25 protein-coding genes are annotated in these 57,671 nt (G+C 71.0%); 6 read left to right on the top strand and 19 right to left on the bottom strand.

The genetic code is table 11. The features are described from left to right. Positions 1-13 precede the first annotated feature (13 nt). Positions 14-33,529, top strand: coding sequence for a hypothetical protein (locus H8N03_RS25040; RefSeq protein WP_222623157.1), 33,516 nt, complete (start codon positions 14-16; stop codon positions 33,527-33,529). 59 nt (positions 33,530-33,588) lie between these two features. On the opposite strand, the gene H8N03_RS25045 is transcribed toward H8N03_RS25040, so the two are convergent. Together H8N03_RS25045 and H8N03_RS25050 are read right to left on the bottom strand one after the other, a co-directional pair. Further along, the gene (locus H8N03_RS25045; protein ID WP_187078975.1) at positions 33,589-34,737 is read right to left on the bottom strand and encodes a hypothetical protein; all 1,149 of its coding nucleotides are present in this window, start codon (positions 34,735-34,737) and stop codon (positions 33,589-33,591) included. Next, positions 34,734-34,982, bottom strand: a complete 249-nt coding sequence (locus H8N03_RS25050) for a hypothetical protein (RefSeq protein WP_187078976.1) — start codon at positions 34,980-34,982, stop codon at positions 34,734-34,736. Before H8N03_RS25050 ends, H8N03_RS25045 begins: the two co-directional genes overlap by 4 nt. A 306-nt stretch (positions 34,983-35,288) precedes the next feature. Here H8N03_RS25050 and H8N03_RS25055 point away from each other — a divergent pair, with 306 nt between their 5' ends. Next, the gene (locus tag H8N03_RS25055; RefSeq protein ID WP_187078977.1) at positions 35,289-35,654 is read left to right on the top strand and encodes a hypothetical protein; all 366 of its coding nucleotides are present in this window, start codon (positions 35,289-35,291) and stop codon (positions 35,652-35,654) included. Positions 35,655-35,704: 50 nt separating this feature from the next. Here the strand turns inward: H8N03_RS25055 and H8N03_RS25060 are convergent, their stop codons facing one another. The 6 genes from H8N03_RS25060 to mltG form a co-directional block, all read right to left on the bottom strand. After that, positions 35,705-36,364, bottom strand: coding sequence for an ankyrin repeat domain-containing protein (locus H8N03_RS25060; RefSeq protein ID WP_187078978.1), 660 nt, complete (start codon positions 36,362-36,364; stop codon positions 35,705-35,707). Continuing rightward, complete coding sequence (locus H8N03_RS25065; protein WP_187078979.1) at positions 36,361-37,167, bottom strand: TatD family hydrolase; 807 nt, start codon at positions 37,165-37,167, stop codon at positions 36,361-36,363. Before H8N03_RS25065 ends, H8N03_RS25060 begins: the two co-directional genes overlap by 4 nt. A gap of 66 nt (positions 37,168-37,233) precedes the next feature. Then, the gene (locus tag H8N03_RS25070; protein ID WP_187078980.1) at positions 37,234-37,614 is read right to left on the bottom strand and encodes a PilZ domain-containing protein; all 381 of its coding nucleotides are present in this window, start codon (positions 37,612-37,614) and stop codon (positions 37,234-37,236) included. A gap of 2 nt (positions 37,615-37,616) precedes the next feature. Next, on the bottom strand, positions 37,617-38,606 hold the full coding sequence (locus tag H8N03_RS25075) for a DNA polymerase III delta subunit-related protein (protein WP_187078981.1): 990 nt from the start codon (positions 38,604-38,606) through the stop codon (positions 37,617-37,619). Next, the gene (tmk, locus tag H8N03_RS25080) at positions 38,603-39,232 is read right to left on the bottom strand and encodes a dTMP kinase (RefSeq protein WP_187078982.1); all 630 of its coding nucleotides are present in this window, start codon (positions 39,230-39,232) and stop codon (positions 38,603-38,605) included. Before tmk ends, H8N03_RS25075 begins: the two co-directional genes overlap by 4 nt. Further along, positions 39,229-40,230 carry an endolytic transglycosylase MltG gene (gene mltG / locus H8N03_RS25085; protein WP_187078983.1) on the bottom strand — a complete coding sequence of 334 codons (1,002 nt, stop codon included), beginning with the start codon at positions 40,228-40,230 and terminating at the stop codon, positions 39,229-39,231. Before mltG ends, tmk begins: the two co-directional genes overlap by 4 nt. A gap of 47 nt (positions 40,231-40,277) precedes the next feature. Here mltG and ygfZ point away from each other — a divergent pair, with 47 nt between their 5' ends. After that, a complete protein-coding gene (gene ygfZ, locus H8N03_RS25090; RefSeq protein WP_187078984.1) occupies positions 40,278-41,177 on the top strand; it encodes a CAF17-like 4Fe-4S cluster assembly/insertion protein YgfZ in 900 nt (299 codons plus the stop codon). Here the strand turns inward: ygfZ and H8N03_RS25095 are convergent. Genes H8N03_RS25095 through H8N03_RS25105 form a run of 3 tightly spaced genes read right to left on the bottom strand, consistent with a single transcriptional unit; the run spans position 41,153 to position 44,909 of the window. After that, positions 41,153-43,138: an O-antigen ligase family protein gene (locus H8N03_RS25095; protein WP_187078985.1), complete on the bottom strand. Its 1,986-nt coding sequence runs from the start codon at positions 43,136-43,138 to the stop codon at positions 41,153-41,155. The two genes, ygfZ and H8N03_RS25095, sit on opposite strands and share 25 nt — an antisense overlap. After that, the gene (locus H8N03_RS25100) at positions 43,135-44,001 is read right to left on the bottom strand and encodes a YbgC/FadM family acyl-CoA thioesterase (protein WP_187078986.1); all 867 of its coding nucleotides are present in this window, start codon (positions 43,999-44,001) and stop codon (positions 43,135-43,137) included. The genes H8N03_RS25095 and H8N03_RS25100 overlap by 4 nt, the downstream gene beginning before the upstream one ends. After that, a complete protein-coding gene (locus tag H8N03_RS25105; RefSeq protein ID WP_255428392.1) occupies positions 43,998-44,909 on the bottom strand; it encodes an alpha/beta hydrolase in 912 nt (303 codons plus the stop codon). Before H8N03_RS25105 ends, H8N03_RS25100 begins: the two co-directional genes overlap by 4 nt. A gap of 106 nt (positions 44,910-45,015) precedes the next feature. On the opposite strand from H8N03_RS25105, the gene gbd reads away from it, so the two are divergent. Next, positions 45,016-46,152 carry a 4-hydroxybutyrate dehydrogenase gene (gene gbd / locus H8N03_RS25110; RefSeq protein WP_187078988.1) on the top strand — a complete coding sequence of 379 codons (1,137 nt, stop codon included), beginning with the start codon at positions 45,016-45,018 and terminating at the stop codon, positions 46,150-46,152. A 155-nt stretch (positions 46,153-46,307) separates the two neighbouring features. On the opposite strand, the gene H8N03_RS25115 is transcribed toward gbd, so the two are convergent. From H8N03_RS25115 to H8N03_RS25130, 4 genes are all read right to left on the bottom strand, one after another. Then, positions 46,308-47,396 (bottom strand): patatin-like phospholipase family protein, encoded by a 1,089-nt coding sequence (locus tag H8N03_RS25115; protein WP_187078989.1) that lies wholly within the window; start codon positions 47,394-47,396, stop codon positions 46,308-46,310. Between the two features lie 27 nt (positions 47,397-47,423). Next, on the bottom strand, positions 47,424-48,530 hold the full coding sequence (locus tag H8N03_RS25120; protein ID WP_187078990.1) for a serine/threonine-protein kinase: 1,107 nt from the start codon (positions 48,528-48,530) through the stop codon (positions 47,424-47,426). Positions 48,531-48,540: 10 nt separating this feature from the next. Beyond that, the gene (locus H8N03_RS25125; RefSeq protein ID WP_187078991.1) at positions 48,541-49,482 is read right to left on the bottom strand and encodes a nucleotidyl cyclase domain-containing protein; all 942 of its coding nucleotides are present in this window, start codon (positions 49,480-49,482) and stop codon (positions 48,541-48,543) included. 63 nt (positions 49,483-49,545) lie between these two features. Next, positions 49,546-51,867 carry a Tex family protein gene (locus H8N03_RS25130; RefSeq protein ID WP_187078992.1) on the bottom strand — a complete coding sequence of 774 codons (2,322 nt, stop codon included), beginning with the start codon at positions 51,865-51,867 and terminating at the stop codon, positions 49,546-49,548. A gap of 134 nt (positions 51,868-52,001) precedes the next feature. On the opposite strand from H8N03_RS25130, the gene H8N03_RS25135 reads away from it, so the two are divergent. Both H8N03_RS25135 and H8N03_RS25140 read left to right on the top strand, forming a co-directional pair. After that, positions 52,002-52,685: a hypothetical protein gene (locus H8N03_RS25135; protein ID WP_187078993.1), complete on the top strand. Its 684-nt coding sequence runs from the start codon at positions 52,002-52,004 to the stop codon at positions 52,683-52,685. 51 nt (positions 52,686-52,736) lie between these two features. Next, on the top strand, positions 52,737-53,453 hold the full coding sequence (locus tag H8N03_RS25140) for a DUF1223 domain-containing protein (protein WP_187078994.1): 717 nt from the start codon (positions 52,737-52,739) through the stop codon (positions 53,451-53,453). Here the strand turns inward: H8N03_RS25140 and H8N03_RS25145 are convergent. From H8N03_RS25145 to H8N03_RS25160, 4 genes are read right to left on the bottom strand one after another with little or no spacing between them, the layout of a single operon-like run. Further along, the gene (locus H8N03_RS25145) at positions 53,450-53,995 is read right to left on the bottom strand and encodes a methylated-DNA--[protein]-cysteine S-methyltransferase (protein ID WP_187078995.1); all 546 of its coding nucleotides are present in this window, start codon (positions 53,993-53,995) and stop codon (positions 53,450-53,452) included. The two genes, H8N03_RS25140 and H8N03_RS25145, sit on opposite strands and share 4 nt — an antisense overlap. An 8-nt stretch (positions 53,996-54,003) precedes the next feature. Continuing rightward, positions 54,004-54,948 (bottom strand): glutathione S-transferase family protein, encoded by a 945-nt coding sequence (locus H8N03_RS25150; protein ID WP_187078996.1) that lies wholly within the window; start codon positions 54,946-54,948, stop codon positions 54,004-54,006. Positions 54,949-54,950: 2 nt separating this feature from the next. Further along, positions 54,951-56,591: an isovaleryl-CoA dehydrogenase gene (locus H8N03_RS25155; RefSeq protein WP_187078997.1), complete on the bottom strand. Its 1,641-nt coding sequence runs from the start codon at positions 56,589-56,591 to the stop codon at positions 54,951-54,953. Positions 56,592-56,649: 58 nt separating this feature from the next. Beyond that, positions 56,650-57,666 (bottom strand): NADP-dependent oxidoreductase, encoded by a 1,017-nt coding sequence (locus tag H8N03_RS25160; protein WP_187078998.1) that lies wholly within the window; start codon positions 57,664-57,666, stop codon positions 56,650-56,652. Positions 57,667-57,671: the final 5 nt, after the last annotated feature.

Here is a 57,671-nt window from a genome sequence, read left to right on the forward strand (position 1 = left end):
GCTGTTCAATGCGGTGGACGCCTTGCTGGGCGATCCGCTGATCTCCGAAGCCTTCGACGGCGAGCAGCCGGCCGAAGCGACCGCGATCATCCGCAACTCCGACGTCGACGCCGCGGGCAACATTGCGCTCAGCGCCGAATCGGCCGCGCAGCTCAACGCCACGGTCAGCAACGCCGCCAGCTCCACCGCCTCGGCCCTGTTCAACGCCACCGGCCGCAGCATCGGCGGCGTGCTGGCCAGCAACAAGGTCAGCAGCACGGCCCAGGCCTTCATCGAAGAGGGCGACATCGCCGCCGGCGGCGACCTGACGGTGGACGCCAGCGACACGGCCGGCATCTATGCCAACACCAAGCTGGTGTCGTCCTCGATCACGACCAACGACGGCGGCGTGGCCGCCCTGCAGGAATCGATCAGCGACTTCGTGCCCGCGGACTTCAGCTCCGACGAGGGCGAGCGCACCATCCACTTCGGCGACAAGGTGCGCCTGGCGAACGACTACGCCAATGGCGGCACGGCCGGCGGCGTCTACGAGTACATGGGCACGACCCAGCTGCTCGATCTCGGCGAGCAGGACTACGCGGACCTGGGCTACTGGAAGGAGTGGCAGGGCACGCAGCTGATTCCCGACGGCCTGAACTTCACGAATTCGGATTCCGTGGCCGGGGGCGGCGTGGTGGTGCTGAACGACCTGCGCAGCAGCGTGGAAGCGTCGATGACGAACGTCATCGTGACGGCGGCGAACGTGGGCCTCAGTGCCCTGGAAGACGCCACCGTCATCGCCACGGCCGACAGCTCGGTGGAATCCTCCGGCGGCAGCTCCTTCACGGGCAAGGGTGCTTCCACGGCCGGCAACGGCACGATCGCCACGAACGTGGTGCAGGGCGCCGCCGACGCCTTCATCGAGGACAGCGACGTCACCACGACGGGCGAGGTCACCGTCGAGGCTCGCAACGCCTCCACGCTCGAAGCCACGACGATGGCGGCGACGACTTCCGCCGGCAACTCGGTGGGCATCGTCCTCGCCTTCAACAGCGTCGGCTGGGAAAGCCAGAACCTCCTGTTCAACGCGCTCGACGCGCTGATCGGCCTCTCGGACGTGGAATTCGACCACCAGTCCAGCCAGACCGTGGACAGGCTGCAGGAAAACGATCGCGTCAAGACCACCAGCGGGGACATCTATCGCTACATCGGGCCGGACCTGAGCGGGCCGGTGAACCTCGCCGACACGCAGCAGCACTACGCCACCAGCAACAACTGGCAGAAGGTCGACCCCACCTTCGGCGCGGAGCGTCCGGCGCGGGCGCAGGCGTACATCCGCGATTCCAGCGTGGACGCGGGCGGCGACGTGGTGCTGGAGGCCGAGTCGGCCGGCACCGTGGAAGCGACCGTCGGCAACGAAGCGACGTCGCTCGCCATCGCCTTCCAGGGCGCCTCCGCGATGAGCGCCAGCGGCGTGCTGGCGAGCAACAAGGTGTCGAGCCGCGCCCTCGCGTTCATCGAAGACGGCGACGTGAGCGCCGGCGGCGACGTGACCATCACCGCGGCCGACAGCGCCACCATCGAGGCGACCTCCACCATGGGCACCTCGGCGAAGCGCGTCAACGACGCCGGCGCCGGGCTGCTGAACAACTTCGTCAACCAGCTCAAGACCGAGTACGCCTACACCAACCGTTCCGGCCAGCAGACGCTGGCCTTCGGCGATCTGGTGCGCGACGACGTGTCCGGCGAGGTCTACGAGTACATGGGCACCACGCAGTCGCGCGACCTCGGCAGCGAGGACTTTGCCGACTACGAGTACTGGAAGCAGGTCGACGACACCAACCTGATCTCCGACAAGATGGCCAGCACGGCCGCGAAGGCGTTCGGGCTGGACACGGGCAAGGCCAAGACTTTCTACGGCCTGGTGGTCCGCAACGACGTACGCGGCGGGGTGGATGCGTACGTCGACGGGACGGACCTCACGGCCGGAGGCGACATCACGCTGGCCGCGCTGGAAGCGGCCACGCTCACCGCGCTGGACTCCAGCACCGTCTCGTCCAGCGACAACAAGGGCGGCGTGGTGGTGACCAACCAGGTCCAGGCCCACGCAAAGGCCAACGTCCTGCGCAGCGCTCTGGACGCGGGTGGCGACGTGACCGTCGACGCGCAGAACACCTCCGTGCTCGACGCGACCACCTACGCCAAGGCCAAGGGCAACGAGTCCGTGGGCGTGGTGGTGTCCTTCAACAGCATCGGCTGGGACGCTTCCAACATCCTGTTCGCCGCCATCGACGCGTTGCTCGGCGACGACCTGCTGACCGACGAACTCCCGGCCACGACCCGCGCCACCATCGAGGACAGCTCCGTGGATGCGGGCGGCGCCCTGAGCGTCACCGCGACCAATGCCGCCCAGCTTCAGGCCACGACCGGCAACGAGCAGGTCTCCAACGCGACGAACGACTTCGCCATCGCGGCGAAGTTCGGCGCCAAGGGCATGGCCGCGGGCGGCGTGCTCGCCAGCAACCGCGTCAGCAGCCTGGCGGAAGCCTGGATAGCCAACACCGGCACGTCGCTGACCGTGCAGGCAGGCGGCGCCGTGACCGTCGCCGCGAAGGATGCCGCGGTCATCGCTGCCAGCAGCGTCATGGTGGCCTCGGCGATCACCAGCAACAACATCAACGCCGTCACGCAGCTGCTGCAAGGCCTGCTGCCGGACAGCTACCAGTACACGACGGCCTCCGGCGTCCAGACGCTGCAGGAAGGCGAACGCGTGCGGGTGGGCGGCACGTACGCGGGCGGCGGCGACACCGGCGCGGTCTACAAGTACCTCGGCATCGGCGAGACGCTCGACCTCGGCAACACCGACTTCTCCGACCCCGGGCAGTGGAAGAAGCTGACCGGCGGCGCCGACGACCTGGAGGACCTGTTCCCCAACTTCGGCAACCTCACGGATTCCGACGCCCGGGCCTATGGTGCTTCCGTCGTGCTGAACGACGTGCGCAGCGCCGTCCAGGCCTACGTGCAAGGCGTGTCGCTGCAGGCGGCCAGCCTGGCCGTCGATGCGGTGGAAGACGCCACGCTCCAGGCCTACGTCGAGACCAACCTCACCGCCTCGGGCGGCAGCGCCTACGGCACCGGCACGGTGGTGTCCGGCGGCGGCCAGGTGGTCACGAACCTGGTGCTCAGTTCCGCGGAAGCCTGGGTCGACCACGCCACGGTGACGACCACCGGCGACCTGTCCGTGAACGCCGCCAACACCTCCGCGCTGGACGCGACGGTGCTCACGGCCTCCGCCTCCGGCGACACGGGGGTCGGCATCACGCTGGCCTTCAACAGCATGGGCTGGAAGCCGCAGAACGTGCTGTTCAACGCCATCGACGCGCTGCTGGGCGACCCGCTGCTGTCCGAAGCCTTCGACGGCGCGCAGCCCGCCGCGACGCGGGCCTTCATCACCAGCGCCACCATCGATGTCGGTGGTGACCTCTCGATCACCGCGGACGCGTCGGCACAGCTCAATGCCACGGTCAGCAACGCGGCAACCTCCACCGCTTCGGCGCTGTACAACGCCAACGGCAAGGGCATCGGCGGCGTGCTGGCCAGCAACAAGGTCAACAGCCTCGCCGAAGCCTACCTGGAAGACCCGCTGGCGCCGGTCACCGTCGGCGGCACGCTGGCGATCGCCGCCGCGGACAACGCCGGCATCTACGCGAACAGCAAGATCGTCTCGTCCTCCATCACGACCAACGACGGCGGCGCGTCGGTGCTGCAGGAGACGATCAGCGACTTCGTGCCGGCCGACTACAACACGGACGAGGGCACGCGCACCATCGCGTTCGGCGCCACCGTGCGGATCGCCGACGACTTCCTTGCCGAGAACTTCGGATCGGGCGATGGCGTGCAGGCCCTCGCCACCGGCAACAAGGTGCGGCTGGCCGACGACTACGCCGCGGAGAAGTTCAGCACCGATTCCGGGCGCCGCCTCCTGGTCACCGGCGACGTCGTGCGACTCGCGGACGACTACGGCGGCGGCGGCGACGCCGGCGCGCTCTACAAGTACCTGGGCGGCAACGGCCGGGTGAACCTCGGGACGCAGAACTACGCCGACGGCGCGCGCTGGGCCAAGGTGGGTGGCACCGCCGGTGCGGTCTACCAGTACCTCGGAAGCGCCGGCAGCCGCGACCTCTCCGCCACCGACTACGGCGACACGGCGCTCTGGAAGGAGATCGCGGGCAAGGCGGGCAGCGTCTACCGGTACATGGGGACCGGCGACACCCTGGACCTGGCCCACGTGAACTACGACGACCTCGGCTACTGGAAGGAAGTGCCGCTGACGCAGGTGGTGCCGACCGGCTACAACGTGAGCGACTCCAACGCCACCGCCGTCGGCGGGCTGGTGGTCGTGAACGACGTGCGCAGCGAAGTGTCCGCGCGGCTTTCCGATGCCGACGTGACCGCCGCCGGCGTTTCCGTCAGCGCCAGCGAAGCGGCCGTGATCCGCGCCGATGCGGATTCCAGCGCCGTCGCCTCGGGCGGCAGTGCCTGGGGGTCGGGCAGCGTCCTCGCCATCAACGGCACCATCGCCACCAACATCGTCCTGAGCAGCGCGCAAGCCAGCATCGAAGGCGGTTCGGTGACGACGACTTCCGGCGACCTCGCCGTCGCGGCCGAGAACCTCTCCCAGATCGACGCGACGACCCACAGCGCCACCACCAGCGGCGAGACCGCCGTCGGCGTGACGCTGGCGTTCAACTCCATCGGCTGGCAGGCGCAGAACGTCCTGTTCAACACGGTCGACGCGATCCTCGGCGACCCGCTGGTGGCCGACGCCTTCGGCAACCAGCAGCCGGCGGAGGTCCGCGCGACGATCTCGAATTCTGCGCTCGACGTGGCAGGCGACCTCCGCGTGACCGCGAGCAACGAAGCCGTCATCAACGCCGAGGTCGACAACCAGGCGAGTTCCGCCGCCGTGGCCCTGGTGGGCGCCTCGGGCGCGAGCGTGGGCATCGTGATCGCCAGCAACATGGTCAACAGCACCGCCGAGGCGGAGGTCGCGTTCGACAGCGGCCTGGGCCAGGTGGACGTGGGCGGCGACGTGGCCGTGGCTGCCGAGGACTACGCGGCGATCAACGCGAAGAGCACGCTGGAAGCGATCTCCACCGTCAGCAACGACGGCGGGCTCGGCATCATCACCGACCTCGTCTCGAACTTCCTGACCGACTACCAGTACACGACGCGCTCCGGCACGCAGGACCTCACCGAAGGCCAGCTGGTCCGGGTGGGCGAGGGCTACGGCGGTGGCGGCACGGCCGGCAAGGTCTACATGTACACCGGCGCCGATGCGACGCTGGACCTCGGTGCCATCGACTACCGCGGCGCCGACTGGGAAGAAGTGATCCTCGACGAGGCCTTCGACTTCCTGAGCGGCCTCGGGCTCAACGTCAGCAGCTCCGATTCCACCGCGGTCGGCGCGCTGGTCGTGCGCAACGACGTGCGCAGCGACGCCGAAGCGGCCATCGCGCACGCGCAGGTGGACGCCGGCGGCGACATCGACGTCTCCGCCATCGGCAGCGCCACCATCCAGGCGCAGGACGAGAGCACCGTCACCTCCGAAGGCGGCAGCCTGCTCATGAGCGGCCGGTCGCTGGCGGTGAACGGCGTGATCGCCACCAACCTGGTGCTCGGCTCGACCGAGGCGCTGGTGTCCGACAGCGACCTCACCAGCGGCGGCGATGTCGCCGTCGACGCGTCCAACACCGCCGGCATCGTGGCGGAGATCCTCAGCGACACCACCTCCAAGGGCGTGTCGGTGGGCGTGACGCTCGCCTTCAACACCATCGGCTGGGAAGCGCAGAACTTCATCTTCAACACGGTCGATGCGCTCCTGGGCACCGACATCGGCACCGCCGATCCCGCCTCGGTGCGGGCCGTCATCGAGCGCACGGAGGTGGACGCGGGCGAGGGCGTGCACGTCGCGGCCGTTTCCGACGCCAGCATAGACGCGACGATCACCTCCGCGTCGACCGCCATCAAGGCGACGCTCGCCGACTCCACGGCCGTGGCTGTCGGCGCGATCATCGCGATGAACAAGAGCAGCACCAGCGTGGAGAGCGGCATCGCCGACGCCGGCGAGGTGCTCGCGCGCGACGGCAGCGTCGAAGTGACGGCCGACGACAGTTCGCGCATCGCTGCCGACGTGGAGGCGTCCGCGCTGTCGGTTTCCGCATCGACCTCGTCGGCGCTGTCCGTGTCCGTGGGCCTGAGCGTCGCGCGCAACGAGATCCGCAACGACATGGAAGCCTACGTGCGCGACGTCGATGCGCTCACGGCGACCGACGGCGACGTGAACGTCGACGCGGACCAGTCCTCCGACATCGACGCGACCTCCCGGGCGTCCGCCATCACGGTGGCTCTGTCGGCCGGCGGCAGCAAGGCTTTCGGCGGCGGCGGCGCGACGGCGGTGAACGACATCGGCGGCAAGGGCAACGCGTCCGTCCAGCGCAGCACACTCACCGCGACCGGCACGGGCGCCGGCCAGGGCCAGGCGACGATCGCCGCCCGCAACAGCGCCGAGATCGACGCCGACGTCGAGGCCTTCTCGGTCTCGGCGGGGGTGGGCACGGGCACCACGCCGGCGATCTCCATCGGCTTCTCGCTCGCACGCAATTTCATCGGCTGGGACGAGTTCGGCGGGGCCAACCCCCTCCAGGTCCGGGCCTACGCGGAAGACACGCAGATCACCGCGCCGCGCGGCATCACCGTCAGCGCGGAATCGACCCAGAAGATCGGCGCGACGGTGTACGCCACCTCGGTGGCCATCGCCGCCTCCACCGGGAGCGCCGTGGGCCTCACGGCGGGGGGCCTGTGGACGGACAACCGCATCGCCACCAGCGTGAAGGCGTACATCGACGGCTCCAGCCTCCTGCAGACCAGCGGGACGGACCTGGTCGTCAGCGCCCGCAACGCGTCGCGCATCACGTCGGACGCGCGCGCCATCTCGGTCGGCGCCAGCCTGGCCGGCGGCAGCGGCGGCTCGGTCTCGGTCGGCCTGTCGCTCTCGGCGAACACGATCCAGAACGAAGTCGCGGCCTACGTGAAGGACGCGGTGGTCCGCACGGCCGGCGGTGACGTCCGCGTGACGGCGCGCGACGAAGCGCGCATCAGCTCCAGTTCGACCGCCGCGGCGATGTCGCTCGGCATCAGTGCCGGGACGGCGGGCTTCGCCGTGGCCGGCGGCGGCGCGACCTCCTACAACACCATCCTCGGCAGCACCGAAGCGTACGTCGAGGGCAGCGAGCTCGGGACCACGGCCAACCAGGTCGGCGACGTCGTCGTCACGGCCGCGAGCACGTCGCAGATCACCTCCGAGGTGCTGGCCGTGGCCGGCTCGGTCGCCTTCGGCAGCACGGCCGGCGTGGGCGTGGCCGTGGGCGTGTCGCTCGCGCAGAACGACATCGGCTACGAAGACAGCAGCTCGGAAGGCAATCTGGTCTCTGCGCAGATCCGCGACAGCAGCATCGCCGCGAGCGGCGACCTCACGCTGGATGCCGCCTCCGCGCAGGTCGTGCAGGCTTTCGTGGCGGCGGGTTCCGTTGCGCTGGCGGCCGGCGGCACGGCCGGTGTCGGCCTGAGCGGCGCAGGCGTGAGTTCGAAGAACCGCGTCAAGGTCCGCGTGCAGTCCGGCATCGACGGCGATGGCGCCAGCGGCATCTCGGTGCGCGGGGCCACCATCACCGCGGATGACAGCTCCAGCATCTCGTCGTTCGCGGGTGCGGCCTCCCTGGCCGGCAGCGTCGGCGGCACGGCGGGCGTGTCGGTGTCCATTGGCGTGTCCCTGTCCGAGAACCTCGTGGCCAACGCGGTCGAGGCCTTCGTACGGAATGCCGACCAGGGTCTCACCACCCGCACGGGCGACATCGCGATCACCGCGGGCGCGCAGGGCAAGCACCTGTTCGACCTCACGCTGTCCGGCCTGTCGTTCACGACGGCGCAGCTCTCCGATGCGTCCGAGGAAGCGATCGACGATCCGCTCACCGGGACCGACGAAGCTGACGTGGACGCCGACGGCGACGCCGCCATCAAGGAAGCCATCCGCACCGCGTTCGCCGTGCGCGGCGAAGACCTGGAAGGCGACCTGCGCCTGGCCGAAGTGGTGGAGGGCGAGCGCTGGGTGCTGGTCACCGAAGACGGCGTGAGCTACCAGGTCGACAAGGTCGGCGGGACGCTGCAGGTGTCCAAGGCCACCATCGCCGCCGTCTCTGCCGCGGCTTCGCTGGCCGCCGGCTTCGGCGGCACGGCGGGCATCGCGTTCAGCGGCGCCGGGGCGGATGCGCAGAACATCATCCTGACCAAGGCGAACGCCTCGGTGGAAGGCAGCACGCTGGACAGCGCCGGCGACGTCACGCTGTCGGCGTCCAGCACGAGCGGCATCCTCGCGACGGTGGTCGCCGCATCCGCTTCCGTGGCGGCGGGGGGCACGGCCGGCGTGGGCGTCTCGATCGGCGCCGCCATCGCGCACAACTTCATCGGCTACGACGCGGACGGCAGCCCGTCGGCGGCCGAGGTCCGCGCGTACGTCGTCGACTCCAGCATCGCGGCGGACGGCGACCTCGTGCAGACGGCCGTGGCGGCCCAGCACATCGACGCACTCGTGATCGCCGGGTCCGTGGCGGTTGGCGCCGGCGGTACCGCCGGCATCGGCGCGAGCGGCTCCGGCGTGGAAGCCGAGAACCGCGTCAACGTCGACGTCGAAGCTTCGATCACCGGCGACGGCGCGACCGGCATCACGGCGGACACGGTCAGCCTCACGGCCCGCGACACGTCCACCATCTCCGTGCTGGCCGGCGCGGCCTCGCTGGCGGCGTCGCTGTCCGGCGCGGTCGGCGTGTCGGTGTCCGTTGGGGTCGCGCTGGCGCACAACAACATCGCGAGCACCGCGGAAGCCTTCATCGCCGACGCCGATACCGGCGTCACGAGCAGCACGGGCGACATCACGCTCACGGCCGATTCCGCCGCGACGATAGACAGCGTCGCCTTCGCCGCATCGCTGGCCGCCGGCATCGCCGGGGCCGTCGGCGCCGGCGTGAGCGGCGCGGGCGCGGAAGCCACCAACGCCATCCAGACAGGAACCCACGCCTACGCGAGCGACAGCGTGCTGTCCAGCGCGGGCGACATCGAGGTCACGGCCACCAACACTTCTTCCATCGACGCGACGATCGTCGCCGCCTCCGTCTCGGTGGCGGTCGGCGGTACGGTGGGCTTCGGCGCTTCTGTAGGCGCCGCGCTCGCCACCAACCTGATCGGCTACACGGAGTCCGGCACGCCCGAAGAGGCCTCGGTGCAGGCTTACCTGGAAGACACGAGCGTGCTCCAGGCCGACAAGCTCGCCATCGCGGCCACCAGCGACCTGAGCGTCCAGGCCATCGTGCTCGCGGGCTCCGTCGCGGTGGCCGGCGGCACGGTCGGCGTGGCCGTGTCCGGCGCGGGCGCGAGCAGCGAGAACCGCATCGCGGCGAACGTTGCCGCGTACATCGATGGCGACGGCGCGCAGGGCATCACGGTGGGCACGCTCACGGTGGAAGCCGAAGACAGCTCGTACATCAACGCCGACACGGGCGCCGCCTCGGTGGCCGCGTCCTTCGGCGCGGCGGGCGGTTCCGCGTCGGTGGGCGTGGCGTTCGCCTCGAACGACATCGCCAACACCGTCGCAGCGGAAATCCGCAACGCCAACGACCTCGACACCACCACCGGCGGCATCACGGTCACGGCCGACGAGTCCGCCACCATCGAATCCCTGACCGCGTCGGCCAGCCTCGCGGCGAGCGTGTCGATCGGCGTCTCGTTCTCCGCTGCCGTCACGCAAGCCACCAACACCCTGGGCAGCACCGTCAGTGCGGGACTCTCGGGCTCCGGCGACATCCGCTCCGCCAAGGGCGTGACGGTGGCCGCCCAGGACACCTCCGGCATCTCGGCGGAAGTGGTCGCGGTCGCGGTCAGCGGCGGGGTGATCAGCCTCGCGGCCGGCCTCGTGACCGTGGAGAACCAGATCGGCAACCACGTCAGCGCGTCCAGCACGAACTCCGACGTGACGGCGGAAGACGGCGACATCGCGATTTCCGCGACCTCGACGCCCACCATCCGTTCCAGCGCCGAAGTGGGCGCCGTGTCCTTCGGCATCGGCGTCGCCGGCGCAGGCGGCATTTCCACCACCACCATCGAGGGCATCACCGAAGCTTCCGTGAACGGCGGTTCCCTCACCGCCGCAGGCCACGCCATCACCGTGGACGCGAGCTCCACGTCCACGACGTCGCCCAGCATCGAAGGCCTCTCGATCGGCCTGGCCGAGGTCTCCCTGATGCAGGCCGAGGCCACGATCGCGGGCCAGACGCGCGCATGGGCGGGCGGTACCACCACCATCACCGCCGCGAGGCTCGACCTCACGGCCACGGACCAGACGAGCGCGTCGCCGAGCACCACCATCGCGGGCCTGTCCGGCGTCTCCTTCGGCAGCACCGAGACGACCGTCGAAGTCACGCGCGAGACGCTCGCCGAAGTGGCTTCCGGTGCCAGCCTGACCATGGCGGCCGGCGCGCTGAACCTGCTGGCGAACGCGACGACGTCCGGCAACGGCTCGACGGAAAGCACCTCCGGGGCGATCTTCAAGATGACCAGCCTCACGGTGGAAAGCACCGTGTCCAGCGAGACCCGGGCGGCCATCCAGCAAGGCGCGACCGTGCGGTCGGCCGGTGGCACCGTGAGCGTCACGGCGCTCGGCGACAACGCGGCGGAAGCCCAGATCGAAAGCTTCGGCGTGGGCATCGCGCTGTCCGCGCAATCCAGCGAGCCGAGCGCGACGGTCAGCGCCACCACCGAAGCGTACATCCACGGCAACGTCATCGGCACCACCGCCTCGCAGCCCGCTGGCAACGTGACGGTGCTCGCCGACGCGGACGACCACGCCACGGCCGGTTCCAAGGCGCGTGGCGGCGGCGCCGTCTCCGTCGACAGTTCCACCGTCACGGCCACGACCGAATCGACGGTACGCGCCGGCGGCGGCGGCACCATCCGCTCCGGCGGCACGGTATCCATCCAGGCCTTCGGGCGCACCGACGCCGACGCGGCCTCGCGCAGCGACACGGGCGGCGCGGTCGCCGTCAGCGACCTGGTGGCGAATGCTTCCGCGACGCCGACGGTCACTGCCGACATCCAGGGCGGTGGGGTGATCGAAGCGGCCCAGGGCTTCATCCTGCGCGCCACGCATGGCGAGGACCCGCCGGTCTATTCGGACGGCAGCTTCGACGCCGTTTCGGGCATCGATCCCACCGGCAACACCGTCACGTTCGGCGCCGACCACGGCCTGCTGACGGGCGACACGGTCAAGTACAACCAGAACGGCGCCACGACCGGCGTCGGCGGCCTCACCAGCGGACGCACCTATGGCGTGATCGTCGCGGGCGACCAGCAGCTGCAGCTCGGCTCGACGTTCAGCTCCTACGTCGACGAGGACGCGGACGATCCCGTCCCCTTCGTCGACCTCGACCGCGACACGATCAGCTTCGCGACGCCGCACAACCTGCTGGATGGCGACCGCGTCGTGTACTCGGCGGAGCAGGGCTCCGCGGTCGTCGGCGGCCTCTCCACCAACACGACCTACGAGGTCGTCCGCGTCGACGCCTACACGATCAAGCTGAAGGCCCTGGGCGGCTATGCCGCGCCAAAGGAAATTACCGGAGCGGCCATCGCCGCCGACACGGTCACGCTTGCCGGCCACGGCTTCACCGAGGGCCAGGCCGTCACGTACCGCGCACCCCGCGCACCGCAATTCAGCGTGCCGGGGGTCGACGGCGACACCGACACGATCACGCTCGCGTCCGGCCATGGCCTGGCCACGGGCGACGAGGTGATCTACACCACGGACGGCGCGGTCATCGGCGGGCTGGTGAACGGCGGCCGCTACTTCGCCATCGTCAACGGCAACGCGGTGCAGCTTGCCGCGACCTACGAGGAAGCGGTCGGCGTGCCGGCCGACCCGGACGCCGACCCGCCCGTCACGGGCGTGGCGGTCACGCCCATCAACCTCACGCCGTCGAGCGACGAAGACGACGAGGGCGACGTGCACGGCCTGCGCAAGGTCTCCGACCAGGCGATCGGCGGCCTCGTGGACGGCCGGACCTACTACGTCGATCTCGTCACCGGCCAGCCGGACAAGTTCCAGCTGCGCGACGGCGACGGCAACCTGGTGTCGCTGGTCGCCACCGACAGCGTCTCCGGCGCGGTGCTCACCGGAACCAGCACGCTGGGCACGGAAAGCATCGACCTCACGAACGTGGGCACGGGCCGCCATCGCCTGGTCATCGACATCACGGCCGACGGCAGCGGCACCCAGCTCTTCGAGGGCGTGGGCGGCGCCCGCGCGCTGGCCGGCGCACCGTCGGCCAACGGCGTGGTGACGGCCGCCGCCAGCGGCTCCAGCGGCGGCGTGGTCCGGGTGAGCGACTCCAAGGTGACGGCGTCCACGACGCCCACCGTCAACGTCACGATCGGCACGGGCGCAAGCATCGCCGCGTTCGACGTCGACATCGCCGGCACGGCCAAGGCGAACGTCTCCGCCACGTCCGCGAACAGCGGCGGCGGCCTCGTGTCCGTGGGCGACGCCGAGGCGAACATCGAGGTCGACGTGACCAGTGCGGTCACGGTGGGCGAGGACGCTTCGGTGCAGGCCACCAACAGCCTCACCATCGATTCCTGCACCATCATCCACGCGTCCGTGCTCGCCCAGAGCAACGGCGGCGGGCTGGTCGATTTCGCCGACGCCGACGTGTCCGCCGACGTCACCTACAGCGCCACCATCGCGCTGCTGGACGGCGCCGACGTGAAGAGCGAGGGCGACGCCACGCTGGATGCGCGCAGCAAGGTGGAGGTGAAGGCCGACAGCGAAGCCGACTCCGCCGGCCTGGGTTCCAGCGCCGAGACCACCGCCGACGTCGCGATCGGCGCCGACGGCGCACGCGCCCTGGTACGCACCAGCGTGGCCGATGGCGCGCGGGTGCAGGGCGCCAACGTCGTGGTCCGCGCCCGTTCCTCCGAACTCGAGGTCCACGCGACCGCCGAAGCGGACTCCGGCGGCGCCGTCGCGGACGGCGAAGCCGAAGCCCTGATCAACGTGTGGGACGCGGTCGAGGTCGTGCTCGCCTCCGGAGCGTCCGTCATGGGCGACGTGGTCACGATCAGCGCCCGCCACGAGGACGTGGACCTGAAGGCACGCTCCGACGCGGACACCGACGGCCTGTACGCCGACGCGGACGCCACGTCGCGCATCGCCTACGACAGCGACAACACCGTCAGGGCCGGCGCGGGGGCCACGGCGGCTGCGCGCGACCTGTACGTGTACTCCACGCAGGACATCAGCCGCTACGAGCGCAGAATGAGCACCGACGTGGACGTGTTCGGCTCGGCCAACGACCACCCGGAAGGCAAGCTGGAGGCGCGCCGCACGATCGACTGGAACGGCAACGTCACCTTCCTGGCGCGCCCCGCGCCCCAGCTGCTGATCGACAGCAACGGCCTGATCGTCACGGCGGACAACGTCACCGTGAACGGCGGCCTGGACGCCGGCGACACCGTCACCGGCGACACCATCACGGTGGACCCCATCACCAACAACGACGCGGGCACCGCCACCTTCACCGTCAACTCCGTCGGGCGCCGCGAGGACAAGGACGCGCCGGCAGGCGAGATCACCGGCTCCGGCGGCACCTTCAGCAGCGGCTCCATGTTCCCGTCCGTGGAACTGGTCAACCACTCCGACAAGCACCTGGTCATCGGGAACATCCAGCTCGCCAACGGCACGACCCAGCCCACCGTGTCGCTGAATGCACAGGACGTCTCGCTCGAATTCGAGGTCGGCCATGTCGCACCGGCCGGTGACGTGCGCATCGACATCCTCAACGAAGGCACGGGCGACGTGCGCATCGACGGCCTGGTCGACAACCCGATCGGCCTGATCCACATCGAGGCCCAGGGCGGCGCCATCTTTGCCGACGACGGCGCCGGCGACCTGCTGCGCGGCAACCGGATCGCGCTGGAGGCGCGGGACAACATCGGCGACGCCACCCGCCGGCTGGACGTCGAGCTGGTGCGCAGCCACCGCCGCGAAACCGGGTTCGACGCCATCGGCGGCGGCGACATCCGGCTGAACCTGACGGGGAAGGTGCGCGACCTCGATCCGGCCTTGTCGGACTTCACGGGCGGCACCATCGCGACCAGTGGCGGCGACGTCGACCTCCTGATCCAGACCACGATGCAGGAGACGCACGCGATCGGCACGGCCGGCGGGGTGCGGGTTTCCGTCAACGGCGGCAGCGCCACGACCTACCTGGAGCACTACGACCAGGACACGAACCACGGCTCGGCGCCACTCGACTTCCGCCTGTTCGCCGACACCACGCAGGGCACCGGAGTCGCCAGCGCGTACACCTTCGACCAGATCCGCGGCGGCAACATCACCATCGTCGCGGCGCATCCCCTCGCCACCGACCCGCGCATCGACTTCACGTCCGACACCGACCACGGCGACGACGGCCGGATCGACGTGCTGCTGAACGGCGACCTGACGCTCAGGGAGCTCTCCGGCGACTACTTGCTGCACAGCATCCGCTCCAACGCGGGCGACATCGACCTGTCGACGGTCGACGGCGCCATCGAAGTCGTCATCGTCGAGGCGCTCGCGGGCGACGTCACCCTCAGCGCCGTCGGCGAAGGCTCGGCGCTGTTCGAGAGCGGCGTCGGCGACGACGGCGCGACGCCCTTCGTCGTGGGCAACAGCATCACGCTCAATGCGGGCGGCGGCGTGGGGTCCGCCGGCGACTTCTTCGAGATCGATTCGTCCCACCAGGCGCCGGGCCAGGTGAGCGGCTTCGTGGGCGGCAGCGTCTACGTGACCGAAACGGCGGGAACCCTGAACGTGGGCGGTATCGTCGCGACCGGCATCGTCGGCGGCGTGCTCACGAACGCCGAGGCGATCGTGCTCGTCACGCTGTCCGGCTCCATCCTCGATGCGGACGCCACGGAAGAAGACGACATCGTCACCGACCTGCAGGCGGCCGACATCGACCTGATCGCCAACGGCGGCAGCATCGGCAGCGCGGCCAACGCGCTCGAGATCTACGGCGCCGGCAGCGGGCAGCAGGAGATCCCCACGCGCACGCTCGGAGGTGCCACGCCGCTGGCGGGGCGGCTGTTCGCGCAGGCGCTTTCCGGCGACGTGCACCTGCTGGAAGTCAGCGGCGGCACGAACATCCTCGCCATCCACGCGGGCGGCGATGCGTCGCTGACCGTCTGGGACAGCGCCTATGCCGACGAGGACATCGAGTTCGTCGTGGGCGGCGGCAGCAGCCACACCGGCATCGCGGTGGCGCAGGGCTACGTGCAGGCGGGCGGCTCGGTCACGCTGCAGGCGGGCGACGACATCACGCTGCCCGTGGCGTCCAGCATCACGGGCGGGACCGCCGTCACGCTGCGCGGCGACGTGCAGAGCGCCGAGATCGATCCGTCCATCGGCACCTACATCCTGCTGCAGGGCGCGGTGCAGGCACCGCTGCTCACGGTCGAAGGCGGCGCGCAGATCGACCACTTCGAACTCGCGCGCGCCGGTGGCATCAACCCGGGTGGCAGCACCGTGGTGCGCGGCGGGCTGAGCGACGACCGCTTCTACGTGCAGGCGGCCGCGGGCACCACCACCCTGGAAGGCGGCAGCGGCGCGGACCGCTTCCTGCTGTCCAACAACGCGTCGCGTTCGCTGTTCCCCACGTCCGACCTGTTCGAGAGCGAGGATCCGCTCGCGCCGTTCTCCGCGCTCACCGGCTCCGTCGCCGGGCTGGGGCAGTTGAACATCGCCACCGGGGAGGGCGGCGACGGCGGAACCCGCGATTCCATCTACCTGAGCTCCGATGCGGCGGCGGCTTCGCTGTCCGGCACCTTCACCACCGGCCGCATCAGCGGCTTCGGGATGGCGGGGACGATCGACTACACGACGGTCGACGGCGCCTCCATCCTCGTCGAGCTCGGCGCTTTCGACGACACCGTGGCCGTCAAGGGCGGCGCGGCCAACGTTGCCCTGTTCGTCACCGCGGGCGGCGGCGACGACGTGATGAACGTCGGCAACGACGCGGGCCGGCTGAACGACATCAGCGGCATCGTCGCGTTCTACGGCGACGCAGGCGCCGACACGATCAACGTCCACGGAAACTCGCCGACCACTTCCGCCGGCCAGTTGTCCGCCATCGGCGTCACCGGCATGGAAATGGGCGGCAACCGCCTGTTCGCGATCCACAACGAAGTGTTCGGCGCGAACGTCCCGACGCCGCTTGCCACGGATCCGCCGACGGCGACCGTCTCCGGCGCGATCTATTTCGCGACGCGCGAGATCGACGACGAGACCGAGACCATCTCGAGCACCGTGGAGACCGTGAACGTGCTCCTCGGGGCGGGCGACGACACCTTCAAGGTCGACAGCGCCTACGCATACGGTACGACCCATGTCTACGCAGGCGCCGGCCAGGACACCATCACGGTGTCGTCGACCACATCCGGCCTCTACCGCGACTCGGGGCAGACGCGGCGCAGCGACTACGTGCACGGCGAGCTGGTGCTGCACGCCGGCACCGACGCGGTGGCCGACACGCTGATCGTCGACGACTCCGGCGACGACAACGCCAACGTCGGCCAGCTGCTCGGCGCGACCGTGACCACCAGCGACATGGCGGGCTCGGTGCGCTTCGACGCGAGCGCCGGCGACACCGTCGGCATCCTGCTCGGGGCCAACGACGACAGGTTCTACGTGCCTGGCGTCAGCGCGGGCATCCAGGCGGTGGTGGGCACCGGCGGCGGCTTCGACAAGGTGTACGTCGGCACGACGGCGGGGAACGAGGCGACCGGCTCGCTGGACGCGCTGCTCGGCATCCTGGTGGTCGAGGGCCAGGACCCCGAAGCGGGCGACATGCTGATCGTCAACGACCAGGCGACCGGCGCCGCGCAGTGGTACGGCATCACCAACGACCCCGACGACGGCGTCCGCAACACCGACGCCGGGCCGTGGCCGGTCGACACGACCACGATCACCCGCGGCGCGGGCGACATCCGCTACCGCGGCATCGAGACGGCGATCCTGAACGCGGGGCAGGGCAACGACATCATCGACCTCGAAGGCACGCACCGCGAGCAGGCCCTGTCCGGCAAGTCGTCCGCGTTCATCGTGAATGCCGGCGGTGGCGACGACACGGTCAACATCGGCGCGCAGGTGGCCGGCGGCTACTCGCTCGCGGGCTTCCTGATCGACCTGGCGGAGACCCCCACGGAGCCGGGAGGCATCCCCGTCCTGGTGAATGGCGGGGCGGGCCGCGACGCCATCCACTACCTGGACTCGGCGAACTCCGTCGCGACGGCACTGGCCTTCACCCATGGGACGCCCGACGCCGCCTGGCGCGCGCTCTTCGGCGAAGCGCCGGACTCGCCCGGCTACCTCTCGGTGGTCATGGGCGACCTCGAGGGCGACGCGCGGCCGCTGAACGTGAACGCCCGCGGCACCGAGCACGTGCAGGTGACGCTGGGCAGCGGCGCCGACGTGGTGCAGCTCACCGACAACGGCGTCTACGACTACGACGTCACGGTCTATGCGGGCGGCGGCGACGACACCTTCAACATCGAGGACGACCTCGTCAACACCGGCCGGACCATCACGCTGAACGGCGAAGGCGGCGACGACCTCGTCTACGCGCAGTTCGAGGACCACCTGCCGGCCGGCACGGCCAGCATCGTCTTCAACGGCGGGCTGCAGGACGGCCTGCAGGGCCCGAACGACGAGCGCTCCGGCGACACCCTGCGCATCGCCGGCGACGGCATCGCCACGGCAACCTACACGCCGAGCGCGACGCTCGCCCGGGCGGGCACCGTGCAGGTGGGCGGCAACCGCTTCGACTTCACCGGCGTCGAGCCTCTGGTCCTCCACGGCCTGTCGGACCTCGACGTGATCACGCCGGATTCCGCCGCGGACCTGGTGATCGACTCCGTCGCGGTGGACGACCTGCACCTCACCAGCCTCACGCTGCACACCGTGACCATCAACGGCGTGGTCGCCTGGAACCAGCAGTTCCAGTTCGACACCCCCGACGCGCTCGAGGTCGAGCACGTGGGCCGGGCGATCGCCATGAGCGGCGACACGCTGGTCGTGGGCGCGGCGCTGAAGAACTCCGCCTCCGGCGTGGTCTACGTCTACACCTGGAATGCCACGAACTCGTCGTGGACCGAGCAGGGCAAGCTCTACGCGTCGGACCGGGGCGCCGGCGGCGGGCAGGGCTTCGGCAGCGCGGTGGCGATCGACGGCGACCGCCTCATCGTCGGCGCGCCGAACGACGCGGGACTCGGCCAGGACACGGGCGCCGCGTACATCTTCCAGCGCGACGCCAACGGCGTCTGGACGCAGCGCGCGAAGCTGCGCTCGCTCGACGCCACCGTGAACGACACCTTCGGCCAGTCGGTCGCGATCAACGGCACGACGGCCATCGTCGGAGCCGCGGGCGACATCAACTCGGCCTACGTGTTCGTCGAAAGCGGCGGCGCCTGGACGCAGCAGCGCCAGCTGACCGGCAGCAACGAATTCGGCACCGCGGTGGCCCTCAACGGCAACACGGCGGCGGTCGGCTCGCCGGGCGCAGGCAGCGGCAGCGTGACCGTCTTCAAGCGCACCGGCATCAAGTGGGGCGACGTGAAGACGCTGCTGCCCTCCAACGCACAGGACGGGGAGGCGTTCGGCTCCGCGCTCGCCATGGTCAACGGCCGCATCGTGGTCGGCGCGCCGCTGTGGGATGCGAACGGCACCGGCACCGGCACGGCCCATGGACGTGCCTTCGTCTTCGAAGGCGCGGACGGGTCCTGGACGCTCACGGCGCGGCTCACGCAGGACGGCGGCCTGCCGCTGAAGGAAGCGCTGGACGTGCTGCAGGCCGATGCGCATTTCGGCAGGGCGGTGGCCATCGGCGGCGACTACGTGGTGGTCGGCGCGCCCAAGTACGACTCCACCTCCACCGTCACCGGCAACCAGTCCGAGAACAGCGGCGCGGCCTGGGCCTTCCAGCGCCTGGCCGATGCCGGCTCCGGCGCGAGCTGGCTGCGGGCGACGGGCGCATCCGGCTCCGGCCGACTGCAGGCGGAGGCCGCGGCGGGAACGACGGTCGGTGCTCCCTTGCCCGACAACTTCGGCGCCGCGGTCGCGGTCTCCAACAACCGCATCGTCGCGGGCCTGCCGGGGTTCAACGAACTCAACGGCGGCGACATCGTGCGGGCCGACGTCGGTGCGGTCCGCACCTTCCGCGCCGACAGTGCCTTGCCCACGTTCGAGATGGAGCGGGTGTGGGCCGAGACGCTGGACGACCTGACGCCCCTGGCCCAGGCCTCCCGCTTCGGCTCCGTGACGCACTACGACGCGGGCACGCGCACCCTGTTCGTGGGCGACCCGGGGCAGGACCGCGTCAGCGTCTACATCAACGAGGGCCTGTACTGGCGCCCCCTGGACCCGATCATCCGCACCGGCGGCGGGAACTTCGGCTTCGACATCGACTACGAAGACGGCTGGCTCGCGATCGGCGACCCGCAGGCCAACACGGTCTACCTGTACCAGCGCAACGGCGAGGGCTGGCTCGCGCCGGTGTCGGTCTCCGGGCAGGGCGGCTTCGGCACGTCGGTGGCGCTGGCAGGCGACAAGCTCGTGGTCGGCATGCCGGGCGCGGGCGGCACCTACCGCTCCATCCAGCAGGCGGACCAGACGCCGTACAACCTGAACCTCGGCACCCCGGGCGGCGCCGTGGTCTACCAGCGGTCCGGCACCTCGTGGAACTACCTGCGGCTGCTGATGCCGTTCGACTATGCGATGCCGCCGATCACCTCGACGTCGTCCACGACGACGGCGACCACCGCGGGCCACGTCGGCCTCAAGATCTTCGATTCGGACAACTTCGGCTACTTCTTCTCCGCCCACACCATGGGGCGGATCGACCTCGACGACTGGGACCATCCGCAGCACACGGATCGCGACGGCATGGACGACGACACGGTGGCCGTGCGGGTCGGCGCGCGCACGTACGCGAAGTTCGAGGACACCAACGGGGGCGACCGCGGCACGCTGGAGGTCTGGAACTACGGGTATTCCGGCTACGTCGACGTCAACCTCGTCGACAACTTCTACTTCAACGGCAAGTACTACAACCTGGACTGGATCCGCAACGACATCGACTACGTGTCCGCGAGCCTGATCCAGCCGACCTCGTTCACGACGCTCACGCACTACCAGTTCCCCAACCTCGACAACGCCAGGTGGGGCAGCTCGGTCGAGATCATCGGCAACACGGTGTTCGTCGGCGCGCCCGGCATGAACGGCAATGCGGGCCGGGTCGCCGTGTACGACCTCACCACGGGCAGGTACACCCCGTGGTCGGCCACCATCGGCGGCTTCACCGACGCTCCGCTGCGCCCGGTGGACTACGACGACGCCAGCGGCAGCGCCGGCAGCGAGATCGTCATCCGCGTGAACGGCCAGCCGCTGGTGGGCCGGCCGGGCGTCGACCTGATCCAGCAGTACAACGGCAGCGGTTCGTCCTGGTCGTTCGGCACGGCCATCTCCGCGCCCACGGGCAGCAACGCATTCGGCACCGCCGAAACCATCGCCGTCACGGGCAACAAGCGCCTGTTCGGGGTGCCGGACGCCGTCGCGAGCAACGGCTCGAACGCGGGTGCCGGCGCGGCCTACCTCTACGACAACGCATCGAACATCGAGAAGACTTTCCGCCCGTACTTCTACGACGCCTTCACCAACAGGATGCTGGAGGACACGCAGTCCGAACGCCGCTTCGGCCTCGGCGCCACCATCATCGGCGAGGGCCAGTGGATCGTCGGGTCGGGCAACACGGACGACGACTTCGTCCCCGGCGTCGGCGGCGACCTCGACATCAACAAGGTCTACAACTTCCGCCAGCGGGGGACCGGCTTCACGGCCGCCGGCAGCCTGCTCACGCCGGCCGCGCTGCCGTCGGCCAAGGTCGGCGCCAGCGTCGCCCTGGACGGCAACACGATGGTGATCGGCGCGCGGGACTGGGACGACCGCGGCGCGGTGTTCGTCTACGTCGACGCGACGGGCAATGGCACCTGGACACGCCAGGCGACGATCCAGGGCGCCGACCTCCAGAGCGACGATGGCTTCGGCGCAGCCATCGCGCTCTCGGGCGACACGCTCGTCATCGGCGCGCCCAACAAGCTCGCCAACGACGCCGGCGCGTTCTACGTGTTCGAGCGCCTCGGCAATACCTGGACACAGAAGGCGGAGGTGACGGGCACCACGGCCAACGGCCACCTCGGTTCCGCGGTCGACGTGCACTTCGACACCGCGGTGGTCGGCGCCTCCGGTGAGAACCGCGCTTACGTCTACGGCACGGATGGCGTCGCCTGGAACTGGCAGGCCACCCTCCAGGCGCCCGTGGGCGGCGCCGCGTTCGGCGCGGCCGTGGCCATCGAGAACAGCACCGTCGTGATCGGTGCCCCGCAGTCCCAGGTAGGCGCCGTCGCCAACGTGGGCGCCGTCTACGTCTACGACCTGGGCAACACAGGCTCGCCGGTCAAGCTGGCTGCCGTGGCGGGCGCCGCCGGCGACGCCTTCGGCACGTCGGTGGACCTGAGCGGCGGGCGCATCGCCGTCGGCGCCTCCGGCTTCGACCTCGTGGGCGCGGCTGACGCGGGCGCTGCCTACATCTTCGACCACGACGGGACGTCCTGGCAGCAGACCACCCGGCTCGACCTCGGCGCGTCGGCGCGGGCCAGCGACCTCTTCGGCGCCTCCGTGGCCATCGAGGGCGGGCGGCTCGTGGTCGGCGCCTACCAGCGCGAGGTGGTGCGGGTGCGGCCGCCGGAACTCGGCGGCAACGAGACGGTGGACAACGCCGGACAGGCCTTCGTCTACACGCTGCGCAACGGCACCTGGCAGCGCGAGGCGCAGTCCTCCACGATCACGGGGGCCGACGTCGAATCGGGCGACAACGCCGGCTACGCCGTCGCGATCAGCGACGGCCGCATCATCGTCGGTGCGCCGCAACTGTCCGGGAACGACCGCGACGGCTCCGGCTATGCGTTCCTGCGCACCGAGTCCGCGCCCGTGACCATCACGGTCCCGGAAACGCTGGAGCAGCTGATTGCCGGCGCGCAGGCCAACACGATCTCCGGCACGCTGGGCACGGTCACCACCGCAGACCTCCACTTCTTCGACATCGACGACGTCCTGCTTCGCACGGGCAATGCCGATGACACCATCACGCTGCGCCCGGCGGGCCTCACGGCCTTCGGGCTGCGCAACTTCACGGTGGAGACGCAGGGCGGGGCGGATACGCTGGTCACCGAATCCACGGTACTGGCGCCGCCCGCGGCCGACGACTACGTGCTCACCGAGGCGCCCGGCGCCGGCGACCCGCTGTACACCGCGCTGGCCGGCGCCTTCACCTACGACGGCGGCACGGGAGCCAACACGGTCATCGCGCGCTCCGACGACGACTGGATCCTCGAGAGCGGGGCGCTGCTCACGCTGGCGGGCGACCGGCTCGTGCTCGCGAACGTGCAGAGCGCGCGCCTCGAAGGCGGCAACGGCTCCAGCCTGTTCGAGGTCATCGGGTGGGCAGGTGACGTCACCCTGGACGGCGGCGGCGGCGACGACCACTTCGTGGTGAGGCCGACCGTCACCGGCACGGTCCGCGTGGCCGACACCGGCAGCAGCGGCTCGGACGAGCTCACCCTCGTCGGCACCGCGGCGGACGACACCTTCATCGTGCTGAACGGGCGCGTGTCGCTCAACGGCTGGTCGATCGACTACAGCGGCCTCGAGACCGTCCGCATCGCCGGACAGGCGGGCGACGACAAGCTGCGGGTCGCCGACGCGAGCGCGGACAACGTGCTCCTCGATGGCGAAGAGGGCTCCGATACCTACGAGGTGTTCACCGGGATCTCCGACGCGACCATCTACGTGGCCGACACGGGCCCGCTGCGCCAGGGCGACCTGAACGTCGACCGGCTGAACACCCCGGCGGGCGTCCCCGGCTCCAACCCCTTCCGGGTCGCCGACAAGACGGTGCACTACTCGGGCATCGAGGAGTTCGGAACGGCCGAGGTCTCGCCCATCATGACGGTGGGCGCGACCGAGGGCGACGACATCATCGTGCTCGACGGACTGGTGCTCACCATCAACGGGACCTTCGTGCTCCCGCTGACCGGCGTGATCGACCTCACCGTCGACGGGCTCGGCGGCAACGACAGCTTCATCATGGAGAACATCCCGCCCGGCCTGATCGTGCGGCTGGTCGGCTCCGGCGGCGACGACACCCTGTACGGGCCGGACCTCGCCAACGCCTGGTCGATCTCGGACGAGGACGCGGGCACGCTGGAGCTGCCCACACTGTTCACCTTCGCCGGCATGGAGAACCTCGCCGGCGGAAGCGCGGCCGACACCTTCCGGTTCGCCGGGGACGCGGCCGCGCTGAGCGGCGACATCGCCGGCGGCGGCGGCAGCGACACGCTCGATTTCGGCGCGCTCACCACGGGCGTGACCGTGAACCGGGCCACCGGCGCGGCCTCCCCGCTGGGCGGCGCGTTCTCGGGCATCGAGGCATTGATCGGCAGCCAGGGTTCGGACACGCTGGCCGACAGCGGCAGCATCTTCCACGTCACGGGCCTGGACACCGGCGACATCGACGGCGCCTTCGCGTTCAGCGGCATCGAGAACCTGGCCGGCGGCGCCGGCAGCGAGGCCTTCGTCTTCTCGATGGCCGGCGCGCTGAGCGGGTCGGTCCAGGGCGGCGACGGCGAAGACCTGCTGGTCTTCGACCTCGACGCGGCGGGCACCGCCATCACGGTCGGTGCGCAGAGCGTCACGCGCACGGGCGCGGCGCAGACGGGCTACGGCGGCATCGAGATCGTCGTCGTCAACGCGCTGGGCGGCAACGACACGATCACCATAGACACCGCTGCCGGCAGCGGGCCGGCCCTCGTGCAGGTTGCCGGTGGTGCCGGCGACGACACCGTGACGGTGAACCTCGTCGCGGGCGCGACGACGCAGGTCCAGGTGGACGGCGGCAACGGAGGCGGCGACAGCATCTCCGTGGTCGGCACCACCGGCGACGACCAGATCCTCGTGGACGCGGCGGGCGTGCTGGCGGGGGACGCGGGCATCTCCTTCATCGGCGTCGAGGCATTGACGGTCGACGCCGGCGGCGGGGATGACGCCATGTCCCTGCTGTCCATGCCGGCGGTCGGCACCATCGAACTCCTGGGCGGCGGCGGCAACGACGCCATCGAACTGCATGCCTACCCGAGCACGGGCTCGCTGCGCGTGGACGGCGGCACGGGCGACGCGAACACGCTGACGCTGCGCTTCGGCGCGGCGGACGACGTGATCGGCATCGGCGCCGGCTTCGTGTCCATCGCCGGATCCACCGGCGTGACGTACGCGAACTTCGCCAGCCTGGTCGCCGATGCGGGCGAGGGCGCGGACCAGGTCACGGTGGCGTCCACGCACGCCGGCAGCACGGAAATCCAGGGCGGCGCGGGCTCCGACACCGTCACCATCGAAGGCACGGCGGGCACGCTCGGCGTCTTCACCGGTGCCGGCAACGACACCGTGGACCTGCGGGGAATCGGCGCGTCGGCCACGGTCGACCTCGGCGACGACGACGACACCATGACGGTCTCGTCCGCCCTCGGCACGCTGGACGGCGTAGCCGCTCCCCTCTCGGTCACGGGCGGCGACGGCCAGGACGCGCTGTTCCTGGACGACTTCGGCTTTGGCGGCGGCCGCTCCGGCCTGCTGACCGAGTCGCAGGTGAGCGGCTTCGGCATGGCGGCGCCGGTCGACTACGCAGCCTTCGAGTCCCTCACGCTCACGCTCGGGAGCGGTGGCGACGAGGTGACGATCGCCAACACGCATGGCGGCAGCACCCTGGTGCGGACCGGTGCGGGCGCAGACCACATCGCGATCGATGGACTGGGTGGCGAGCTCACCGTCGAAGCAGGAGACGGTGCCGACACGATGGTCGCCACGCTCAGCAGCGGCGAAACGATCCACCCCTTCAACGCGCTGCTGACCGTGGTGGGCGGAGACGACGGCGCCGCGGACGTCTTCACGTTGAATTCCGGCGCCACGCTGGACCTCGACGGAACGCTGACCTCGGACACGATCACCGGGCTGGGGATGGCCGCGGGCGTCGTCTACCGGGAACTCGAGGCACTGGAGATCCACCTGGGGGGCGGCGCGGACGACTTCACGATCGCGTCGACGCACGCGGGCGAAACGACCCTGACGCTGGGCGAGGGCGCCGACACCGTGCGGGTGCACACGATTGCCGGGCTCGCGACGGTCGACACCGAAGCGGGCGACGACGTCGTGAACGTCGGCACGGTCGATGGCTTGCTGGACGGGATCGCCGCGCGCCTCGACGTGGCGGGCGGCACCGGCGACGACCAGCTGAAGCTGGACGACAGCGGCGACGCCACCGACAACTCCGGCGTCCTGACCTCGGACACCATCACCGGCCTGGGCCTGTCGACCTCCGGCATCGGCTACGACGCGTTCGAGGCGCTGGACATCGGCCTGGGCTCCGGCTCGGACCGCTTCGACGCCATGAGCACGCACGGAGGTACGACGCTGGTGCGGGCCAACGGCGGCAGCGACTGGGTCAACGTGGTCTCGATCGCGGGCGAAACGACGGTCGAAGGCGGCGCGGGAGCGGACACGGTGCTGGTGGGGAGCATCCCCAGCGGCCTGGGTGGCGTGGTGGACGGCATCGCCGCGCTGCTGCGGGTGCGCGGCGGCGACGATGCCGACCACGTCGTGGTGGATGACTCCGGCGACACCGGGGCCAACGAAGGGTGGCTGACGTCCACCACCGTGCGGGGCCTGGACATGGCCGGCCTGGTCGACTACGAGGCCGAGCAACTGGAGATCTACCTCGGCTCCGGCGGCGACACCTTCACCATCGAAAGCACGCACCTCGGTGGCATCACGCGCCTGGACAGCGGCCCCGGCGACGACGACATCCTGGTCGAGGCCGTGGCCGGCAACACCACCGTGCTGGGCGGCACGGGCGACGACGACGTGGTGGCCGGCGGCATCGGTGTCGTCGACGGCATCTCCGCCGACCTGCTGGTCGACGGACAGGACGGCGACGACACGCTGCTGGTGGACGACACCGGCGACACGGACGACAACACCGGCTTCCTCACCGCGAGCACGGTCCGCGGCCTCGACATGTGCGGCGTCATCACCTACCTCGGGCTGGAGGCCATCACCATCGACCTCGGCCACGGCGGCGACCGTTTCACCGTCGAAACGACGCACGACCATGCGACCTTCGTCCACGGCAACGACGGCATGGACCGGCTGGACGTGCAGACGGCTGCGGGCGTGACCACCCTCGACGGCGGTGCCGACGACGACACGATCACCGTCGGCTCGCTGGCCCCGGTCGTGGCGGGCGGCACCCTGAATGGCATCGCCGCCCTGCTGGTGCTCACCGGCGGAACCGGCGTCGACGCGCTCGCCGTGGACGACACGGGCGACGCCGCGGCGAACGCCGGCGTGCTGGGTTCTGCGACGCTCACGGGCCTCGGCATGACGGGCGGCGGCATCGCGTACACGCTCTTCGAGGCGCTGGACATCGGCCTCGGCTCCGGCGGCGACCGCCTCGACATCGCCGGCACGCACGGCGGCACGACGCTGGTGCGCAGCAACGGCGGCGACGACCGCATCAACGTGCAGGCGATCGCGGGCGAGACGACCCTCCTCGCCGGCACCGGCCAGGACACCATCTTCGTCGGCAGCCTCGCGGGCACGTACGGCGGCACGGTGGACGGGATCGCAGCGCTGCTGCGGGTGCGCGGCGGGGACGACGACGACGTGCTGGTGGTGGACGACACGGGCGACACCCTCGCCAACGAAGGCTGGCTGGCGGCTACCCACGTCACCGGGCTCGGCATGGCCGCCGGCATCGACTACGTGGTCGACGACCTGCGCATCGCCCTCGGCGCCGCAGGCGACACCTTCACCGTCTTCGCCACGCATGGCGGCACCACCTTGCTGGAAGCCAACGACGGAAACGACGTGGTCAACGTGCAGGCGACGTCCGGCGAGACGACGGTGGATGCGGGCAGCCACGACGACACGGTGAACGTGGGCACGCTGGCGCCGGCGCTCGCCGGCGGCGTCCTCGACGCCATCGACGCGCTGCTGCTGCTGCGCGGCGGGTCCGGCGTGGACGCGCTGAACCTCGACGACACCGGCGACCTGGCGGACAACACCGGGCTCCTGGCCTCGCACACGCTGCACGGCCTGGGTCTTTCCGACGACGGCGTGGACTACGATGCCTTCGAGGCACTGGACCTCGGGCTCGGTGCCGGGAACGACCGGTTCACCATCGCGAGCACGCACGGCGGCACCACGCTGCTGCGCGGCAACGATGGCGACGACGACGTGCAGGTGCACACGATCGCCGGCGACACGACGGTCCTCGCCGGGGACGGCAACGACGACGTGGTCGTCGGCGATCCGGCCCACTTGGTGGACGGCATCGCAGCGCTCCTGGTCGTGCAAGGCGGTTCCGGCTTCGACACCCTGCTGGCCGACGACAGCGGCGACACGAACGACAACACCGGCGAGCTGACCGCGTCGACGCTGGCCGGCCTCGACATGGATGGCTCCGTGACGTATGGCGGCCTGGAACTCGTCACCGTGGACCTCGGCGCGGGCGCGGACGCCTTCACCATCGTGTCCACGCATGCGGACGAAACCGTCGTGTACGGCCGCTCGGGCGGCGACACGGTCAACGTGCGCACCATCGCCGGCCTCACGACCGTCGACGGTGGCAGCGATGACGACACCATCGACGTCGGGACGCTCGCGCCGGTGCTGGCCGGCGGCGTGCTGGATGCCATCGACGCGCTGCTGGTCGTGACGGGCGGCAGCGGCAACGACGCGCTGAACGTCGACGACACCGGCGACGGCACCGACAACACCGGCGTGCTGACCTCCGGTCGCCTCGACGGCCTGGGCCTGTCCGCCGACGGCATCCACTACAGCGCCTTCGAGGCGCTCGACATCGGCCTGGGCTCCGGCAACGACCGCTTCGACATCCTCGGCACGCACCTCGGCACCACGCTCGTGCGCGGCAACGACGGCCACGACGCCGTCAACCTGCGCAGCATCGCGGGCCAGACGACGGTCGCGTCGGGTGCCGGCGACGACACCATCACCGTGGGCACATTGGCTCCGCAGGGCGGCGGCCTCGCCGATGGCATCGGTGCGCTGCTGGTGGTGGATGCCGGCAGCGGCAACGACGTGCTGACGGTGGACGACACCGGCGATGCCGCAGGCAACACCGGCCTGCTCACGGCCGACACCTTGTCCGGCCTCGGGATGGCGGGATCGATCCGCTACGGCGCAGTCGAAGGCCTGGAAGTGTTCCTCGGCAGCGGCAACGACCAGTTCGCGATCACGGGCACGATGCGACAGGCCGGCTTCCAGACCGTCACCACGGTGTCGACCGGCGTCGGCAACGACCGCGTGGACATCGCCGTGCTCGCCGGCATCGACGGCTTCCTCGCCGTCGATGCGGAAGCGGGGGACGACGTGATCGCGGCCGCCTCGAGCACGCGCGACCTCGTCCTGATCGGCGGCCTCGGCAACGACGCCGTCACCGCGGGGCAGGGCGACGACCTCGTGATCGCCGACCGTGGCGTGGTCGACTACCGGGATGCGAACGGCGTTCTGGTCACGCGGCTCGGCCTCGGCCTGGCCGAGCGCCACGTGCTGCCGCGCGGCGAGGCCGAGCTCGGCCCGCTGGACGTGCCGCACCGTCGCACCGACGGCGTCGTGCGGCAGCGCGTGGTCTACGGCACCGACGGCGCGGGCGGCGGCAACGACGTCGTGCACGCGGGCAGCGGCGACGACGTGGTCTACGGCGGCCGCGGCAACGACCTGCTGTACGGAGAGGAGGGCGGCGACCGCTACATGTTCTCCGGCGCGCTGCTGGGCAGCGACACGGTGTTCGAATCCACCGGCTTCCTGGGACGGGACCGGCTCGACTTCAGCGAGTTCGCCGGCACCGTGATGCTCGACCTGCGCAAGAGCACGCCGCAGGTGGTGGACCCCGTCCACCTCACGCTGACGCTCCAGGTGGGCGCCGCGATCGAGGACCTGACGGGCAGCCAGAACGACGACCTGCTGGTCGGCAACGACCAGGGCAACCAGATCGACGCGCTGGGCGGCAACGACATCGTGATCGGCGGCTACGGCGACGACGCCCTCTCGGGTGGCGAGGGCGACGACATCGCGCTCGGCGACGAAGGCCTGGTGCGCCGCACGGCCGACGGCCGCGTCGAAGTGCTGCTGCTCGACGTCGGCGAAGTCACGGGCCGCCGCGAGCTGGCGCCCAGCTACAACGGCGACCTCTCGACCACCATGCTGGGCGAGGAGCTCTGGCTGGTGACGGGCACGCAGGACAGCCGCGGCCGGTGGACCACCCACGTCCTCACCGTGGACCTCCTGGCGGCCGGCAACGACTCCATCACCGGCGACGCCGGCGACGACCTGCTGTTCGGGCAGGGCGGCAACGACGTACTGCTCGGTGGCGACGGCAACGACTACGTGGAAGGCAACGAAGGCAACGACACGGCCTCCGGCGGCACGGGCGACGACATCCTGCTGGGCGACAACAGCTACCACTTCGCGGCCACCGAGGAAGGCCTGCCGGTCGTCGCCCATGCCTACGGGCTCGGGCGCCAGGCGGAAGGCGCGTTGACCGCGATCGTCTCGCCGGTGGCGACCGTCATGCCGCAAGGCGTGCACAACGTGGATCCCTTCGGCAGCGTGCTGTACCAGGGCGACCGCTCGATGGCCCTCCTGGGCGGACTCACGCCTTACCGCGACACGCTGGGCCGCACGCACACGGCGTTCGCCGCGGTGCTGCCGGACGTCGGCCGCCACGCGGGCCTGGTCGCGGGCAACGACGTGCTCTCCGGCGAGGCGGGCAGCGACCGGCTGGTGGGCGACCACAGCATCGTGGTGGCGCCGTTCCAGCGCGACCTGGTGTCCATGCTCGGCGACTTCGGCGCGGCCATGCAGGAACTGGCCCGCATCGACACGCTGCTGCCGCCGAAGTCCGTGCCGCCGATCACGGTGGCGAGCGACCGGCTCGACGGCGGTGACGGCGACGACCTGCTGGTGGGCGACGAAAGCCTCGTGCTGGTGGCCGGTGCCGGCTATGCGACCGAACTGCCGGCCGGCCTCGCCGCCGCGGCCGACACCTTCCGCAGCAGCGTCGCCAGCCTCGGCAAGACCGTGCGCGGCACCCCGCGCGCGGCGGACTTCGTGACCAGCCGCGACCAGCTCGCCGGCGGCACGGGCGACGACCGGCTCGTGGGCGACTTCAGTGTCGGCCTCGTGGTCGCCATCGACGCAGCCCCGACCGGCGCGCCGGCCTGGCTGCCATACGTGCGGCTGCCGTCGCTCACGGTGACCGGCAGCGCCGACGTGCTCTCCGGCGATGCGGGCGACGACGAACTGGCCGGCGACTCCCAGCTGCTGGTCGCCGTCGGCATCGGCGCGCACCCGCTGGGCGCGCGCGACGTGCTGCTGGAGGTGGACGCCTCGCTGGCGGGCGAAGGCCCGGCCGACGTGGTGACGCTGCCCTTCCTGCCGACGCTGTCGGCCGGCGGGGCGGTCCCCGGCAGCGGCTACGTCGACCTGCGCGTGGGCGAGCTGCTCGGCGACGTGACGCTGCGGGGCGCCGCCGACGTGCTCGATGGCGGCGACGGCGACGACCGCGTGACCGGCGACGACACGGCCGAAGTGGCCGTCGTGATCGGCGGTCCGCTGGCGGCGCACACCACGTGGCCGCACTACGACCGCGACGTCCTGGTGTCCGGGCTCGTCGACGACCTCGTGATGATCGGCGCCGCGGACCAGGTGGCGGGCGGCGCGGGCGACGACCTGCTGGTCGGCGACGCGAGTTTCGCGGCCTCGGTGTTCATCGGCGGTCCGCTGTCGCTGGGGTCCGACCATCATTGGCACGGCCATGGCCACTGGCATTGGCATGGCCACGGCCACGATCACGACCACTGGCATGGGCACGGCCACGATTTCGACCAGGTGCGCATCGCGAACCTCGTCGACGCCGTGGTGCTGCTCGGCGCGTCCGACACCATGGACGCGGGAACGGGCGACGACCTCGCGATCGGCGACCACCAGGTGACCGTCGGCGCGATCGTCGCAGGCCCGGTGCTGGTGGGCGAGGGCGCCACGCCGCCGGCATTCCACTTCCACGGCGACGCGGCGGTGGCGATCGACGGCGTGGTCGGCGATCTCGACGTGACCGGCGGCAACGACAGCGTCTCGGGCGGGGAGGGCAACGACCGGCTCGTGGGCGACAGCGCGCTGCAGGTGGCGGCGATCACGCAAGGGCCGCTGCTCACGGGCACCGCCGCCTTCGCTGCCGGCTGGGCGCCCGGCTTCGAGGCGCTGGTCGACGTCGATGGCGTCGTGTGCAGCATCGACAGCGCCGCGGGCCGCGACCAGCTGGATGGCGGCGCAGGCAACGACAGCCTGGTGGGCGACGACACGATCACCGTGGCCGGCGTGGTCGACGGCGCCGTGGTGCTCGCCTCGGCGGGCGGCGGTTCCTACTCGGGGCGCCGGCTCTTCGACGGCGGGCTCGTGGAGTTCGACGGGCTGGTGAAGCGCATCTCGGCCTGCGGCGCCAACGACGCCCTCGCGGGCGGCGAGGGTGACGACGAACTGGTGGGCGACCAGCAGGTGCGCGTCGCGGCTGCCGTCGACGGCGCGCTGTTCGCGGCCGAAGCCGGCGTGCCGACGCCGACGGCGGGCGTGTGGTGGTCCTGGCAGAAGGACGAGCCGGTGGAATTCCGCAAGCTGGTCGACGTCCTCGACCTGCGCGCGGGCAACGACGCGCTCACCGGCGGGACGGGCAACGACCGCCTCGTCGGTGACGTGGACCTGCTCGCGAGCGTCGCGATCCACGACGCGCTGGTGGAAGGCTTCGCCGCGCCTGCGTACGGCAGCAGCCTGCCGACGCTGACGCTGGTGCGCTTCGACGAGATCGTCGCGGACGTGCACCTCGGTGCGGGCTCCGACGTGCTGGCGGGCGGCGAGGGCAACGACGCGATGGTGGGCGACAGCACGGTGGCCGTGACGGTGGTCATGGCCGGTGGCGGCGGTACGGGCAACCCGCTCTCGCCGCTGCGCCTCGATGCCGAAGTCGACCAGGTCGTGGGCCACCTGCATGCGGACGCTGGCGGCGACACGCTGCGCGGAGAGCAGGGCGACGACGACATCGCGGGCGACAACGCCCTGCGCGCCGGCGTCATCCTGAGCGGGCCGCAGGCATCCGACGGCGTCGTGCTCGCGGTGCGTTCGCTGGCCACGCACGTGTGGCTGGACGGCGGCTGCGACCGCATCGAAGGTGGCGAAGGCGCCGACCAGCTGGTGGGCGACAACACGGCGCGGGTCGCGGGCGTCCGGTTGCAGGACGAAGCCGGCGGCCGCAGCGTGACGATCGACGTCCTCGTCGACGACCTCGACCTCGGCGCCGGCAGCGACGTGGTCCTGGGCGGCGACGGCGAGGATCGCCTGACCGGCGACCAGGACGTGCTGGTCGCGGCCGTGGTGATCGAGGACGCGCTGGGCGGCAACGTCTCGGTGAAGGTCGGCACGCTCGTGAACGCGCTGCAGCTTGCAGCCGCGTGCGACAGCCTCGACGGCGGCGCCGGCAACGACGTGCTGCTGGGCGACCAGGTCCTGGCGGTCGCGGGCGTCGTCGACGCGCGGACGGCCCCGAGCGCTCCCGTCACGTGGACGCTGTCCGCGCAGGTCGGCCAGGTCCTGGGCTTCGTCTGCCTCGATGCCGACGACGACCTGCTCCTGGGCGGCACCGGCGACGACACGGTGGTCGGCGACAGCCAGATGGCCGTCTCCGCCTTCCGCGGCGCCTTCGCCACGCCGGCGGCGGCGTCCATGCAGGTCTCCGGCACGCAGCTGGTGGGCAACGCGGACATGCGTGCGGGCCGCGACACCATCCGCGGCGGCGACGGCAACGACAACCTGGCGGGCGACAGCGACACCACGGTGGCGGTGCAGTCCGGCGGCCTCGTGTCCGGCCTCGTGTCCGCGCTCGCGCGGCTGATCGACCGGCTGGGCGTCTCGTCCGCCAGCGACGACATCCGCGGCGACGCGGGCGTGAACGTCGTGGAACAAGGCAACCGGGCGAGCACGCCGGCCGGCCTGGTCCGCAGCGCGAACGTGGCCTCCAGGGGCAGCGGCACGCCGACGGCGCCGGTGATCGACTGGAACGGGGGCTTCGACGCGCAGGTGCCGGCGAGCTCCAATGCGGGCTGGCTGGAAGGCTTCGTGAACCGCCTGGGACGCGAGGACGATCCGAACCGGAACATCCGCATCAAGCTGTAGCCAGGACTGCGAGAGAGCGGCCCGCCCACCGGCGGGCCGTCCTGCGTCGCCGGCGCCGCTCAGGGAAGGGCGTAGGGCCCGAAGCTCTGGCTGGCGAAGCGCAGCGTGAGCCGGTTGTCCGTGCCGACGTTCGCGCTGACCGCCGACGTTCCGATGGTGGCGTTGGTCGTGATGGGCATCGACCGCAGGACCGTGCCGCCCGCTGCCTTGTCCAGGAAGGTCGCCATCGCGTTGCCCGTGCCGGACTGCGGCGCAGCGGTCACCACCAGCAGGAGCGTGCCGTCCGGGCTGCGCAGGAAGCGCGGCTGGTAGTTCTCCGAATAGGGCGCAGGCAGGCGCGGGACCCGCACCGGGGCGGCCACAGGCGACGCCTGGTAGTTGCTGCCGCTCTCCAGGTCCCGCAGGTACACCCGCGGCACGGAACTGCCGTTGCCGTGGAACACCAGGCCGGTGGAACAAAGGCTGAAGCCGGCGCCGCCGATGTTGCCGAGGGTGAGCGTGATGGTCCCACCCCGTTGCTGCACGGCCGGACTGACGCCGGCGAGCGACGGAGCAGCCGCGCTGGTGCCGACGCTGACCTTGAAGCTGTCCTGCGCGGGAGCGACGCCGCTCGCCGTGCCGCGCGCAGTCGCGGTGAAAGTCCCCGTGCCTGCCGTCGCCGAGGCAGTCAAGGTCACGCCCGCAGTCGATCCGGCCACGCTGAGGGAAGAGGGCGAAGCCGTGACGCCGGACGGCAGCGTGAACGTCACGTTCACCGGTCCGGTGAAGGTGCCCTGCCGCGCGACCGAGACCGTGGCCTGGCGGCTCCCGCCGCGTGCCAGCGCCACGGGATCGGGCGAGACGGCCAGCGTGAAGGAGCCGGGCGGTGGCGTGCCCGAACACGCAGGCGTGCCGTAGGTCCGGAACAGGTAGTCGTTGGCGCCGTCGCCGTAGCCGCCGAGGAAGTAGTTCCCGCCCGGATAGGGATTGCCGGTCTGGTACTTCCACCAGAAGATCGCGGTGGGCGCGCTCAATTGCAGCGCGACCCACTGCGCGGGCACCGGCACGCCGCCGCCGGGCATCATGAAGGTCACCCAGCCGTCCACCCCTTCGGCTACGTCCTGCGATACCTGGGCGAGCGTCTTGACGCTCGTCATGGCATTCCAGTCCAGCACCATGAGGGTGACCTTGTCTCCGCCCTTGCCGCGGTTGCCGGTCATCAGGTTCACGTCGACACGGGTAGGCAGCCGAGCGTGGGCGAGATCGTCTGCACTGCACGGCCCTGGAACTGGTTGGCCCCGCCGCCCCAGTTGGCCGGCGCGTTCTGCTGGTCCAGCGTGTCCGCCCGCACGCCGCGCGCGGCAAGTCCCGCGGCCAGCAGGAACAACACGGCCACGAGGCCGTGCAGGAGCCGGCGCAGCGCATGCCGTGCCGCCTTGTGCCGGCCCGGCCGGCGATCGTGCGTCTTGTCCATCCCGTACCTCCTCGATCCGGAGAACATAGGAGGCAGGCGCGACGCGACGTTGCGCTGGATCAGGCAGGAGCAGCGCGGCGGTCCGGATCCGGGAAAGGGGAAGCGGCGGGATGGGAGGTACAGGGGACCCATCGACCGCTGGCTTTTGCCTATGCAGTGCCAGAACCATCCATATTATTCGACATAATACGCATCGTATCAGTGTGATGGGTGGTTACGGTGAGGCCCCAGGCACGGCAATTCCTTGTACAAAGCCCGTCGCTGGACCGGTCCCCGGCCAGCCGCCACACCTACAAGGGAGATCCCATGCTGCTTCCCACGCGACTGTCCCTCGTCGCCGTCTTCGCCGTCCTCGCGGGCTGCGCGTCCCAATCCACCGTGCCCGCCGGCCCGCCCGGCAAGCATCTCGTCTACCGGGACGGCAGCGGCAACGTCATCCGCCAGTTCGACTATCCGGACGATGCCTTCTGCCGCCGGGTCGAAGCGCTGGCCGGACGCGCCGCCCGTTGCCAGGCCGAACCCGCCGCCGGCATGCAGGCCCGCGCCACGCTGCGCTACAACCCGCCCGGCGTCCTGGTCCAGGGCCACTACGCCGACATGGCGCGTTGCCGCGCCGACACCAGCTCCATGTCTCCCGGCGTGGAACTGATCAACGCCTGCAGCGCCCAGTAAGCATGCACCGGCCGCCGCCGGTTACCTGAAGTTCCGGCGGCAAGTCCCCGTCACCATTTGCCTTTCGGCTGACGGTTGCGGATCGCCGCGGCGATCAGTTCGGCCGCGTCGGGCCGGTTCGCGCGCTGCGCGAAGTCCACGGCCGACATTCCCAGTTCGTTGCGCATCACCGGGTCCGCGCCGGCCTCCAGCAGCAGCCGCACGGCCGCCGTGGAGCCGTACATGGCGGCCATCATCAGCGGCGTCGTCTTGTTCGGCGACTCCGCGTCGATGAAGGCGTGTTCGTCCAGGAGCATCAGCATGATCTCCAGGTGGCCGCCGGTCGCCGCGTAATGCAGCGGCGCCCATCCGGGCTTGTTGACGTCGGCGTCGCGGGCGATCAGCTTGCGCACCAGTTCCTTGTGCCCCTTCAGGGCCGCGATCATGAGCGGGCTTTCGTCCTTGGCGCTGCGCCATTCCACCTTCGTCTTCGGCCAGTCGACCAGCGCCTCCGCTGCCTTCAGCGAGCCTTCCTGCAAGGCCAGGAAGAGGCCCTGCCGGCCCGAGGGATCGATCGTGTTCGGGTCGAAACCGCGCCGCAGGAGCTCGTTGATCGCCTTCGGGTCGTCGCGCTTGATCGCCTGGAAGAAGTCTTCGTACGACCCGGCATGGGCAGCAGAAAACGCAATCGCCAGAAGGAGATACAGGACGAACTTCAGGTGATTTCTCATGCTTGCACGCCCCGGAAGAGCGCCTCGAAATTGCGGCTGGTGGCCTCGCCCACGGCCTCCACGGACAACCCTCGCAGTTCCGCGACCTGCCTGGCCACGTAGGGCACGTAGGCCGGGTTGTTCACCTTGCCCCGGTAAGGCACGGGGGCGAGGTAAGGGCTGTCGGTCTCGATCAGCATGCGGTCCATCGGAACGAATTTCGCCACCTCGCGCAGGTCGGCGGCACTCTTGAACGTGAGGATGCCGGAAAACGAGATGTGGAAGCCCAGGTCCAGCGCCGCCCGCGCGACGTCCATGGTCTCCGTGAAGCAGTGGAAGACGCCCCCCGCGGACCCGGCGGAGCCGTCCTCGCCCTCCTCCTTCAGGATCGCCACGGTGTCGCCGGAAGCCGAACGCGTGTGGATGATCAGCGGCTTGCGGCAGGCCTGCGCGGCGCGGATGTGGACGCGGAAGCGCTCCCGCTGCCATTCCATGTCGGCCACCGTGCGGCCGCCCTTGCGGCCTTCCATGTCGTAGTAGTCCAGGCCGGTCTCGCCGATGCCGACCACCCTGGGGCGCGCGGCGAGTTCCAGCAGCGTCTCCACCGACGGTTCGGCCAGGTTCTCCGTATCGGGATGCACGCCCGCCGACGCCCAGAAGTTGTCGTAGCCCATGGCGAGCGCGTGCACGTCCTCGAATTCCTCCAGGGTCGTGCAGATGCACAGGGCGCGGTCGACCTTCGCGTCGGCCATGGCCTGGCGGATCTGGGGCAGCTGGGACTGGAGCTCGGGGAAGCTGAGGTGGCAGTGGGAGTCGACGAACATGGCGGCAAAAGCGAAAACGCCGCGCGGCGGGGCCGGGCGGCGCTGCAAGGATGGATTCTAGGGAAGCTAGATGGTCTGCGTCGGGCGCTCGGAAGCCAGGTGGCCGCCGAGGATCTCCTCGATCTTCACCTTCAGCAGCTTGGACTTGTCGTCCGAGGGGAACCGCACGCCGACGCCCTGGGTGCGGTTGGCGGCGGCGCGCGCCGGCGTGACCCAGGCGACCTTGCCGGCGACCGGATAGCGCTGCGGGTCGTCCGGCAGCGACAGCAGGACGTACACGTCGTCGCCGAGCTTGTAGTCGCGCGAGGTCGGGATGAACACGCCGCCATCCGCGAACAGCGGGATATAGGCGGCGTAGAGCGCCGCCTTTTCCTTGATGGCGAGCTGGATGACGCTCGGACGCGGTGTGGCGCCGGCGGCGGCTGCGGGGGCGGGTGCGGTGGCCATGGTCAGGCTGTCGAGTTTAGGGCCGTCCTCGCCTGGGCCACAAGGTCCTCGAGCATCAGTCCGGCGTTGAAAGGATGGTCGACCGTGCGGGAAGTCGCGGCCAGGCTGCGCCACCACGCGGTCAGCGCGGGCAGCGAAGCGGCAGAAGGCAGGTCGGCAGCCTCGAAAAAGCGCGGTTGGGCGCCGGATCGCAGCGCCAGCAGGTCGTGGCACAGCTTCTGGAAGGCCTGGACGACCTGCGCCGGGCCCCAATCCGCCAGCGGCCCGATGTCGCCCCGGACCAACGCCTTGGGCCATTGGGACCAGGTCCGGGCGTCGAGTCCGGCGGCGTGCAGCCGCAGGGCGTCTTCGGGACGGCCGCCTGCCGCCTTCAGCAATCCCGCCGCCGCGGGGCCGGGCACGCCCTGCTCCTGCAACCACGCGATCGCTTCGGCAGGTTCGGGCCAGGCGAGGGTGTGGCCCAGGCAGCGGCTGCGGATGGTCGGCAGCAGCTGGTGCGCCGCCTCCGTGGAGAGCACGAAGCGCACGTCGCCGGGCGGCTCCTCCAGCGTCTTGAGCAGCGCGTTGGCCGTGACCTGGTTCATGTCCTCGGCGGGATAGACCATCACCACCTTGCCGCGGCCGCGGCCGCTGGTGCGCTGCGCGAACTCCAGCGCGTCGCGCATCGCGTCGACGCGGATCTCGCGGCTGGCCTTGCGCTTCTTGTCGTCGATGTCCGCCTGCGCCTTCTCGCCGAGCGGCCAGCCCAGCTCCAGCATGAAGGTCTCGGGCATCAGCACCGCGAGGTCCGTGTGCGAGCGCACCTCCACCTGGTGGCAGCTGTCGCAGTGCCCGCAGGCGCCTTCGGGCGTCGGCTGGTCGCACAGCCAGGCTTGCGCGAGCGACAGCGCGAGCTGGTACTGCCCGAGCCCGGACGGCCCGTGCAGCAGCCAGGCATGCCCGCGCTGCGCGAGCAGCTGCTGCAACTGGGCGCGGATCCACGGGGCGGTCACAGCACCCCCCTCTTCCGCAAGCCCTCTTCCACGTCTTGCCAGACCTGGTCGCGCGGCTGGTCGGCAGCTACCCGCAGGAAGCGGCCGGGATCCGCTTTTGCGCGCGCCGCATAGCCTCCCGCCACGCGCTCGAAGAATGCCTGCGGCTGCGATTCGAACCTGTCCGGCACGCGGGCTCCTGCCAGGCGCTGCGCCGCGACGGCCGCGGGCAGGTCGAACCACACCGTGACATCGGGCTGGCGCAAGGGCGTCGCCGGCACGGACTGCACCCAGCGCTCCAGCGTGGCGAGCACGTCGAGGTCGAAGCCGCGGCCGCCGCCCTGGTAGGCGAAGGTCGCGTCGGTGAAACGGTCGCACAGCACGACGTCGCCGCGCGCGAGCGCCGGCTCGATCACCTGCTGCAGGTGGTCGCGGCGCGCCGCGAACATCAGCAGCGCCTCGGTCAGCGGGTCCATCGGGTCGTTGAGCGCCAGCGCCCGCAGCTTCTCCGCCAGCGGCGTGCCGCCCGGTTCCCGCGTCAGCACCACGGTGCGTCCGCGCGCGCGCAGCGCCTGCGCCAGCGCCTCGATGTGCGTCGACTTCCCGGCACCGTCGATGCCCTCGAAGCTGAGGAAAAGCCCGCTCATTTCCCGCGCTGGTACTTGTTGACCGCGTTGTTGTGCTCGTCCAGCGAGCCGCTGAAATGGCTGCTGCCGTCGCCCTTGGCCACGAAGTACAGGAAGTTGCCGGCCGCCGGCTGCACCGCGGCCAGCAGCGAGGCCTTGCCGGGCATGGCGATCGGCGTGGGCGGCAGGCCGGGGCGCAGGTAGGTGTTGTAGGGCGAGTCGGTCTGCAGGTCCACCTTGCGCAGGTTGCCGTCGAAGCGCTCGCCCAGGCCGTAGATCACCGTCGGGTCGGTCTGCAGCGGCATGCCGGTGCGCAGGCGGTTCTGGAACACCGCGGCGATGAGCGTGCGGTCCGCCGCCTTGCCCGTTTCCTTCTCGACGATGCTGGCGAGGATCAGGGCCTCCTCCGGCGTCTTCAGGATGGATTGCTGCGAGCGCTGCGCCCAGGCCTCGGCGAGGCGCTTGTCCATGGCGCGCAGCGCGCGCTGCAGCACCTTCACGTCGCTCGAACCCTTGGAGTAGGTGTAGGTGTCCGGGAAGAAGCGGCCCTCGGGCGCCACGCCCGGCCGCCCCAGCGTCTTCATGAGGTCGGCGTCGCTCATCTGCGCCGTGTCGGGCCGCAGCTGCTCCGCCTTGGCCAGCGCGGCGCGCACCTGCCGCCAGTTCCAGCCTTCGACCAGCGTCACGGCGCGCAGCGACTCCTCGCCGCGGGCCAGCTTGTCCAGCAGCCGCATGGGCGTGATGCCGCGCTCCAGCTCGTAGCTGCCGGCCTTGATGCGCTGGGCTTCGCCGGAGACGCGGAACCAGGCGAACAGGACGCGCGGGTCCACCTCCACGCCGGCGTCGCGCACGGCCTGGGCCACGCCGCGCGGCAACGTGCCGGGCTCGATGGAAAGGTCCAGCGATGCGGCGTTGCCGCGCAGCGGCAGCGGATGCTGCAGCCACCACCAGCCGGCCGCGGCGGCGCCGAGGGCGGCGAGCAGGGCCAGCAGGAACACGGTTCTGAAAAAGCGGCGCACGTCCCTGCTTCGTCTGGTGGAAAGTCCCGGCCATGATAATTCAGCCCATGTCGTATCCCTTCCACGGTGTCGCTTCCCTGCCCCACCTCGGCGTGATCCGGGCGCAAGGCGAGGACGCGGCCAGGTTCCTGCACGGCCAGCTCACGCAGGATTTCGCCCTCCTCGGCGCCGGTGAAGCCCGGCTGGCCGCCTTCTGCAACGCCAAGGGCCGCATGCTGGCCAGCTTCGTGGCCTTCAAGCGGGCCGACGACGAGATCCTGCTCGTGTGCAGCCGGGACGTCCTGCCGGCCACGCTCAAGCGCCTGTCCATGTTCGTGCTGCGCGCCAAGGCGAAGCTCAGCGATGCCTCGGCCGATTTCGAGCTGCGCGGCATCGCGGGCGAAGCCGGCGGCGGCGCGCCCTGGTCGCTCACCCGCGAAGGCGAAGCGGTCCGCATCCAGCTCTATCCGGCGGACGGCCAGTCGCGCGCGCTGTGGGTGGCGCCTGCCGGCACGCCCGCTCCGGCGGGCCCTGCCCTGGATCCCGCGACGTGGCTCTGGGGCGAGGTGCGCAGCGGCATCGCGCGCATCACCGCGCTCGTCGTCGAGGCGTTCGTGCCGCAGATGCTCAACTACGAGTCGGTGGGCGGCGTGAACTTCAAGAAGGGCTGCTATCCGGGCCAGGAAGTCGTGGCGCGCAGCCAGTTCCGCGGCACCCTGAAGCGCCGCGCCTTCATTGCGCACGCGGATGCGGAACTCGCCGCTGGCCAGGAAGTGTTCCAGGCGGCCGACGCCGAGCAGCCCGCCGGCCTGGTGGCGCTGGCCGCGCCGGCGCCCGGCGGCGGCTGGGACGCGATCGTTTCGCTGCAGCTTTCCGCCGCGGAGGCGGGCGACCTGCACGCGCAACGCGCCGACGGCCCGGCGCTCACGTTGCTGCCCCTGCCCTACCTGCTGCTGGCCGACGTCTGAGCCGCGAGGCGCACGCGCGCCCGCAGCAGGGACTGCGCGAGCGCATGCCGCCCCGCGCGCTGCGCGAGCACGTACGACGTGTTCAGGAGTTCGTCGTCGACGATGCCTTCGGCCAGCGCCGCCTGCGCCCGCTCCAGGGCCAGCGGTTCCTGGCCGGATCGCGCCAGCAGCAGCACTTCCAGCGCGCGCACCGAGGCCGCGCGCGGCTGCACGGCGCGCGCGCGCTCCAGGAAGGCCATGGCTTCCTCGTGCCTGCCCAGCGCGTCGTAGCCGCGCGCCACGTTCGTGAGCAGCGCGACGACGTCGGGCCGCGAAGCGAGCACGCTTTCCCAGACCCAGATGGCGTCGGCCCAGTCGCCCCACCGCGCCATTTCGTCGCCGACCATGGGCGTCACCTTGCGGTAGTGCGGGTTGATCGCGACCCCTTCGCGCACCAGCCGCAGGACCTCCGCCTTCACGGGAGCGAGGCCGGGGTCGCGCGGATCGGGTGACGCGGCGATGCCCAGCGCGAGGCGCGTGGCAGCCACCAGCCGGCTTTCGGCCCGCACCGCCTGCACCGTGACGTAGGTGGCGAGCGCGAGGCAGGCCACCGACGCCAGCGCAGCCACGGAAGCGATGCCGGGCGACCAGCGCAGCGGGCGCACGAGGCGGCCGGATGCGCTGGCCAGGCGCGCGTCCGAGGCGGCCAGCCCGCCCACGCACACCGCGAACAGCAGGCCCGTCGCGGCCAGCCGCCAGGGGAAGCCGATGTTGCTGACCACGAGCAGGGCGAGCAGGCTCGCGAGGAACACGGCGCGGCCGGGCCGCTCCGCGTCCGCTTCCGGCCCGCCGCCGCGCAGCGTGCGCCAGGCGGCCTGCAGCAGCCACGCGGAAAGCAGCAGCAGGAAGATCCAGCCCACGAGGCCGTACTCCGCGACGAGCTGCAGGAACTCGTTGTGCACGTAGTAGTCGGTCTCGACCTGCGCGCCTTCGGACTGGTAGGGCGGGATGGCGCTTTCCCAGGCGCCGGCCCCGACGCCGCCCAGCGGCCGGTCCGCGATCACGCGCAGGGTGTCCCGCCACATCACCATGCGCACGTTGAGCGAGTGGTCCGAGGGCTGGATCGACTGCGCCCGGTGCAGCCCGCGCGCAAGCGGCGTCGCCCCGTAGCCCTCCTCCACGATCGCGCGGTTGCCGCTGGGGATGCTGCCCAGCACCAGCACCGTGCCCACCAGCACGCCCAGCGCGGCGGCGCGTTGCCGCAGCGGCCACCTCGCGCATTCCAGTCGATCGCCGCAGCGCCAGGCGGCCAGCGGCAGCACGACCCCGGCCAGCAGCCACATGGCGATCAGCGCGCCGCGGGTGCCCGTCATGCACAGCGCGGTGACGACGAAGCCGGTGCTGGCGGCCAGCAGCACCGTGGCACGCACGCTGCGCGCCTGCGCGAGCAGCAGCCCCGCGAACGGCAGCGTGCACACCGCGAACTCGGCGAAGAAGTTGCGATTGACGAAGGTGGAGGCCGGCTGCGGGCCTTGGGGGAAGAGCGCCAGCGCGCCCCAGAACTGCCACGCGGTCCACGCGGAGGCGATCACCGCGCCGGCATGCACGCACCACGCCAGCAAGGGCAGGCGCTCGCGCGAGAAGGTGTTCAGCGCGAGCCAGGCCGCGACCGTGAACACGAACCAGCGCACCGCCTCCACGCCCGCGAGCCAGGTGTGCGACCAGGCCATGCTGCCCAGGGCATAGGCGCAAAGCAGCGCGGGCAGCCACAGCGCGGCGTGCCAGAGCGGAGGCTCGCCGGAGGCACGCCGCTGCCACACGAACACGAGCGCGCCCAGCAGGGCTGCGAAGGCAGCGATGGCGGACTTGAGCGTGTCCTGCAACAGCTCCTCGGTGGTGGCTCCCAGCGCAGGCGCCAGCAGCAGGCCGGCGGCCAGCAAGGCGAGCGCGGCACCCTCGCCGCTCCGGGAACGATCCGTCACGCGAGGGGCAAGGAGCTCGTCATCGTGATGTGCGGGATGCCGGCTTCGTCGTACGGCTCGCCCTGCGGCTGGAAGCCCATGCGCGCGTAGAACTCGCGCGCCGTGCGCTGCGCGTGCAGCTCGATGCCCTTGTCGCCGCGGCGCTGCGCCTGCGCGGCCAGCGCGCGCAGCACCTGCTCGCCGAAGCCGCGGCCGCGCAGCACCTGGTGCACGGCCATGCGGCCGATCTTGGCGGTGCCGTCCTGCGCCGGGAGCAGGCGACCGGTCGCCACGGGCTGGCCGAGCCGGTTGTACGCCACGGCGTGCACGGAGCGGGCATCGTCCTCGTCCCATTCGAGGTCGGCGGGGATGCGCTGCTCGCGCACGAACACCTCGGTGCGGATGCGGCCCGCATCCTCGCCGAGCTCGGCCCAGTTGCCCGTCTTCACCTGCAACATGTCCTCGCCCTTCTCGTAGCCGAGGAGCACGTCGCGCAGCGCTTGCGGCACGGGGCGCGACGTCTGCGTGGCCGGGTCGGCGAACACGTAGACCAGCTCGCAGGTGATCAGGAGGTCCTCGCCGCGGAAGATGGCGCCCAGGAACTGCATGGAGGAATTGCCGATGCGCGCGCACTTCAGGGCGACGTCCAGCCGGTCGTCCATGCGGGCGGAGGCGTGGAACTCCACCGTCGCCTTCTTGACGTACAGGTCGCCCTGCAGCTGGTGCATTGCCTCCTCGTACGGCATCGCGAGCGCCCGCCAGTAGTCGGCCACCGCGGTGTCGAAGTACATCAGGTAGTGGGCATTGAAGACGATCTTCTGCATGTCCACCTCGGCCCAGCGGACCCGCAGCTTGTGGAAGAACCGGAAATCGTCTCTCTTCATGCCTGCCATGCGTGTTGCAGGGCCGCCGCGGCATCCGCGTGCGCCTGCCGGGCTTCCGGCAGCGCGCGGCCCATCTTGATGAATTCGTGCGTGACGCCGCGGTAGATCTCCAGGTCCACCACGACGCCGGCTGCGCGCAGTTTATCCGCGTAGTGCAGCCCGTCGTCGCACAGGGGGTCGCATTCGGCGAGGCCGAACCACGCCGGTGCGACGCCTTCCACGTCGGGCGTGTTCAGCGGCGCGAAGCGCCAGTCGTCGCGCGCCGCCTCCGCGATGTACTGGCCGAAGAAGTACTCGATGTGGGCCTGCTCCAGAACCACGCCTTCGTGGTACCGGCGGTGCGACGGCGCCTCCTGGCGGGCGGCGCAGCCGGGATAGAAGAGGAGTTGCAGGGCCACCGGCAGCCCAGCGTCGCGCGCGAGCATGGCACAGACGGTCGCGAGGGTGCCACCGGCACTGTCGCCTCCCAGGGCAAGGCGGCTGCCGTCCAGGCCGAGGGCGGCAGCTTCGCGGGCCACGGACTGCACCGCGTCCCACGCGTCCTCCACCGCCGTCGGGAAACGGTGCTCCGGCGCCAGCCGGTAGCCTACCGACACCACGGCACAGCCGCCGTCGCGCGCCAGCACGCGGCACAAGGTGTCGTGGCTGGCGATGCTGCCGATGGTGAAGCCGCCGCCATGGAAGTAGACCAGCACCGGCAGCCTGCCTTCCGAGGGCGCGTACAGCCGCGCGGGGATGCTGTCGCCGTCGCGCGTGGGGATGCGCAGGTCCTGCACCCGCGCCAGTTCCGGCCGGGGCACTTCCAGCACGCCCGCACCGGCCTCGTAGGCCGCGCGTGCCTGCGCGGGCGGCAGGCGGTACAGCGGCGTGTGCCCCGCGCGGGCCATGCGCTCCAGCACCGAACGCATGGCCGGTGTCAGTTCGGGAAACTGCGGAAGGAATGTCACGTGGAAGGCAGCGCTTCGGGCGGCGCCCGGATTAAAGTCAGCCATCCATCCTAAGGGACGCCGCGTCATGGCCCTCATCTACTACGTCACCCAGATCCAGTTCGAGTTCGGCGCCATCCGGCTGCTGAAGCAGGAATGCGAGCGCGTCGGCATCCGCAAGCCGCTGGTGGTCACCGACACGGGCGTGCGCGCCGCCGGCGTGCTGCAGAAGGCGCTGGATGCCCTCGAAGGCGTGCCGCACGCCGTCTTCGACCAGACACCGTCGAACCCGACGGAAGCGGCCGTGCGCGCCGCCACCGGGATCTACAAGTCCCAGGGGTGCGACGGGCTCGTCGCCGTGGGCGGCGGCTCGGCCATCGACTGCGCCAAGGGCGTGGCGATCGCCGCCACGCACGAAGGCCCGCTCACCCGCTACGCGACCATCGAAGGCGGCTCGCCGCGCATCACGGAAAAAGTCGCCCCGCTGATCGCGGTGCCCACCACCAGCGGCACGGGCAGCGAAGTGGCGCGCGGCGCGATCATCATCGTCGACGACCACCGCAAGCTGGGCTTCCATTCCTGGCACCTGGTGCCGAAGACGGCGATCTGCGACCCCGAGCTCACCCTCGGCCTGCCGCCCAAGCTGACGGCCGCGACCGGCATGGATGCCATCGCGCATTGCATGGAGACCTTCATGTCGTCGGCCTTCAACCCGCCCGCCGACGGCATCGCGCTCGACGGGCTGGAGCGCGGCTGGGCCAACATCGAGCGCGCCACCCGGGACGGCAGCGACCGCGAGGCACGCCTGAACCTGATGAGCGCGTCCATGCAGGGCGCGATGGCCTTCCAGAAGGGACTGGGCTGCGTGCACTCGCTGAGCCACAGCCTGGGCGGCGTCGATCCGCGGCTGCACCACGGCACGCTGAACGCGATGTTCCTGCCGGCGGTGGTGCGCTTCAACGCGCAGGCGCCTTCCGTGCAGAAGGACCGCCGCCTCGACCGCATGGCGCGCGCCATGGGCTTGCGCTCCGGCAACGACATCCCCGACGCGATCCGCGACATGAACGCCCGCCTGGGCCTGCCCTCGGGCCTGGCCGCGATGGGCGTGCAACGCGCGCAGTTCGACGAGATCATCAAGGGCGCGATGGCCGACCACTGCCACAAGACGAACCCGCGCGAAGCGAGCCGGGAGGATTACGTGGAGATGCTGGAGGCGTCGCTCTGAGAGCGTGCGGATCGCTGGGGTGCGCTGCGCGCAACCCAGCCTACGAAGGCGGCGCGCAACGGGCGTGGTGATCGCTGGGGTGCGCTGCGCGCAACCCAGCCTACGAAGAAGCGCACGAGGCCCGTAGGCTGGGTTGCGCGCAGCGCACCCCAGCGTTACAACGCCTCCACCCTCCCCACCTCCGGCCTCTCGAGCCACTCCGCGAATTCCTCCGCCAGCCGCCGGCTCGCACTCGCCGCCGCCGTCCAGTCCCGGATCCGCGCCGGCAAATCCTGCCCGTACCGTGCGAAATCCGTCCGGTCCGGCAGTTTCGCGTTCGGCAGCGTCCGCACCCATTCCGGGTCCGGCGCCAGCACGATCATGCGATCCAGGAACGCCGTGGCCCGGTGCCGCCACTTGAGGCCCTTGTCCAGCCATCCCGGCACCACCGCCTTCTGGAAGTGCGGATAGAGCACGAGCCCGGGTCCCGGGCCGCAGTCGTACTTCAGGTGCAGGTGGTAGTCCGTGATGCCGCCGTCCCAATACGCGCCGGGCGGTGCGCCGGGGATGTCGTGCACCGCCTGCAGCACGAAGGGGATGGAGCAACTGGCCTGCAGCGCCGGCTGGAAGTTCGCGTCCGTCAGCAGCACCTGCCGCGTCGGGAAGTCACCGGTGGCGAAAGGCAGCGGACACGGCGTGCCCTGCTCCGGCGCGGAGAACACCACGCGCTCCAGCCAGGCGCCCATCGCCTTGCGGTGCACGGTGTTGCTCACGAAGGCGCCGAGATACCCCAGCGGCGTCGCGATGCGGTGCTCGCGCCCGAGCAGGTGCCGGCCGCGCGCCGTCACGATGTGCAGCCGGAACCGCGGATGCGTCAGCACTTCCTCGATGCGACCGCCATAGAACGCTTCCAGCCCTTCGGCGAAGCGCTGCGACACGTGCGCCGCCGTGGGCGCGCGCCGGCCCGGCGGCAGGTCGTAGTTCTGGGCGATGTAGTCGCGCTCCAGCCGCTCGAAGGCCTGCACCGGTTCGCGCAGGCAGGCCGTGGCCATGCGCCACGCGCCGATGGAAGCGCCGACGAGGTGGATGGTGTGGTCGGTGGCGGGCAGCCACTGGCCGAAGAGGAAGCGGTCCAGGGGACCGAGGATCAGTCCCTTGGGGCCGCCCGCCGCGGCCGGGACGACGCCGACATCGCCCGCGCGCAACCCGTGCTGTTCGATGTGCCGGCGCGCGAGAGGGCCGGCGTAGATGCGCAAGGCTCGCATCGGCGCGATTCTACGGAGCGCGCGAAGTCAGCCGAAGGCGATGGCGATCGCGCCCATGCCGGCGAGCAGGTAGGCCGCGGCCCAGCCGAGCCAGCCGTAGCGCACGCGCGGCTGCTTCTGGGGCACCGGCTCCGCCTCGTTGCGCAGCAGGCGCTGCAGGCCGGCGGTGGAGTCGAACAGCGGCGACAGGCCCAGTCCCTCGGGCGGCCGCTCGATCAGCTGCGTGCTGTCGGCGGCGAGCGTGGACGCGTACGGGTCCGAGGACGATGGCGCGGCCGACGCAACGGGGCGCGAACGGCTCGCCACGGCACGGCATTGCGTCAGGTCGCGGGCCATCTCCGCGGCGTCCTGGTAGCGCTCGTTCGGGTTCTTCTGCATGGCCCGCGCGATCACGAGGTCGACCGACCCCGGCACTTCCGGGCGCAGTTCGGTCAGCGCCGTGGGCGGCGACCGCATGATCGCGTTGAGCAGCGCCCCGAGGTTTTCCGCCGAGAACGCGGGCTGCCCCGAGAGCATCTCGTACAGCAGCACGCCGAGCGAGAAGATGTCGCTGCGGTGGTCCACCGGGTGGCCGCCCACCTGCTCGGGCGACATGTACTTGGGCGAGCCCATCATCGTGCCGCTCTGCGTGCGCACGTCCGAGGACTTCATGCGGGCGATGCCGAAGTCCATGATCTTGGCGTGCCGCTCCGCCAGCAGCATGATGTTGCCCGGCTTCACGTCGCGGTGGACCACGCCGCGCGCATGCGCGACCGACAGCGCCGATGCAACCTGCGCCGCGATGTCCAGCGCCTCGTCGATCGGCATCGGGCCGGCCTGCATCCGGTCCTTCAGCTCGGTGCCTTCGAGCAGCTCCATGGCGATGTACAGCCAGTCGCCTTCGCGCCCGAGGTCGTGGATGGTGATGATGCCCGGGTGGTTCAGCCCGCCCGCGGCCTTCGCTTCCTGGATGAAGCGCGCCTCGAGGTTGCGGCGCTCCGCGGAGTTCTCCTCCTCGGGCAACAGAAGCGTCTTCACCGCGACCTGCCGCTGCAGCGACGCGTCCTCGGCGAGGTAAACGACGCCCATGGCGCCGCGACCGAGCTCGCGCACGACGCGGTAGCGGCCGAAATGGGTGACGGGGGGCGTGTTCACGGGCAGGGCCTCACCACCACTTGTACTTGTCGATCCACTTGTCCAGCTTCTCGCCTGGCGTGTTCTGCCGCGGGGCGACGGGACGCGCCTTGCGCGCCGGCGGCGCCGGCGGCGGGAACACGTGCTTCAGCTCCATGAGCTCGCCGGGCTTCAGCTGCACCTCGGTCTTCATGGGCGGCAGCTTGCCGTTGCGGACCTCGATGACGTGCGGCCCCGGCGGCAGCGAGATGCGCACCAGCGGCGGCGCGTTGCCGCGGGCTTCGCCGTCCACGAACACCTCGCCCGCGGGCTTGATGTCCAGGACCAGCAGCGCCGGCCGGTGCTGCTCCTCGTAGTACTCGCGCGCCTGCCGGCCGGCCAGTCCCGCGGTCAGCAGCAGGGCCACGCCGAGCGAGCCGACGATGGTGCGCCGCACGGCACGCCGGCGCGCGGGCAGCGGGTCGAACACGAAGAGCGCGTGCGAGCGCAGGCGTTCGTCGACGAAGTCGCCGGCGGCGCGCAGCATCTCCGCTTCCTGCGGCCAGCGCTGCGCGAGCGCCTCGCGGAAGGATTGCGAGGCGAGCACCGGATGCTCGCCCGCGAAGCCGGCCAGGGCCGCGGCCGTCTCGACCCCGTCGCCCTGCACGCGTGCCTCGCCCAGCGACTCGCCCGTGGCGAGCACGGGCCCGTGATGCAGGCCGATGCCCAGGCCGGGATCCTTGGTGTGCTGCGCCGCAAGACGCGCGGCGCGCAGGGCCAGCGCGGGATCGCCCTCGCCCACCACGGCGAGGCCGTCCGGGGCCTCGAGCACCACGCGCCGGTCCTCCGCCCAGGCGGCGAGGGCCGCACGGAGCGTGGCGGCCAACTGGGTGCGGCGGCGCGACTGGGCGCTCGGAAGCTCGTCCCCCCAGCCGCGCATGCGCAGGAACAGCACGCTTGCCGGGATCGGCAAGGGCGCGGACTCGGTCGTCATCCGCCCAGGCAGCTGTGGAACATGTGCACTATTGTGGCCCGGCATGGCCGGGCTGCCTACAGGCTATTTCCGCAACCCCTGCAGTTTGGCGAATGCGCCCTGCATCGCGGTGCCCATCGAGGGGTTGTTTGTTGCGCGTTGGCCTCGCCCGGCCCCCTCGAAGCGGTTCTCGCGGGGCGCGTCGCGGCGTCCCGTGGGGGTCCCGAGCTTCATCGTGAGGCTGATGCGCTTGCGCACGGGGTCCACTTCCAGGACTTTCACCTTCACGATGTCGCCTGTCTTCACCACTTCCCGGGCATCGTTCACGAACTTGTGGGACAGCTGGCTCACGTGGACCAGGCCGTCCTGGTGCACGCCCAGGTCCACGAAGGCCCCGAACGCGGCCACGTTGCTCACCGTGCCTTCCAGCTCCATCCCGGGCTGCAGGTCGGCGATGTCGTCCACGCCCTCGTTGAAGCGGGCCACCTTGAAGTCCGGCCGCGGGTCGCGGCCCGGCTTCTCCAGTTCCGCCAGGATGTCCTTGACGGTGATGACGCCGAACTTCTCGTTGGCGAACAGCTCCGGCTTGAGCGTCTTGAGCATCTCGGCGCGGCCCATGAGGTCCTGCACCGGCTTCTTCGCCGCTTCCAGGATCTTCTCCACGACGGGATAGGTCTCCGGGTGCACGCCCGTCATGTCCAGCGGGTTGTCCCCGCCGCGGATGCGCAGGAAGCCCGCGCTCTGCTCGAAGGTCTTGGGCCCGAGGCCGCTCACCTGCAGCAGCTGCTGGCGGCTGCGGAAGGCGCCGTTGGACTCGCGCCAGGTCACGACCGCCTTGGCGACCGAGGGCGACAGGCCGGAAACGCGGGACAGCAGCGGCGCGCTGGCCGTGTTCAGGTCGACGCCGACGCGGTTCACGCAGTCCTCGACCACCGCATCCAGCGTGCGGGCGAGTTCGCTCTGGTTCACGTCGTGCTGGTACTGGCCCACGCCGATCGACTTGGGCTCGATCTTCACGAGTTCGGCCAGCGGGTCCTGCAGGCGGCGCGCGATCGACGCGGCGCCGCGCAGGCTCACGTCCACGTCCGGCAGCTCCTGCGAGGCGTATTCGCTCGCGGAGTAGACCGAGGCGCCCGCCTCGCTCACCACCACGCGCTGGATGTCGTCGCCGAGGCCCTTCACCAGCTCCGCGGCCAGCTTGTCGGTCTCGCGGCTCGCCGTGCCGTTGCCGATGGCGATGAGGTTCACGCCGTGCTTCTTGCAAAGCAGCGCCAGGGTGTGCAGCGAGCCCGCCCAGTCACGGCGCGGCTCGTGCGGGTACACCGTGGCGGTGTCGACCAGCTTGCCGGTGGCGTCGACCACGGCCACCTTCACGCCGGTGCGGATGCCGGGGTCCAGGCCCATGACGACGCGCGGGCCGGCCGGCGCGGCCAGCAGCAGGTCGCGCAGGTTCTCGGCGAACACCTTGATCGCCACCTTCTCCGCCTCCTCGCGCAGGCGCGAGAACAGGTCGCGCTCGGTGGAGAGCGACAGCTTCACGCGCCAGGTCCAGGCCACGCACTTGCGCAGCAGGTCGTCGGCGGGGCGCTTCTGGTGGCTCCAGCCCAGGTGCAGCGCGATCTTGCCTTCGGCGATGGAAGGCTGGCCCGGCTCCGGCTCCACCGGCAGGACGAGCTTCACTTCCAGGATGTCGAGCGCGCGGCCGCGGAACACGGCCAGCGCGCGGTGTGACGGGACGCGGCCGATCGGCTCGTCGTAGTCGAAGTAGTCGCGGAACTTGGCGACGTCGGGGTTGTTCTCGTCCTTGCCCGCCGCGAGCTTGGACTTGAGCAGCCCCTCGGTCCACAGCCACTCGCGCAGGCCCTGCACCAGCGCGGCGTCTTCCGCCCAGCGCTCCGACAGGATGTCGCGCACGCCGTCGAGCACGGCAGGCACGGTGGTGAAGTCCTCGCCGCCCTCGCCCTTTTCCTTCTTCACGAAGGGGACGGCCTCGGCGGCCGGGTCGCGCTTCGGGTCGGCCCACAGGAGGTCGGCCAGCGGCTCGATGCCGGCTTCGCGGGCGATCTGGCCCTTGGTGCGGCGCCGCGGCTTGTACGGCAGGTAGAGGTCTTCCAGCTCCTGCTTGGTGGGCGCGGCTTCGATGGCGGCGCGCAGCTCGGGCGTCAGCTTGCCCTGCTCGGCGATGCTCTTGAGCACGGCTTCGCGGCGCTCTTCCAGCTCGCGCAGGTAGGCGAGGCGGGCTTCGAGCTCGCGCAGGTGGTTGTCGTCGAGGCCGCCGGTGGCCTCCTTGCGGTAACGGGCGATGAAGGGGACGGTGGCGCCGGAGTCGAGCAGTTCGACGGCCGCCCGGACCTGGTCTTCGCGGACGCGGAGTTCGGCAGCGATCTGCCGCAGGATTTTTTGCACGGTGTTACTGCTGGGGATCCATACGAGAGCGGGCGAGTTTGCCACACGCGTCGCACAGCCATTTAGGGCGCTGGCTGACAGTTGCGGCGCGTCCACGGCAGAGAATGTTTTGCAACATCCAAGGGAGATTTTCCATGCGCGCTCGCACCACCCTCCTGGTCCTGGCGATCCTGCTGGTCGCGGGCTTTGCCGCCCTGAACTGGTCGGAGATCGTCCGTCCCACCCCCCTGTCCTTCGGCCTGATGGTCACGGACGCCCCCCTCGGCCTCATCCTGCTCGCCCTCCTGGGCCTGACGCTGGTCCTGTTCCTCGCGTCCAGCGCCGCGATGCGCACCGCGTCGCTGATGGAGTACCGCACCCACCAGAAGACGCTGGAAGCGCAGCGCGAACTGGCGGACAAGGCCGAAGCCTCGCGCTTCACCGACCTGCGCCAGCACCTGGACACGCACCTGAAGGAGATGCGCGAGCGCGATGCGATCGCCGCCTCCGAATTCGACAAGGCGATGCTGCAGAGCCGCCGCGAGGTCCAGGCGCAGATGGAGCAGATGAACCGCATGCTCAACGCGCGCCTGAACGAGATGGAGCAGCGCCTGGCCGGCCGCACGCCGGCGATGGCGGCGCCGGTGCGCAACGAGGTGGTGGCTCCCGCGCACGACCCCGCGCTGGCCGCCCGCGAGGCGCAGCTGCGCGAGCAGCGCCTGCGCGAGGAAGAGCGCCTGCGCGACGAACGCATCCGCGAGCAGCGCGACGTCCGCAACGAGGAACGCGCGCAGGCGGTGGACAAGCCGGCCGAGTCGGGCTGGCGCAAGTGGTTCTGACGCGCTAAGGTGGCCCTCCTGGCGGCTGGGTGCAGCCGCCGAAGAGTTGCCATGCGAGCGCACTTCCTCCTCGTCGCCGCCTGCCTCGTGCCGGCGGCGCACGCGTCTTCTTCCTGCCGCGCGCAGTCGCCTGCCCTCCGCACGCCGGTCGTCGAGCTCTACACCTCCGAGGGTTGCAGTTCCTGCCCGCCGGCGGACCGGTGGCTCTCGGCGCTGAAGCAGGAAGCAGCGGCGGGCCGGGTCGTGGTCCAGGGCTTCCACGTGAGCTACTGGGACCGCCTCGGGTGGGTGGACCGCTTTGCCGCGCCCGCGCACAACGCCCGCCAGCGCGAGATCGCCGCGCGCACCCGCTCGCCAAACGTGTACACGCCACAGCTCGTGCGCGACGGCCGCGATGCGCGCGACTACGCTGCGCCGCGGGCGGGCAACGAGCCGGCGGGCGCCGTCATCCGCCTGGAAAGGGCGCAAGTCCAGGCACTCGCCGACGTCACGCCGCGGGTGCCGGGCGCGCGCTGGGCGGCCTATTGGACGGTGACGGAGCACGGCCACGCAAGCAAGGTGCGCGCAGGCGAGAACGCGGGCGAGTTCCTGCAGCACGACTTCGTGGTGCGGCAGTTCGTGCCGGCGGGCACCCACGCGGGGACCCAGCGCCTGGAGTTCCGCCCGATGGCCGCCGAGGAGGGGCATCCGCAGCAGGTGAACCTCGTCGTGTTCGATCCCGCCACCGGGATTCCGCTGCAGGCGCTCAGCCTGCAGTGCTCCGGCTAGTCGAACAGGCCGGGCGCGCCGCCCAGGCGTGCGCCTTCGATTTCCAGCATCCGCAGCTTCGTGAGCGCCCCGCCCTCGGCCGAGAAACCGCCGGAGCGCCCGCCGGCCGCCAGCACGCGATGGCAAGGGACCACCGGCGCGAACGGGTTGTGGCCCAGCGCCTGCCCGACGGCGCGCGAGGCGCCCGGCTCGCCCAGACGGCGCGCCACTTCCCCGTAGGTCAGCACTTCACCGGGCGGAATCGCCCGCGCCACGGCGTACACGCGCTGGTGGAACGGGGGAACGGCTTCCATGTCCAGCGGCAGGTCGGCGAGATCGTCCTGCGCCCCTTCGAGCAGCGCCTGGATGCGCGCGATGGCGTCGCGGACGAACGCCGGCGGCTCGGCCTCGTCCACCTCGCCCGTCGCACGCAGCAGGCGCCGGCGCGTTCCGTCCGCCGTCGTTTCCGGCAACTGCACGGCGGCGAGCGCGTCTTGCGTCCACGCGATTCCGCACGCGCCGATCGCGGTGTCGAAGAGGCAGAAGCCCAGCGCGCGGGCCATGGACGGTCCTACGCCGCGCGCAGCACGTAGCCGATGCGCGGAAAGTGCACGTGCACGGTGCCCGCGCGCGCGTCTTCGCGGCGCAGGCTGTAGTGCGTGCGCGTGGCCGCGATCAGCTCGCCTTCGGTGGACTCCGTGCCGAAGGATTCCGGCGTGATCGTCACGCGGCTGCCCAGCGCGATGCCGTGGTCGTCCTGGAACGCGCTGTCGATCAGGAGGTTGGCGCCGCGCGCGGCAGGCTCGGCGCCTTTCGCGATCGCGATGGCGTCTTCGGGCGTGAGCCTGGTCATGGCGCCATGCCCGATCGCTTCCATGCGATTGGCCCATTCGCCGACCGAGGGCGTCGCGTTGAGGATGTCCGCCAGCACGGGCACCTGGTTGCGCGTGTACCAGATGCCGTGGTACGCGGAGAAGTCCGCGACGCAGGGCTCGACGCCGAAGAGGAAGTCGTGCTCGTCGGCCATGTTGGCGATGCGGCGCAGGTAGGAGCGGTAGGCGGACGTCGCGTCGCCGGGACGCAGGCGGACCATGTTCCCGGACATCGCCTTGCGGTCCTCGGAGAAAGCCTTGGCCGCTTCCGGCGGCGCCTTGGCGAACACGTGCGCGGCGCCCCGCGGCTGCAGGTTGTAGCCCATCGCCGCCCAGAACAGGCTGGAGTCGGCCCATTGCGCGAAGATGCGGCACACGCCCTTCAGGTGCGGCGGGTACAGCGTGGGCTCCGGCCGCACGTGTTCCAGCACGTCGCAGATCAGCGCCGTGTCGCAGTAGATGTCCGCGCCGACCTGCAGCACGGGGGTGCGGCGGTAGCCGCCGGTGAGCGCCACGACGTCGGGCTTGGGCGCGATCGCGGGCACGAGCACCGATTTCCACGGCAGCTTCTTGTGCCCCAGGATCAGGCGGATCTTTTCGGAGAAGGGCGAGCTGGCGTAGTGGTGCAGGATGAGGTCTTGCATGCTCAATGGGGCTGCGCGCGTTGGAGGATGGTGTCGAAGTCGGTGCGGGAGGACAGCGTGCCGAAGGCCTGGCCCCAGTCCCCGGCGATGCGCGAGGCGCAGAAGGCGTCGAAGACCGCGGCCGGCGCCGTCTGGTGCAGCAGCGCGGCCTGCACCGCGAGCGCGACGTCCTGCGCGAGGCGGCGGGCTTCCATTTCGGTGGCCATGGCCTCCACGCGGGTCGGGAGGCTCGCGGCCAGGCGGTCGAGTGCCGGATGCGCCCCCTTCGCCGGCGCGAGCTCCTGCGCCAGCGCGGCGGCCGCATCCGCCTTGCGCAGGGCCCGCAGCAGGTCCAGCGCCATGATGTTGCCGGCGCCTTCCCAGATGGAGTTGAGCGGCATCTCGCGGTAGATGCGCGCCATGATGCCCTCGCCGCCCTCTTCCACGTAGCCATTGCCGCCCAGGCACTCCATCGCCTCCTGCGCGAAGTGGCTGCCCCGCTTGCAGATCCAGAACTTGGCGATCGGCGTGAGCAGGCGCGCCATCGCGGCTTCGTGGGCGTCGCCGCGGCGGTCGAACGCGCGCGCGAGGCGCAGCGCCAGCGCGGTGGCCGCTTCGCTTTCGATCGCGAGGTCCGCGAGGACGTTGCGCATCAAGGGCTGCTCGACGAGGCGCTTGCCGAAGGCCATGCGCTGTTGGGTGTGGTTCATCGCGAGCGAGAGCGCCTGCCGCATGAGGCCGCTGGTGCCTAGCGCGCAGTCCAGGCGCGTCATGGTGCCCATCTCGAGGATCTGCGGCACGCCCCGGCCTTCCTCGCCGACCAGCCACGCGGTGGCTTCGTGGAACTCCACTTCCGAGCTCGCATTGGCCTTGTTGCCCAGCTTGTCCTTGAGGCGCTGGATGAGGATGGCGTTGCGGCTGCCATCGGGCAGCACGCGGGGCAGGAACAGGCAGCTGAGGCCGGAGGCCGTCTGCGCGAGCACCAGGAAAGCGTCGCACATGGGCGCGGAGAAGAACCACTTGTGGCCGGTGACCGCGTAGCGCGGCCCCCAGTCGTCGCTGCCGCGCGGCTCGGCGCGCGTCGTGTTGGCGCGCACGTCCGAACCGCCCTGCTTCTCGGTCATGCCCATGCCCATGGTGACGCCCGACTTCCGCGCGAAGGGCACGAGCCGCGGGTCGTAGCCGCGGCTGGTGAGCTTCGGCGCCCAGTCGCGGAACACGCCGGCGTTGCTGCGCAGCGCGGGCGTGACGGCGTAGGTCATGGAGATCGGGCACAGGATGGAAGGCTCCAGCTCGGTGAAGAGCATGAAGCCGGCGGCGCGCAGCACGTGGGCGCTGGTGCCGCCGGCCCACGGCGTGCCGTGCAGGCCGGCCTGCACCGCGGCGGACATCAGCGCGTGGTAGCTCGGATGGAACTCCACCTCGTCGATGCGGCGGCCGAAGCGGTCGTGCGTGCGCAGCTCCGGGGTGTGGGTGTTGGCGAGCCGCGCGTGGGCCTGCATGTCGCCGCTGCCGGCCAGCGCACCGAGCGCCTGCAGCGGCGCCATGTCCAGGTCCGGTGCATTGAAGCGCAGCGCGTCGCGCAGCGCGCGGTTCGTCTCGAACAGGTTGGTGTCCACCAGCGGCTCGGGCTGGTTGAAGACTTCGTGCGTGAGCTCGGGCATGGCACCTCCGTCAGCGATGGGCGCAGTATCGCTCACGGCTCGCCGCGGAGGCACGGGATCAGGTCAACTTCACCAGCTGCTTGCCGAAGTTCTTTCCCTTCAACATGCCCAGGAACGCTTCGGGCGCCGCCGCCAGGCCCTGCGCCACGGATTCCCGCGGGCGCAGCTTGCCGGTGGCGACCAGCGTTCCCAGCTCCTGCAGCGCCTGCGGCCACACGTCCATGTGCTCGCTCACGATGAAGCCCTGCACCAGCAGCCGGTTCGTAAGGAGCAGCTGGGGATACGCCATGGGGATGGGCTGGCCGTCGTAGCCGGCGATCATCCCGCAGAGGGCGATGCGGCCGAAAGCGTTCATGCGCAGCATGACCGCGTCCATCACCATGCCGCCGACGTTCTCAAAGTAGCCGTCGATGCCGTCCGGGCAGGCTTCCTTCACCGCCCTGGACAGCGACCCGGCGTCCTTGTGCGGGCGGTAGTCGACGCAGGCGTCGAAGCCTAGTTCCTCGGTCACGTAGCGGCACTTGTCGGGACCGCCGGCGATGCCCACGGCGCGGCAGCCGCGCGCCTTGGCCAGCGCGCCGAACGCGCTGCCCACGGCGCCGCTCGCCGCGCTCACCACGAGGGTCTGGCCCGCTTTCGGCTGGAGGATGCCGTTGAGGCCGTACCACGCCGTCACGCCCGGCATGCCGACGGCGCCCAGGTAGTACGAGAGCGGCACGTGCGTCGTGTCCACCTTGCGCAGGGCGCCCGGCTGGTCGGCGGCGACCACGCTGTACTCCTGCCAGCCGCCGAAGCCCACCACCTTGTCGCCCACCGCGTACTTCGGGCTGCGGCTCTCGACGACTTCGCCCACGGTGCCGCCTTGCATCACCTGGCCGAGCGGCTGCGGCGCCGCATAGCTCCTGGCGTCGTTCATGCGCCCGCGCATGTACGGATCGAGGCTGAGGAAATGGTGGCGCACCAGCACCTCGCCGTCCTTCAGCGCAGGCGTGTCGCTTTCCACCAGCTTGAAGTTGCTGGCCGTGGCCTCGCCTTGCGGGCGGTTGTCCAGAAGGATCTGCTTGTTCCGGGGCATCGTGG

This window comes from Ramlibacter cellulosilyticus (assembly GCF_014297465.1).
Lineage (GTDB): Bacteria > Pseudomonadota > Gammaproteobacteria > Burkholderiales > Burkholderiaceae_C > Ramlibacter > Ramlibacter cellulosilyticus.

What these genes read in the sequence shown, in the direction of transcription:
- H8N03_RS25050 (WP_187078976.1), bottom strand. Translation starts at nt 34,982, where the DNA reads ATGGACAAGACGCACGATCGCCGGCCGGGCCGGCACAAGGCGGCACGG.
- H8N03_RS25055 (WP_187078977.1), top strand. Translation starts at nt 35,289, where the DNA reads ATGCTGCTTCCCACGCGACTGTCCCTCGTCGCCGTCTTCGCCGTCCTC.
- H8N03_RS25060 (WP_187078978.1), bottom strand. Translation starts at nt 36,364, where the DNA reads ATGAGAAATCACCTGAAGTTCGTCCTGTATCTCCTTCTGGCGATTGCG.
- H8N03_RS25065 (WP_187078979.1), bottom strand. Translation starts at nt 37,167, where the DNA reads ATGTTCGTCGACTCCCACTGCCACCTCAGCTTCCCCGAGCTCCAGTCC.
- H8N03_RS25070 (WP_187078980.1), bottom strand. Translation starts at nt 37,614, where the DNA reads ATGGCCACCGCACCCGCCCCCGCAGCCGCCGCCGGCGCCACACCGCGT.
- tmk (WP_187078982.1), bottom strand. Translation starts at nt 39,232, where the DNA reads ATGAGCGGGCTTTTCCTCAGCTTCGAGGGCATCGACGGTGCCGGGAAG.
- ygfZ (WP_187078984.1), top strand. Translation starts at nt 40,278, where the DNA reads ATGTCGTATCCCTTCCACGGTGTCGCTTCCCTGCCCCACCTCGGCGTG.
- H8N03_RS25100 (WP_187078986.1), bottom strand. Translation starts at nt 44,001, where the DNA reads ATGAAGAGAGACGATTTCCGGTTCTTCCACAAGCTGCGGGTCCGCTGG.
- H8N03_RS25105 (WP_255428392.1), bottom strand. Translation starts at nt 44,909, where the DNA reads ATGCGTTCGGTGCTGGAGCGCATGGCCCGCGCGGGGCACACGCCGCTG.
- gbd (WP_187078988.1), top strand. Translation starts at nt 45,016, where the DNA reads ATGGCCCTCATCTACTACGTCACCCAGATCCAGTTCGAGTTCGGCGCC.
- H8N03_RS25115 (WP_187078989.1), bottom strand. Translation starts at nt 47,396, where the DNA reads ATGCGAGCCTTGCGCATCTACGCCGGCCCTCTCGCGCGCCGGCACATC.
- H8N03_RS25125 (WP_187078991.1), bottom strand. Translation starts at nt 49,482, where the DNA reads ATGACGACCGAGTCCGCGCCCTTGCCGATCCCGGCAAGCGTGCTGTTC.
- H8N03_RS25135 (WP_187078993.1), top strand. Translation starts at nt 52,002, where the DNA reads ATGCGCGCTCGCACCACCCTCCTGGTCCTGGCGATCCTGCTGGTCGCG.
- H8N03_RS25140 (WP_187078994.1), top strand. Translation starts at nt 52,737, where the DNA reads ATGCGAGCGCACTTCCTCCTCGTCGCCGCCTGCCTCGTGCCGGCGGCG.
- H8N03_RS25145 (WP_187078995.1), bottom strand. Translation starts at nt 53,995, where the DNA reads ATGGCCCGCGCGCTGGGCTTCTGCCTCTTCGACACCGCGATCGGCGCG.
- H8N03_RS25150 (WP_187078996.1), bottom strand. Translation starts at nt 54,948, where the DNA reads ATGCAAGACCTCATCCTGCACCACTACGCCAGCTCGCCCTTCTCCGAA.
- H8N03_RS25155 (WP_187078997.1), bottom strand. Translation starts at nt 56,591, where the DNA reads ATGCCCGAGCTCACGCACGAAGTCTTCAACCAGCCCGAGCCGCTGGTG.
- H8N03_RS25160 (WP_187078998.1), bottom strand. Translation starts at nt 57,666, where the DNA reads ATGCCCCGGAACAAGCAGATCCTTCTGGACAACCGCCCGCAAGGCGAG.